This is a genomic window from Methylobacillus draconifructus, assembly GCF_045984355.1.
In the GTDB taxonomy this organism is placed as follows: domain Bacteria; phylum Pseudomonadota; class Gammaproteobacteria; order Burkholderiales; family Methylophilaceae; genus Methylobacillus; species Methylobacillus flagellatus_A.
In genome coordinates this window covers 687,261-744,931 of sequence record NZ_JBJQII010000001.1, presented here as the reverse complement: position 1 = coordinate 744,931, position 57,671 = coordinate 687,261, and the positions used below count along the sequence as shown (strand labels likewise).

At 57.3% G+C, this 57,671-nt stretch carries 47 protein-coding genes (2 of these 47 cut by a window edge); 41 read left to right on the top strand and 6 right to left on the bottom strand.

Annotation, left to right across the window (positions count from 1 at the left end; all coding sequences use genetic code 11):
- From ACJSDX_RS03410 to dnaA, 4 genes are all read right to left on the bottom strand, one after another.
- Window positions 1-154, bottom strand: partial view of a PAS domain S-box protein gene (locus ACJSDX_RS03410; protein ID WP_407993491.1) — the 5' portion only. The gene continues 2,615 nt to the left of window position 1, outside the view; only the first 154 of its 2,769 coding nucleotides appear in the window; it begins with the start codon at window positions 152-154; its stop codon lies beyond the left edge, outside the window.
- A 250-nt stretch (window positions 155-404) separates the two neighbouring features.
- Complete coding sequence (gene gyrB, locus ACJSDX_RS03405) at window positions 405-2,801, bottom strand: DNA topoisomerase (ATP-hydrolyzing) subunit B (RefSeq protein WP_407993490.1); 2,397 nt, start codon at window positions 2,799-2,801, stop codon at window positions 405-407.
- A 52-nt stretch (window positions 2,802-2,853) separates the two neighbouring features.
- The gene (dnaN, locus tag ACJSDX_RS03400) at window positions 2,854-3,957 is read right to left on the bottom strand and encodes a DNA polymerase III subunit beta (RefSeq protein ID WP_407993489.1); all 1,104 of its coding nucleotides are present in this window, start codon (window positions 3,955-3,957) and stop codon (window positions 2,854-2,856) included.
- Between the two features lie 239 nt (window positions 3,958-4,196).
- Window positions 4,197-5,618, bottom strand: coding sequence for a chromosomal replication initiator protein DnaA (gene dnaA, locus ACJSDX_RS03395; protein WP_407993488.1), 1,422 nt, complete (start codon window positions 5,616-5,618; stop codon window positions 4,197-4,199).
- A gap of 274 nt (window positions 5,619-5,892) precedes the next feature.
- Between dnaA and rpmH the strand changes: the two genes are divergently transcribed.
- The 5 genes from rpmH to mnmE are packed head-to-tail and all read left to right on the top strand — an operon-like array spanning window position 5,893 to window position 9,669.
- The gene (gene rpmH, locus ACJSDX_RS03390) at window positions 5,893-6,027 is read left to right on the top strand and encodes a 50S ribosomal protein L34 (RefSeq protein ID WP_230348357.1); all 135 of its coding nucleotides are present in this window, start codon (window positions 5,893-5,895) and stop codon (window positions 6,025-6,027) included.
- 36 nt (window positions 6,028-6,063) lie between these two features.
- Window positions 6,064-6,441, top strand: coding sequence for a ribonuclease P protein component (rnpA, locus tag ACJSDX_RS03385; RefSeq protein ID WP_407993487.1), 378 nt, complete (start codon window positions 6,064-6,066; stop codon window positions 6,439-6,441).
- Window positions 6,442-6,654: a membrane protein insertion efficiency factor YidD gene (gene yidD, locus ACJSDX_RS03380; RefSeq protein WP_407993486.1), complete on the top strand. Its 213-nt coding sequence runs from the start codon at window positions 6,442-6,444 to the stop codon at window positions 6,652-6,654.
- A 32-nt stretch (window positions 6,655-6,686) separates the two neighbouring features.
- Window positions 6,687-8,342: a membrane protein insertase YidC gene (yidC, locus tag ACJSDX_RS03375; RefSeq protein ID WP_407993485.1), complete on the top strand. Its 1,656-nt coding sequence runs from the start codon at window positions 6,687-6,689 to the stop codon at window positions 8,340-8,342.
- Window positions 8,329-9,669, top strand: a complete 1,341-nt coding sequence (gene mnmE, locus ACJSDX_RS03370; protein ID WP_407993484.1) for a tRNA uridine-5-carboxymethylaminomethyl(34) synthesis GTPase MnmE — start codon at window positions 8,329-8,331, stop codon at window positions 9,667-9,669. The genes yidC and mnmE overlap by 14 nt, the downstream gene beginning before the upstream one ends.
- Before the next feature lie 56 nt (window positions 9,670-9,725).
- Here mnmE and ACJSDX_RS03365 read toward each other — a convergent pair whose 3' ends face one another.
- Entirely contained in the window at window positions 9,726-10,742 is a 1,017-nt protein-coding gene (locus ACJSDX_RS03365; RefSeq protein ID WP_407993483.1) for a choice-of-anchor A family protein, read from the bottom strand.
- Window positions 10,743-11,060: 318 nt separating this feature from the next.
- Here ACJSDX_RS03365 and mnmG point away from each other — a divergent pair, with 318 nt between their 5' ends.
- From mnmG to ACJSDX_RS03285, 16 genes are all read left to right on the top strand, one after another.
- Window positions 11,061-12,965 (top strand): tRNA uridine-5-carboxymethylaminomethyl(34) synthesis enzyme MnmG, encoded by a 1,905-nt coding sequence (mnmG, locus tag ACJSDX_RS03360; protein ID WP_407993482.1) that lies wholly within the window; start codon window positions 11,061-11,063, stop codon window positions 12,963-12,965.
- Window positions 12,962-13,585, top strand: coding sequence for a 16S rRNA (guanine(527)-N(7))-methyltransferase RsmG (gene rsmG, locus ACJSDX_RS03355; protein ID WP_309565980.1), 624 nt, complete (start codon window positions 12,962-12,964; stop codon window positions 13,583-13,585). The genes mnmG and rsmG overlap by 4 nt, the downstream gene beginning before the upstream one ends.
- Before the next feature lie 31 nt (window positions 13,586-13,616).
- Window positions 13,617-14,405 (top strand): ParA family protein, encoded by a 789-nt coding sequence (locus ACJSDX_RS03350; protein WP_309565979.1) that lies wholly within the window; start codon window positions 13,617-13,619, stop codon window positions 14,403-14,405.
- Window positions 14,406-14,413: 8 nt separating this feature from the next.
- The gene (locus tag ACJSDX_RS03345) at window positions 14,414-15,274 is read left to right on the top strand and encodes a ParB/RepB/Spo0J family partition protein (RefSeq protein ID WP_407993481.1); all 861 of its coding nucleotides are present in this window, start codon (window positions 14,414-14,416) and stop codon (window positions 15,272-15,274) included.
- A 109-nt stretch (window positions 15,275-15,383) separates the two neighbouring features.
- The gene (locus tag ACJSDX_RS03340; protein WP_407993480.1) at window positions 15,384-15,770 is read left to right on the top strand and encodes an ATP synthase subunit I; all 387 of its coding nucleotides are present in this window, start codon (window positions 15,384-15,386) and stop codon (window positions 15,768-15,770) included.
- A gap of 11 nt (window positions 15,771-15,781) precedes the next feature.
- The gene (gene atpB / locus ACJSDX_RS03335; RefSeq protein ID WP_309565976.1) at window positions 15,782-16,585 is read left to right on the top strand and encodes a F0F1 ATP synthase subunit A; all 804 of its coding nucleotides are present in this window, start codon (window positions 15,782-15,784) and stop codon (window positions 16,583-16,585) included.
- A gap of 60 nt (window positions 16,586-16,645) precedes the next feature.
- Complete coding sequence (gene atpE, locus ACJSDX_RS03330; protein WP_011480965.1) at window positions 16,646-16,918, top strand: F0F1 ATP synthase subunit C; 273 nt, start codon at window positions 16,646-16,648, stop codon at window positions 16,916-16,918.
- A 72-nt stretch (window positions 16,919-16,990) separates the two neighbouring features.
- Window positions 16,991-17,461 carry a F0F1 ATP synthase subunit B gene (locus ACJSDX_RS03325; RefSeq protein WP_407993479.1) on the top strand — a complete coding sequence of 157 codons (471 nt, stop codon included), beginning with the start codon at window positions 16,991-16,993 and terminating at the stop codon, window positions 17,459-17,461.
- 20 nt (window positions 17,462-17,481) lie between these two features.
- Window positions 17,482-18,018 carry a F0F1 ATP synthase subunit delta gene (locus tag ACJSDX_RS03320; RefSeq protein WP_407993478.1) on the top strand — a complete coding sequence of 179 codons (537 nt, stop codon included), beginning with the start codon at window positions 17,482-17,484 and terminating at the stop codon, window positions 18,016-18,018.
- A gap of 9 nt (window positions 18,019-18,027) precedes the next feature.
- A complete protein-coding gene (gene atpA, locus ACJSDX_RS03315) occupies window positions 18,028-19,569 on the top strand; it encodes a F0F1 ATP synthase subunit alpha (RefSeq protein ID WP_309565973.1) in 1,542 nt (513 codons plus the stop codon).
- Between the two features lie 28 nt (window positions 19,570-19,597).
- Window positions 19,598-20,473 (top strand): F0F1 ATP synthase subunit gamma, encoded by an 876-nt coding sequence (gene atpG, locus ACJSDX_RS03310; protein ID WP_309565972.1) that lies wholly within the window; start codon window positions 19,598-19,600, stop codon window positions 20,471-20,473.
- Window positions 20,474-20,535: 62 nt separating this feature from the next.
- Window positions 20,536-21,933 (top strand): F0F1 ATP synthase subunit beta, encoded by a 1,398-nt coding sequence (gene atpD / locus ACJSDX_RS03305; protein ID WP_309565971.1) that lies wholly within the window; start codon window positions 20,536-20,538, stop codon window positions 21,931-21,933.
- Between the two features lie 42 nt (window positions 21,934-21,975).
- Window positions 21,976-22,401 carry a F0F1 ATP synthase subunit epsilon gene (locus tag ACJSDX_RS03300; protein WP_309565970.1) on the top strand — a complete coding sequence of 142 codons (426 nt, stop codon included), beginning with the start codon at window positions 21,976-21,978 and terminating at the stop codon, window positions 22,399-22,401.
- Window positions 22,402-22,559: 158 nt separating this feature from the next.
- Complete coding sequence (gene glmU / locus ACJSDX_RS03295; RefSeq protein ID WP_407993558.1) at window positions 22,560-23,873, top strand: bifunctional UDP-N-acetylglucosamine diphosphorylase/glucosamine-1-phosphate N-acetyltransferase GlmU; 1,314 nt, start codon at window positions 22,560-22,562, stop codon at window positions 23,871-23,873.
- 1 nt (window position 23,874) lies between these two features.
- Complete coding sequence (gene glmS, locus ACJSDX_RS03290) at window positions 23,875-25,707, top strand: glutamine--fructose-6-phosphate transaminase (isomerizing) (RefSeq protein ID WP_407993477.1); 1,833 nt, start codon at window positions 23,875-23,877, stop codon at window positions 25,705-25,707.
- A 37-nt stretch (window positions 25,708-25,744) separates the two neighbouring features.
- The gene (locus tag ACJSDX_RS03285; RefSeq protein WP_407993476.1) at window positions 25,745-26,404 is read left to right on the top strand and encodes a DUF2490 domain-containing protein; all 660 of its coding nucleotides are present in this window, start codon (window positions 25,745-25,747) and stop codon (window positions 26,402-26,404) included.
- Window positions 26,405-26,538: 134 nt separating this feature from the next.
- Here ACJSDX_RS03285 and ACJSDX_RS03280 read toward each other — a convergent pair whose 3' ends face one another.
- Complete coding sequence (locus ACJSDX_RS03280) at window positions 26,539-26,784, bottom strand: hypothetical protein (protein WP_407993475.1); 246 nt, start codon at window positions 26,782-26,784, stop codon at window positions 26,539-26,541.
- 306 nt (window positions 26,785-27,090) lie between these two features.
- Between ACJSDX_RS03280 and ACJSDX_RS03275 the strand changes: the two genes are divergently transcribed.
- The 20 genes from ACJSDX_RS03275 to ACJSDX_RS03180 form a co-directional block, all read left to right on the top strand.
- On the top strand, window positions 27,091-27,813 hold the full coding sequence (locus ACJSDX_RS03275) for a response regulator (RefSeq protein ID WP_407993474.1): 723 nt from the start codon (window positions 27,091-27,093) through the stop codon (window positions 27,811-27,813).
- Window positions 27,810-29,219 (top strand): ATP-binding protein, encoded by a 1,410-nt coding sequence (locus tag ACJSDX_RS03270; protein WP_309565963.1) that lies wholly within the window; start codon window positions 27,810-27,812, stop codon window positions 29,217-29,219. The genes ACJSDX_RS03275 and ACJSDX_RS03270 overlap by 4 nt, the downstream gene beginning before the upstream one ends.
- 141 nt (window positions 29,220-29,360) lie before the next feature.
- Entirely contained in the window at window positions 29,361-32,162 is a 2,802-nt protein-coding gene (locus ACJSDX_RS03265; protein WP_407993473.1) for a bifunctional diguanylate cyclase/phosphodiesterase, read from the top strand.
- A gap of 110 nt (window positions 32,163-32,272) precedes the next feature.
- Window positions 32,273-32,755 (top strand): sigma-70 family RNA polymerase sigma factor, encoded by a 483-nt coding sequence (locus tag ACJSDX_RS03260; RefSeq protein WP_407993472.1) that lies wholly within the window; start codon window positions 32,273-32,275, stop codon window positions 32,753-32,755.
- Window positions 32,756-32,758: 3 nt separating this feature from the next.
- Window positions 32,759-33,739 (top strand): FecR domain-containing protein, encoded by a 981-nt coding sequence (locus ACJSDX_RS03255; protein WP_407993471.1) that lies wholly within the window; start codon window positions 32,759-32,761, stop codon window positions 33,737-33,739.
- Between the two features lie 87 nt (window positions 33,740-33,826).
- Entirely contained in the window at window positions 33,827-36,235 is a 2,409-nt protein-coding gene (locus ACJSDX_RS03250; RefSeq protein WP_407993470.1) for a TonB-dependent siderophore receptor, read from the top strand.
- A gap of 586 nt (window positions 36,236-36,821) precedes the next feature.
- Complete coding sequence (locus ACJSDX_RS03245) at window positions 36,822-42,332, top strand: glutamate synthase-related protein (RefSeq protein WP_407993469.1); 5,511 nt, start codon at window positions 36,822-36,824, stop codon at window positions 42,330-42,332.
- Window positions 42,333-42,468: 136 nt separating this feature from the next.
- The gene (locus ACJSDX_RS03240; RefSeq protein ID WP_407993468.1) at window positions 42,469-44,148 is read left to right on the top strand and encodes a sulfite reductase subunit alpha; all 1,680 of its coding nucleotides are present in this window, start codon (window positions 42,469-42,471) and stop codon (window positions 44,146-44,148) included.
- A 347-nt stretch (window positions 44,149-44,495) separates the two neighbouring features.
- Window positions 44,496-45,122 carry a hypothetical protein gene (locus tag ACJSDX_RS03235; protein WP_407993467.1) on the top strand — a complete coding sequence of 209 codons (627 nt, stop codon included), beginning with the start codon at window positions 44,496-44,498 and terminating at the stop codon, window positions 45,120-45,122.
- A complete protein-coding gene (locus ACJSDX_RS03230) occupies window positions 45,123-46,280 on the top strand; it encodes an efflux RND transporter periplasmic adaptor subunit (protein WP_407993466.1) in 1,158 nt (385 codons plus the stop codon). It begins immediately after the preceding gene.
- Window positions 46,277-48,223, top strand: coding sequence for a MacB family efflux pump subunit (locus ACJSDX_RS03225; protein ID WP_407993465.1), 1,947 nt, complete (start codon window positions 46,277-46,279; stop codon window positions 48,221-48,223). The genes ACJSDX_RS03230 and ACJSDX_RS03225 overlap by 4 nt, the downstream gene beginning before the upstream one ends.
- Window position 48,224: 1 nt before the next feature.
- Window positions 48,225-49,613 (top strand): efflux transporter outer membrane subunit, encoded by a 1,389-nt coding sequence (locus tag ACJSDX_RS03220; protein WP_407993464.1) that lies wholly within the window; start codon window positions 48,225-48,227, stop codon window positions 49,611-49,613.
- Between the two features lie 164 nt (window positions 49,614-49,777).
- Window positions 49,778-50,695, top strand: coding sequence for a tetratricopeptide repeat protein (locus ACJSDX_RS03215; protein ID WP_407993463.1), 918 nt, complete (start codon window positions 49,778-49,780; stop codon window positions 50,693-50,695).
- A gap of 97 nt (window positions 50,696-50,792) precedes the next feature.
- The gene (locus tag ACJSDX_RS03210; protein WP_407993462.1) at window positions 50,793-51,293 is read left to right on the top strand and encodes a sigma-70 family RNA polymerase sigma factor; all 501 of its coding nucleotides are present in this window, start codon (window positions 50,793-50,795) and stop codon (window positions 51,291-51,293) included.
- 11 nt (window positions 51,294-51,304) lie between these two features.
- Window positions 51,305-52,261: a FecR domain-containing protein gene (locus tag ACJSDX_RS03205; protein WP_407993461.1), complete on the top strand. Its 957-nt coding sequence runs from the start codon at window positions 51,305-51,307 to the stop codon at window positions 52,259-52,261.
- Between the two features lie 165 nt (window positions 52,262-52,426).
- Window positions 52,427-54,829, top strand: a complete 2,403-nt coding sequence (locus tag ACJSDX_RS03200; RefSeq protein WP_407993460.1) for a TonB-dependent siderophore receptor — start codon at window positions 52,427-52,429, stop codon at window positions 54,827-54,829.
- 27 nt (window positions 54,830-54,856) lie between these two features.
- A complete protein-coding gene (locus tag ACJSDX_RS03195; protein ID WP_407993459.1) occupies window positions 54,857-55,990 on the top strand; it encodes a PepSY-associated TM helix domain-containing protein in 1,134 nt (377 codons plus the stop codon).
- Window positions 55,991-56,019: 29 nt separating this feature from the next.
- Entirely contained in the window at window positions 56,020-56,193 is a 174-nt protein-coding gene (locus tag ACJSDX_RS03190; RefSeq protein ID WP_309565946.1) for a hypothetical protein, read from the top strand.
- 367 nt (window positions 56,194-56,560) lie between these two features.
- A complete protein-coding gene (locus ACJSDX_RS03185; protein WP_407993458.1) occupies window positions 56,561-57,211 on the top strand; it encodes an FxDxF family PEP-CTERM protein in 651 nt (216 codons plus the stop codon).
- 383 nt (window positions 57,212-57,594) lie between these two features.
- Window positions 57,595-57,671, top strand: partial view of a sigma-70 family RNA polymerase sigma factor gene (locus ACJSDX_RS03180; protein ID WP_407993457.1) — the 5' end (the start) only. It continues 442 nt past the right edge of the window; 77 of the gene's 519 nt are visible here — the first part of the coding sequence; it begins with the start codon at window positions 57,595-57,597; its stop codon lies beyond the right edge, outside the window.

Here is a 57,671-nt window from a genome sequence, read left to right as displayed (position 1 = left end):
TGGCCTGCCAGGCCATCGCCCCAAGCAAGACCAGGCCGAGGACAATCACCAGCCCGGCGACATTGGAAATGAGGGAATAGGTAAATGAGGGTGCCGGCTGATCCTGGACGTTCCGCGCGCGAAACACATCCTGGATGTTCCGGCCGTATGCCATCTCAGCTGATCCAGTTCAGCTCGCGAAGCTTGGGCCAAAAAATTGCTATCCGACCAGCCCCGGCAAACCGGTGAATCACAATTGGCGCTACCGGTTTCCGGCAAGCAACGCCAATTGCCACATACCATGCCGGCACTATGCTGATCATGCTGCATCCTCCCCAGGATAGTAGAAAACACTACCTCGGCAATAGTATTCCAAGATGCAGCCTTTGGGTAGGTTCTCGGGAATACCGAAAACCTACAGCGCACTAGACGTCCAAATTGCTGACGCCCAATGCATTTCCTTCGATAAAGGCCCTTCTCGGTTCCACTTGGTCGCCCATCAAGGTAGTGAAGATTTCATCCGCGGCAATCGCGTCGTCGATCTGCACCTTGAGCAGGCGGCGCACGGTGGGATCCATGGTGGTTTCCCACAGCTGTTCCGGGTTCATCTCGCCCAGGCCTTTATAGCGCTGGATGTTGAGGCCGTGCTTGGCTTCTCCCATGAGCCAGTCGAGGGCCGCCTTGAAGCTGCTGACCGGTTGTTGTTTCTCGCCGCGCTTGATGACGGCGCCCTCGCCCACCAACCCTTGCAAGGTCAAGGAGGTCGAGAGGATTTGCTGGTAGTCGCCGCTGCTGATGAAATCGCTGTCGATTACGCTGGCTTGCAGGTTGCCGTGGACGTACTTGTTGATTTCGAGGCGGTAGTCGCCGCTTTCCTGGTTTTGTGCGACCAGCACTTCGCTGCCGGTATGGCCCAGTAACGGGCGGAGTTTGGCGGCAGTGGCCTCAGCTTGGGCTTCGCTGTCCAGTTCCAGCTTGCCCAGGTCAAGCAGCGCACGCAAAATGCTCTCGTCATAGAGCGGACTCAGGCGGCGGATAATGGCTTCGGTCAGCACCATCTGCTTGGCAATGGCTGCCAGCGCTTCGCCGCTGATGGTTTCACCGTCAGTCTGCTTGAGCAGTTCCGCTCCCTTGAGCGCGGATTGCAGCAAGTACTGGTCCATTTCCTGTTCGTCCTTGAGGTAGCGCTCGTCGCGGCCTTGCTTGACCTTGTACAAAGGCGGCTGGGCGATATAGACGTGGCCGCGCTCGACCAGTTCGCCCATCTGGCGGTAGAAGAAGGTCAGCAGCAAGGTACGGATGTGGGCGCCGTCAACATCCGCATCGGTCATGATGATGATGCGGTGATAGCGCAGCTTTTCCGCGTTGAAATCGGTCTTGCCGATGCCGGTGCCCAGCGCTGTGATCAGGGTGGCGATTTCCTGCGAGGACAAGAGCTTGTCGAAACGGGCTTTTTCCACGTTCAGGATCTTGCCCTTCAATGGCAGGATGGCCTGGAATTTGCGGTCGCGGCCTTGTTTGGCGGAACCGCCCGCGGAATCGCCCTCGACGAGGTAGAGTTCGCTCAGGGCCGGGTCTTTTTCCTGGCAGTCCGCGAGCTTGCCGGGCAATCCCATGGTATCCATGGCGCCTTTGCGGCGTGTCATTTCACGCGCCTTGCGGGCTGCATCGCGTGCGCGTGCAGCCTCGATGATTTTGTTGCAGATGATCTTGGCTTCGTTCGGGTTTTCCAGCAGGAATTCAGCCAGCTTGGCAGAGACCACTTCTTGCACGACAGGCTGCACTTCGCTGGAAACCAGCTTGTCCTTGGTCTGTGAAGAGAATTTCGGCTCGGGGACCTTGACGGAAAGCACGCAGGTCAGGCCTTCGCGCATGTCATCGCCGCTGGTGTCGATCTTGGCCTTTTTCGCCAGCTCGTTCTGCTCGATGTAGCTGTTGAGCGTACGGGTCATTGCCGTACGCAAACCAGTCAGGTGGGTACCGCCGTCGCGCTGCGGAATGTTATTGGTAAAGCACTGCACGCTCTCACTGTAGGAGTCATTCCATTGCATGGACACTTCCACGGTCATGCCGTCTTTTTCGCCCGAGGCGTAGAAAGGCTTGGGATGCAGCACAGTCTTGCTGCGGTTCATGTATTCGACGAAGCCTTTGACCCCGCCGGAATGGGCGAAATTCTCAGACTTTCCATTGCGCTGGTCGATCAGCTCGATCTTGACACCGTTATTAAGGAAGGAAAGTTCACGGATGCGTTTTGCAAGGATTTCGAAATGGAATTCCACATTGGTGAAAGTCTCGACTGACGCAAGGAAATGGACTTCCGTACCGCGCCGCTCGGTAGTGCCAGTGACAGCCAGCGGTGCCACGGCCACGCCGCGGCGGAATTCCATCTGGTGGACCTGACCGTTGCGGCAGATACGCAGCCGCAGCCAGTCTGAGAGCGCGTTTACAACAGAAACGCCCACTCCGTGCAATCCACCGGAAACCTTGTAGGAGTTCTGGTCGAACTTGCCGCCGGCATGCAGCTCGGTCATGACGATTTCTGCCGCGGAGCGCTTGGGATCGTGCTTGTCGTCCTCCTTGACGTCGGTAGGAATGCCGCGGCCATTATCGGAAATGCTGATGGAGTTGTCCGGATGAATAATGACCTTGATGTCATCACAGTGGCCCGCCAGGGCTTCGTCAATCGCGTTATCCAGCACCTCGAATACCATATGATGTAAGCCGCTGCCATCGGAAGTGTCTCCGATGTACATGCCGGGGCGTTTGCGAACTGCGTCTAGGCCTTCGAGGATTTTAATACTGTCGGAATTGTAATCAGTCATAGTCCTGTGGGTTTCACGTGAAACAATCGGTTATTATTGAATATTCAATCAGTTAAATACGCATTGGCATCACGACATACTTGTAGTTGCTGTCGTTTTCCACGGTAACCAAGCAGCTGCTGTTGGCATCTGCAAATGAGAAAGTCACGCTTTCGCTATCTGAATTGTTCAATACGTCAATCATGTAGGTGACATTGAAGCCGATATCAAGGCCGCTACCGCCATAACTGATTTCGAGCTCTTCTTCCGCTTCTTCCTGTTCGCTGTTGGTACTGATCAGCTTCAAGCTATTGGCCGAAAGCACCATACGGATGCCACGGTATTTTTCGTTGGACAGGATAGAGGCGCGTTGCATGGACAGCAGGATCATGGTGCGATCCACGGTGAAACTGTTCTGGTGCCCTGTCGGGATCACGCGGGTGTAGTCAGGAAATTTTCCATCAATTACCTTTGAAATCAACCGGATATCGCCAAAAGCGAAATTAGCCTGTCCATTGGCAACCTCTATTGTGACTTCATCTTCGCTTTCGTCCAACAGTTTTATCAATTCAATGACGGTCTTGCGCGGCAGGATGATCTCCTGTTTTTCGTAGCTGTTGGCCAGCTCGGTGGAGGTAAAACTCAGCCTGTGGCCGTCCGTACCCACGACATTCAGGCGGTTGCCGTTGACTTCGAACAGCAAGCCGTTGAGGTAATAGCGAATGTCTTGTTGCGCCATGGCGAACTCGACCTGCTTGAACAGGCGTTTCAGCGATTTCTGCCCGATCTTGATCACGGTGTTGCCTGCGTCGGCGGTCTTGGTCATCACCGGATAGTCGTTGGCAGGCAATGTCTGCAGATTGAAGCGGCTCTTGCCGGTCTTTACCTGGATGCGGCTGTCCTGGGTGGCCATGGTGATCTCGGCGTTTTCAGGCAGCGAGCGGCAGATGTCGAGCAGCTTCTTGGCTGAGATAGTAGTCGAGAGCTCCCCTCCTACGGCAGTTTCCACGGAAAGCGAAATCTGCATCTCCAGATCCGTTGCGGTCAGAACGATCTTGTCTTGTTTGGCTTCCAACAGCAGGTTGGAAAGAATAGGCAAAGTATGACGTCTTTCAACAATACCGCTTACGGATGAAAGAGGTTTTAGCAGCGTATCGCGATTGATTTTAATGTTCATATCTTTAAAACCTAATATATAAAAAATAAATTGATAATAACAATAAAGCTAGTAACTTCTGTTGATAACTCTAATTTTCAATTTAAATTCAATTACCTGTTTGAAAATAAACTATCTTGAAACTTTTATAGACTGCTGTGGATAGAATGTTGGTCATTTTACTGTTTTCTTAAAAACGCGCTTAAACTGCATTTCTGCCCACAGCTTTTCCATAAGCGTACATTCATCCTTAAATCGCCTCAGTCCCGAATGACCTGGATCAATACCGAGATATCCCGGGCAAGGTTTTGGTCGTTCTGGCGCAATTGCTCGATTTCATCACAGGCATGCATGACCGTGGTGTGATGCCTGCCGCCGAAAGCTTCGCCGATTTCCGGAAAGCTGTGGTTGGTGAGCTCGCGCGCCAGCGTCATGGCGATCTGCCTCGGGCGCGCAAAGTTGCGCGAGCGTTTCTTGCTGTACATTTCGGCGACCTTGATCTTGTAATAGTCCGCGACGGTTTTCTGGATGTTCTCGATGGTGATCTGTCGGCCGCGCACGGCGATCAGGTCCTTCAAAGCTTCCTTAGCCAGGTTGACATCGATGGCATGTCCGGTGAAGTTGGCCATGGCAATGATGCGGTTCAACGCGCCTTCCAGTTCGCGTACGCTGGAGCGCACCTGCTTGGCGATAAAGAACGCGACGTCTTCATCCAGCGTGACGCGGGCGGCTTCCGCTTTCTTGAGCAGGATCGCGACGCGCATTTCCAGCTCGGGCGGCTCCACTGCCACGGTCAGGCCCCAGCTGAAGCGTGTACGCAGGCGTTCATCGACGTCGGCGATTTCCTTGGGATAGGTATCGCAGGTGATGATGATTTGCTTCTTGGCCTCGATCAGCGAATTGAAGGCGTAGAAAAACTCTTCCTGGGTACGGCTTTTCTTGGCGAAGAATTGGATGTCGTCGATCAGCAATAGGTCCAGGGAATGGTATTGGCGCTTGAACTCGTCAAAAGCCTTGTGCTCGTAGGCTTTCACGACGTCAGACACATAGCGTTCGGCATGCAGATAGCGGATCTTGGCGTCGGGCCGCTGCGCCTTCAAGTGGTTGCCGATGGCTTGCAGCACATGGGTCTTGCCCAACCCTACCCCGCCGTAAATGAACAAGGGGTTGTAGGCCGTGCCCGGATTTTCCGCGACCTGGATGGCAGCGGCGCGCGCCAATTGGTTGGCCTTGCCCGTGACGAAATTGTCAAAGCGGAACGCCGGGTTGAGGCCGTTGCTCTCCGCCGCCGGCTTGGTTTTCTTGACCGCGGCAGAGGCGGATTTGGCAGGCGTGACCGTTTTCGTGACCTTGCTGATTTCAGCTTCGATTTTTTTTGCTGCCGGGGCGGGCTCTGCCGCCGGCTTGGGCTTGGCGATGGTTTTGCTTCCGGGCGCCTTGTCGCTGGCGTCGTAAAGGGCCAGTTCAATCTGCATGGGCGTAGGGAACGCTTCTTCGGCCAAGGCGGCGATCTTTTGCAGGAAGCGGTCCTTCACCCATTGCTGCACGAAACGGTTGGGCGCCAGCAGGCGCAATGCGCCTTCGTGCGCTTCAAAGCGCAGCGGCTTGATCCAGGTGTTGAATTGCTGCGTTGACAACTCTTCTTCAAAGCGGCCGAGACAAAGTGACCAAAAATTTTCCATCGATTGCCCGAAACTCCGCAGTGAAAATGAAATGATGAGGTAAGGACGGATGCCTGCCTGTTTGTTATTATCGAACAGATGCCGGTTTCAGCGGGTTTAACCCCATCGCCGGATAGGTGATTCTAGCCTGTTTGCCACAACTTATCCACAGGCAGCGCACAATCATTTTCACAATGGCTAGGTTTTCCCAAATAAACATTGACATAGGGCAGTGTTTTCAGGTTAAATTACGCGTTTTTGATTCGCAACATCTAGAAGTCAACCGGAGATTCCCATGAAACGCACTTACCAGCCTTCTAAAATCCGCCGTGCCCGTACGCACGGTTTTCTGGTGCGTATGAAGACCCGTGGCGGTCGCGCTGTTATCGCTGCGCGCCGTGCCAAGGGCCGTGCTCGCCTGGCTGTTTAATCGGCCATTCGCCGTCAAGGCGATCTCAAGCTATACATGGTTTTGCCAACTTATGCATTTAAGCGCCAGGCAAAATTGTTAAAAACGGATGAATTTTCATCCGTTTTTAATTTCCGCAAACGAGTTTCAGGCCGTTATCTTGTACTGCACTATCGCTATAACGAGATGACTTATGCAAGACTGGGAGTGGTGGTCGGCAAGAAAATTGCCCGCCGCGCCGTGGACCGCAATTACATCAAACGCGTCATGCGGGAACTGTTCAGGGTGAGCCAGCATCAATTACCAGGCCTGGATCTGGTCGCCAGGCCGCATGTGCTGTTTGGCAGACCGCAGTTTGCCGAAATCGAACAAGAGTTTGCCGAACTGGTCGCCAAGCTGCAGCGCAAGCTGGCAAGCCGGCAGGAAGCGGTCTGAATGCTTGCCAGGCTGATGGTGGGGGTGATCAGGCTATATCAATGGACCTTGAGTCCCTTGCTGGGCCAGCGGTGCCGCTTTTACCCGACCTGCTCGCAATATGCCGTCGAAGCCATACAAAAGCATGGCGCATGGCGCGGAGCCTTTTATACAATACGCCGTTTGTCCAAGTGTCACCCATGGCATGACGGCGGTCATGATCCTGTGCCATGAGGTTGTGGCCCATTAAATAGATTAAGAGATTTATGGATACCAAGCGCCTGATTCTGTTTGTTATTTTTTCATTTTCCATCCTCATGCTATGGGATTCGTGGCAGCGCGATCAAAAGCCTGCTACCGTGCCTGCGACGCAGACAGCCCAACATGCCGAAGATGGCAGCGTTCCCCAGGCCGCCAAATCCGCTACGCCAGCTGCAGGCCAGGCGAGCCTTCCTGTCGAAACCGGGTTCCGCCTGCAGTCCGCGGAGCGCATCAATGTAGAGACCGACCTCTACAAGGCCAGTATCGACACGATCGGGGGCGACCTGCGCCGCCTGCAATTGCGCGAGCACAAGGACGACGAGGACCTGACCAAGGACTTCGTGCTCATGGACGACCAGTCGGCCCCTATGCTCTATGTCGCGCAGACCGGCCTCATCGGCAACGACCTGCCTACCCACAAGGCGACATTCACGAGCGAATCTACAAGTTACCAACTTGCCGAGGGTGCCGATAAGCTGGATGTGCGCCTGTCCTGGAAAGGCGATAACGGGGTGGAAGTCGACAAGATCTATACCTTCCGCCGCGGCAGCTATGCGATTGAGGTCAGCTACGAAATCCGTAACAACGGCGAAGCTGCGATCGATCCTTCCGTGTACTACCAGATCGTGCACGACAACCAGTCGCACCAGGGTTCGTACATGATGCCGACCTTCACCGGCGGCGCCTATTACACCGAGGCCGACAAATACAAGAAGCTGAGCTTCTCCGACATGTCCAAGACCAACCTTTCCAAGAACGCGAGTGACGGCTGGGTAGGCTTGGTGCAGCATTATTTCGTCAGCGCCTGGATTCCCAAGGATGGCCTGGCGCGCGAGTTCTACTCCAAGAAGCTCTCGGATAACGTCTATTCGATCGGCAGCGTCAGCCACCTCGGGAACATCGAGCCCGGACAGTCCATGGAGTTGAAGTCGCGTTTGTATGCCGGCCCGCAGACGCAAAGCGAACTGAAGAGCGTCGCGCCAGGCCTGGAATACACGGTCGATTACGGCTGGCTCACCGTGATTGCCTCGCCGTTGTTCTGGATCCTGTCTTCGATCCAGAAGCTGGTGCATAACTGGGGCGTTGCGATCATCCTGCTGACCATCCTCATCAAGCTGGCTTTCTACCCTTTGTCGGCGGCTAGTTACCGCTCCATGGCCAATATGCGCGAACTGGCTCCTCGCTTGCAGCGCCTGAAGGAACAATACGGCGACGACAGGCAGAAACTGCACCAGGCCATGATGGAAATGTACAAGACTGAGAAGATCAACCCGATGGGCGGCTGCCTGCCCATCCTGGTGCAGATCCCGGTATTCATTGCGCTCTACTGGGTGTTGCTCGGCAGCGTGGAAATGCGCCATGCGCCGTTTATGCTGTGGATACAGGACTTGTCCGCGGTCGATCCCTACTACGTGCTGCCTATCCTCATGGGCGCCACCATGATCATCCAGACCAGGCTGAACCCCAAGCCTGCTGACCCGGTGCAAGCCAAGGTTATGACCATCATGCCTATCGTGTTCAGCGTGTTCTTCTTCTTCTTCCCCGCCGGCTTGGTGCTGTACTGGCTGGTCAACAACATCCTCTCCATTGCACAGCAATGGCAGATCAACCGCACCATCCACAATGCGGCGGTGAAAAAGAAGGGAAATGCGCGTCGTTGATACCATTGCCGCCATTGCCACTGCTCCCGGATCCGGGGGTATTGGCGTGGTGCGTATCTCCGGCCCTTCCAGCCAATCCATCGCCGAGGCGGTGCTAGGCCACTGCCCTGCCCCGCGCCATGCCGCGTACCTTGCCTTCCGTGATGAACACCATGCCCTGATCGACCAGGGCATTGCCATTTACTACCCCGGACCGCATTCCTACACCGGCGAGGATGTGCTCGAGTTGCAGGCGCATGGCGGCCCAGCCCTGATGCAGATATTGCTCAAGCGTTGCCTTGCACTGGGCGCGCGGCAGGCGGAGCCCGGGGAATTCACACGGCGCGCTTATTTGAATGACAAGCTGGACCTGGCCCAGGCCGAGGCCGTGGCCGACGTGATCAATGCCGCAACCGAGGCTGCGGCGCGCAGCGCCGTCAAATCCTTGTCCGGCGAGTTTTCCACCAGGATTCACGGCCTGCTGCAACAGTTGATCGATTTGCGGCTCTATGTCGAGGCGTGCCTGGATTTCCCCGAGGAAGACATCGATTTCATCAGCCAGGGACGCGTCGCTGAAAAACTGGCGAACGTGGCGGCAGGATTGGACACTGTGTTCCGCGAAGCCAAGCAAGGCAATTTATTGCGCGAGGGTTTGCAGGTCGTATTGGTCGGCCAGCCCAACGTCGGCAAATCCAGCCTGATGAACCAATTGGCGGGCGAAGAAGTGGCGATTGTGACCCCGATTGCTGGCACCACGCGCGACACGATTAAAAATTCCATACAAATCAATGGTATACCTTTGCATATCATTGATACTGCCGGTCTGCGCGAGACGACGGACGAAGTCGAACAACATGGCATCGCCCGAACATGGCGAGCTCTAGAAAGCGCCGGTGTTGCATTATTATTGATTGATGCAGCTCATGGTATTGGAAATGTGGAAAAATCGATCCTGGAGCGATTGCCGCAGTTTTTGCCCAAAATCTGGATTCACAACAAAATAGACCTCGAATCGACAACGCCAAAAATCGAATACAAGGATGGCGAATCCCATATTTATCTTTCCGCCAAGACCGGCGCTGGTGTGCAATTATTGCGCCAGCGCCTGCTGGAAATTGCAGGCTGGCAGCCCAGCGGCGAAGGGGTGTTCATGGCAAGAAGCCGGCACCTGTTGGCCTTGAATACGGTACATGACCATCTTGAAACTGCCTCGGGGCTGCTCATGCAGCCGGAATTGTTTGCAGAAGAGTTGCGGTTGGCGCAGGACGCATTGAATACCATTACCGGCGAATTTACCCCGGATGACCTGCTTGGGGAGATATTCAGCCGCTTCTGCATCGGCAAGTGATCAACCAATAAAAAAGCCCGGATGACCGGGCTTTTTTATTATTGAGACAATACTGCTTATGCGCGGCGGCGTGCGGCAAAACCCAGCAATCCCAGGCCCAGCAGGAACATGGCGTAGCTGGAAGGTTCCGGTACCGCAGTTACCGGAATGTCGCCAGTGAACGCATATTGATGGATCTGGCCGCGTTGGACCAGGTTGTTGACGTATACGTTGCCCTCGATATCCGCCCAGTTGGTCAGGGTGGCGTCAACAGCAAGGATGGAGCCACCGAACTGGCGTCCGAGGTCAACCGTCTCGGCATTGTAGAAATTCCAGATGACATTGCCGGCAATCTGTTGCGCTGAGCCGCCGAGGAAGTTGGCGGAAATATCGATGTCCTTCAAGCCGGAATTGATGACTACCGTGGTGGCGCCATTCAGGATGAAGTCGAATTCGCCCAGGCCGAAAATAGCCAATGCGTCTGCGTCGCTCAGGTTGAAAACCGCCAGGCCGGTGCTGTCCGCCGTGGCGGTGAAGGTGGCCTTCTGCGAAGTCCAGGCGACGCTGCTGTTGTCGTCCAATGACTTCAGGCTGTCAGAGGCGTTGCTGAGCACGCTGTAAAAGTCGGTGGAGCTTGCAGCAGCAATATTGGTATTCAGTTGCGAGTTGGGAGTCGCTAATTGGCCGCCATTGAAATTGATGTTGCTAGTAGTACCTGCAACATAGGCTGGGCCATTCAGGTGCCCATTAGCTGCATTGCCAAGAATGGCTGTACTGCCTCCATTCACATTAGTGTTCGCCGAATTGCCGTTAATCACGGCACCTTGTGCGAGTACTTTTGCATTGGCGATATTGCCCTGTACTGTGAGGCCTGCATAGTCAGAAGCAGGAAGTGGACGATGCACATATTCACCTCCCGTTACATTGCCGCCCACCCAGGCGCGGCCATGCAAATGGGAGGTGGAATCGATATTGCCAAGCACGACAGCATTGAATTGCTGGAAGGTTTGGTTGGCATCAAGCGCAGCATGGGCGCTGGCACTGAACAAAGCGGTTGCCGCGATTGCGGGCAACACAAAAGCACGAATTAACATAACAATCCCCGATAGTTTAATGAATGCTGCTATTTAAGTAATTGCGACGCCGGTAGCGCCTGCTTATCCTCTGATTGCATGGCAATACAGATTTGTATGGGCCGTAAAATATCACGCGGCGCCAAACAATTATATAGTCCGAGTGGGTAGAAAAGACTCACAAAAACTCAGCAATTGTCAATTGTTCCACGTGAAACATTCATCGCTGTTGGCGAAACGTCGTCATTAGACATGTTTCACGTGGAACAATGACTATTGTCACTGACAGAGCATGGCTTAATGCAGTATCATTCGAATAATTCTATATAAGTGCTTGTCATGCAATATCCCGAAAAATTTGATGTGATCGTTGTCGGCGGCGGCCATGCTGGAACGGAAGCGGCGCTAGCGAGTGCTCGCATGGGGCGAAAAACCCTGTTGCTGACGCATAATATCGAGACGCTTGGACAGATGTCCTGTAACCCGTCCATCGGCGGCATCGGCAAGGGTCACTTGGTCAAGGAAGTGGATGCGCTCGGGGGTGCCATGGCGGCGGCAACCGACGAGGGCGGCATCCAGTTCCGCATCTTGAATTCCAGTAAAGGGCCTGCTGTACGGGCAACGCGTGCGCAAGCCGACCGGGTGCTTTACAAGGCTGCCATCCGGCGTCGCTTGGAGAACCAGCCCAACCTGTGGCTGTTCCAGCAGGCGGTGGACGATATTATTCTCGAAGGCGAACGTGTCGCCGGCGTGGTGACGCAATTAGGCCTCAGGTTCGAGTCCAAGGCTGTCGTACTGACCGCAGGGACTTTCCTGGCAGGGTTGGTGCATGTCGGCTTGGCGAATTACCAGGCAGGACGGGCCGGCGACCCGCCCGCGGTGTCGCTCGCAGCGCGGTTGCGAGAGATCGGCCTGCCCGCCGGACGCCTCAAGACCGGCACGCCGCCGCGCATTGACGGCCGCACCATCGATTACAGCGTCATGGCCGAGCAGCCCGGGGATACCCCTGTGCCGGTATTTTCCTTCCTGGGAAGCGCCGAGCAGCATCCCGCCCAGCTGCCGTGCTGGATCACATTCACCAACGAAAAAACCCACGACATCATCCGCAGCGGCCTTGACCGCTCGCCTATGTATACCGGGGTGATTGAAGGCGTGGGACCGCGCTATTGTCCTTCAGTCGAAGACAAGATACACCGCTTTGCCGACAAGGATTCGCACCAGGTGTTCCTTGAGCCGGAAGGCTTGACCACCAATGAAATCTATCCCAACGGCATATCCACCAGCCTGCCGTTCGATATTCAGTACCAATTGGTGCGTTCGATCAAGGGGCTGGAGAACGCGCATATCCTGCGTCCGGGCTATGCGATCGAGTACGATTACTATGATCCGCGCGGGTTGAAAGCCTCGCTGGAAACCAAGGCGGTGCGAGGCTTGTTCTTTGCCGGCCAGATCAACGGCACCACTGGTTATGAGGAGGCCGCCGCGCAAGGCTTGCTGGCAGGCGCGAATGCGGCTCTGTACGCTCAGGATAAAGAAGCCTGGTGGCCCACGCGCGACCAGGCGTATCTCGGCGTATTGGTCGATGATTTGATTACGAGAGGCGTGAGCGAGCCCTATCGCATGTTTACCAGCCGGGCCGAATACCGTCTGATGCTGCGCGAGGACAATGCCGATATGCGGTTGACCGAGGCTGGCCGCAAACTCGGCTTGGTCGACGATGTGCGCTGGGAAGCCTTCCAGCGCAAGCAGGAGGCTATCGAGCGCGAGCAACAGCGCCTGCGCCGTACCTTCATCCATCCGCAGCATGTGCCGCAGGAGCAGTTGCAGCAGGTGTTCGGCAAGGTGCTGGAGCGCGAATACTCCATGTTCGAATTATTGCGCCGCCCGGAGGTGAGTTATGAAGCATTGCTCACCCTGCCCCAGGCCGGCGAAGGCGAGACGGACCCGCAGGTGCGTCAGCAACTGGAAATCGCAGCAAAGTATCAGGGCTACATAGACCGGCAGGCCGAGGAAATCGAGCGCCTCAAGGATAGTGAGCACTACAAGTTGCCGTTGGATATGGACTACAGCGAAGTGCACGGGCTCTCGATCGAGGTGCAGCAAAAGCTCAACAAGCAAAAACCGGAAACCATCGGCCAGGCCGGGCGTATTTCCGGCGTCACTCCGGCGGCGGTTTCATTGTTGTTGGTACACCTAAAGCGCAAGAGCCGCAAAACAAGCAATACCGCGGACCAGGTGGCATGAGTTTGCAGGAAAAGCTGGAAGCCGGCATCCGGCAGCTGGGGCTTGAGCTATCTGCAGAAGTGGTCGAAAAACTGCTTGCCTATCTTGCCTTGCTGGCGAAATGGAACAAGGTGCACAACCTGACGGCAGTGCGCGATCCGGAGGAAATGGTCACGCTGCATTTGCTGGATAGCCTATCGGTATTGCCGCATGTGCCGCCGGGGCGGTTGTTGGATGTGGGTAGCGGCGCCGGCCTGCCGGGGATTGTCCTGGCGATCTGCCGGCCGGATTTGCAGGTGACCACCATAGATGCGGTGCAAAAGAAGGCCAGCTTCATGCGCCAGGCCAAGGCGGAGCTGCAGATCGACAATCTGCAAGTGGTGGCTGGACGGGTCGAGCAGCTCAAGCCGGAAGCGCTTTTTGATACCGTAATCTCGAGGGCGTTTTCTGAGATCGCCTTGTTTGTCAAGCTGACGAAGCACTTGATTGCCGAAGATGGGCTATGGCTGGCGATGAAGGGACAGATGCCGCAGGAAGAGCTGGAGGCGGTTGCGCTCAAGCCCTCGAAGATAACGTCGTTGACGGTGCCAGGGCTGGATGCCCAGCGTCACCTGGTTTTCCTGCCGGTGCGGCAGCTTTGATGCATTCAATACTAGTGGGATGGCTTAAATCATGAGGATTCTGGCAATTACCAATCAAAAAGGCGGTGTGGGTAAGACCACGACATGCGTGAACCTGGCAGCCAGCCTGGCGGCGACCAAGCGCAAGGTGCTCGTGATCGACCTCGATCCACAGGGCAACGCCACCACGGGCTGCGGCATAGACAAATCCAAGATGCAGCACACCATCTACCATGTGCTGATCGGCGAAAAGAGCCTGCGCGATGTCATGCAGCGCTCGGAGCGCGGGCGCTTCGATGTGGTGCCGGCGAACCGCGAACTCGCAGGCGCCGAGGTGGAGCTGGTCAACGAGTTTGCGCGCGAGACGCGCCTCAAATCGGCATTGGCGGAACTGGGCGATGCATATGATTACGTGCTGATCGATTGCCCCCCTGCCCTCAACCTCACCACGGTCAACGCGTTGACCGCGGCTCATGCGGTCATGATTCCCATGCAGTGCGAATACTACGCGCTCGAAGGCCTGTCCGACCTGGTGAACACCATCAAGAAAGTGCGTGCGCACCTCAATCCGCATCTCGAGATCGAGGGCCTGTTGCGCACCTTGTTCGATAACCGCAACACACTGGCGCAGCAGGTTTCCAATGAATTGGCGCAACACTTCGGCGACAAGGTGTACCGCACGGTGATACCGCGCAACATCCGCCTGGCAGAAGCGCCCAGCTACGGCGTCCCGGTGTTGCTGCACGACAAGGCTTCCAAGGGTGCCAAGGCATATCTCGCGCTGGCGGGGGAGATTATCAACCGGCATATCGTCAGCAATAGGCAAGTTGCAGCAAATTAGGAGTCACAATGGTTAAGTTGAAGGGTTTGGGGCGCGGGCTGGATGCCCTGTTGGCGGGAGATGTGGAGACCGTATCGGCCAATGATACGCCCAATACCTTGCCGGTAAGCCAGTTGCAGCCGGGCAAATACCAGCCTCGCACCCATATGGACCAGGCATCGCTGGCCAGCCTGGCGGATTCCATCCGCGCGCAGGGCATCATGCAGCCCATCCTGGTGCGCAGGGTGGCGGACGATAAGTATGAAATCATTGCCGGCGAGCGCCGCTGGCGCGCATCCCAATTGGCGGGTTTGTCGGAAGTGCCGGTGCTGGTGCGCGAGATTCCGGACGAATCCGCCCTGGCAATGGCTTTGATCGAGAACATCCAGCGGGAAAACCTCAATCCGCTGGAAGAGGCGCAGGGCATCCAGCGCTTGATCAATGAGTTCGATATGACGCACCAGGCGGCGGCAGATGCGGTAGGACGTTCGCGCAGCGTGGTGACTAATCTGCTTAGATTGCAGAATTTGAATAAAAATGTGCAGGAAATGCTGATGCAAGGCCAGTTGGACATGGGGCATGCGCGCGCCCTGCTGTCGCTGCCGGAGGCCAAGCAGATCATGGCGGCCGAGCAGATCGCCCAAAAGCAGCTTTCTGTCAGGGAGGCAGAAAAGCTGGTCAAGCAATTGAGCGCCGAACCCCAACAAAAGGCGCCCAAGACGGTGGACCGGGATGTGCTGCGCCTGCAGGAAGACTTATCGGAATTGCTGGGCGCGACGGTCGAAATCCGGGCCGGAAGCAAGGGCAAGGGCGAGGTCAAGATCCATTACGGAAGTTTGGATCAACTGGATGCGCTGATTGAGAGATTTAAGGGTGGAAATAGCAATTAAGCTTGACTTAATGCTGATTTAACAACAAAATCTCGGGATTTTACGGGTAGGGCAAAAATGCTCGGCTTTTCTTTTGCCCGTCATTTGTGAAACAGGGAATTCTCAAGGCATGGATGAACTACTGGCAAGAATGATCAAAAGACAGGTCTTTGCCACGTTGGTAGTCGCGGTGCTTGCGTTTGTCTTCCTCAACAAGTTTGGTGTCGGCCTTCATGGCGCGTTTTCTGTGCTGGCGGGCGGTGGTTCGGCCATCTTGGGCGGCTTGGCCGCCAAAATGAAGCTGCAAAATAAGACAGCGGGGTTGGGCGCAGGTTCCGTACTGGTCAATATTTTGATCGCTGAGGCGATCAAGATCGCAGTGATCGCAATCACCCTGCTCTTGGTATTCAAGTTTTACGAAAAACTGGTTCCTATCGCGCTGATCGCAGGATTGGCGGCGGCGGCAATCATGTCTGGTGCAGCAATTTTTGCAATTAATGAGAAAAACAACGCTTAAGGTTTGAGGTTATGGCGACAGGTCAATTAACTCCTTCGGAATATATCGGGCACCACCTCTCTTTCAATACAAAGAGCGTCGGTGACGGCGGTTTTTGGGTATTGCACATGGATACCCTGGTCATGTCGATACTGCTCGGTGTTGTCGTGTTCGGCCTCCTCTGGTGGGTGGTGCGCGGCGCTACTTCCGGCGTGCCGACCAAGCGCCAGGCATTCGTCGAGTTGCTGATCGAGTTCATCGATAACCAAGTCAAGAGCATTTTCCATGGCGACCGCCATGCTTTCGTTGCACCATTGGCATTGACCGTATTCGTCTGGGTGCTGGTGATGAACGCGATGGACTTCCTGCCCATCGACATCATGGCGATTGTCTACGGCTGGCTGGGCCTGCATGAGTGGCGCAGCGTGCCGACTTCCGATATCAACGCGACTTTCGCATTGGCGCTGGCTGTCTGGCTGCTGATGATTTTCTTCAGCATCAAGGTTAAGGGCCTGGGCGGCTGGATCCACGAACTGTTCTGTTCGCCGTTCGGCAGCAACCCCCTGGTATGGCCTGCCAACTTCGCGTTCAACCTGATCGAATACATTTCCAAGCCTCTTTCCCATTCCCTGCGTCTGTTCGGCAATATGTACGCGGGCGAGATCATTTTCCTGCTGCTCGGTATGTGGGCGGCAACCGGCCTGGCTGGCACCTTCTTCGGTGCGTTGCTGGGCGCTGGCTGGGCGATCTTCCATATCCTGATCGTCTGCCTGCAGGCATTCATTTTCATGATGCTGACGGTTGTCTACATATCCATGGCGCATGAAAGCCACTAATTAGTTTGCTGTAGTTGATTTTTTATCGTTAACACTCTCTAAAAGCCGAAAGGAAATTAAATGGAGAATTTGCAATTGTTGGCCATGATTCAAGCTTACACCGGTGTTGGTATCGGTTTGATCATCGGTTTGGGCGCAGCTGGTGCCTGTATTGGTATCGGCATCATGTGTGCAAGCTTCCTGGATGGCGCTGCTCGTCAACCAGAACTGATCCCTGCCCTGCAAGGCAAGGTATTCCTGCTGCTGGGTCTGATCGATGCTTCCTTCATTATCGGTGTTGGTCTGGCCATGATGTTCGCCTTTGCAAACCCATTGCTGAGCGTAGTCGCTTAACTGAGCCAGTTCTGGATTAAGTGTAAGTAATTAAACTTAAATCTGACTGGATTTAACGGCTCGGGAGCAAATATGAATATCAACCTGACACTCATTGCGCAGGCTATCTCATTTGCCATTCTGATCTGGTTCACCACAAAGTTCGTGTGGCCATATCTCCTGAATGCAATCGAGACTCGCCAGAAAACCATTGCGGATGGTCTGGCTGCGGCTGAGCGCGGTAAGCAGGAGCTTGACGTGGCAACCCAGCGTTCCGCTGAAGTTGTCAACGATGCCAAGCAGAAAGCGACTTCCATCATTGCGCAGGCTGAAAAGCGTGCCAGCGAAATCGTGGAAGAAGCCAAGGCGAATGCCAAAGCAGAAGGCGATCGTATTATCGCCGGCGCCAAGGCCGAAATCGACCAGGAAGTGAATCGTGCCAAGGAAGGCCTGCGTCAGCAAGTATCTACGCTGGCAATTGCTGGTGCCGAGAAGATCCTGCGCAAGGAAATCGATGCCAAGGCGCATGCTGACCTGTTGACCAGCATCGCAAACGAGCTCTAAGGAAGGAATGGGAGCACGATATGGCTGAAGCGATCACCATTGCGAGACCTTATGCGGTAGCGGTTTACCGCCTGGCCAAGGAAAAGAATGCGTTGGCAGACTGGTCGCAAATGCTTGCTCTTGCCGCTGCAGTGGCGGCAGATGAGCAAATGCGGGCGTTTATTGACAACCCCAAGGTTGATGCGGCTGAGTTGGAGCGCGTATTCCTCTCCGTTACTGGAGACAAACTCAACGAGGCGGGCGTCAACCTGGTCAAGTTGTTGGTGGAATACGGTCGTTTATCCATCCTGCCGGAAATTGCCACAGCATTCGAAGACTTGAAGTCCCAGGAAGAAGGTGTGTTGGAGGCGGAGATTACCGCCGCAGCCCAGCCTAGCGATGCTGAGTTTTCAGCCATCGTGAAACGCCTGGAAACCAAGTTCGGCAAAAAGGTTGAAGCAAGCGTAAAAGTGGATCCGGCAATTATTGGCGGAATCAAAATTGTAGTCGGCGATACGGTCATTGACGCTTCAGTCCGTGGCCAATTGCAAGAGTTGGCCTACACGCTGAAAGGTTAGGAAAAAGTAATGCAATTATCTACGTCAGAAATCAGTGAACTGATTAAGAGCAGATTAGAGAATTTCTCCACCAGTGCTGAAGCGCGTACCCAAGGTACCGTGATTTCAGTGACTGATGGTATTGTCCGTATTCATGGCCTTTCCAACGTGATGGCCGGTGAAATGATCGAGTTCCCAGGCAACGTATATGGTCTGGCATTGAATCTGGAGCGTGACTCCGTAGGTGCCGTGATTCTGGGTGACTACGAAAACATCACCGAAGGTGACACCGTCAAGTGCACCGGCAAGATCCTGGAAGTGCCAGTTGGTCCTGAACTGGTTGGTCGCGTAGTGAATGCGCTGGGTCAGCCTATCGACGGCAAAGGCCCGATCAACGCCAAGCTGACAGACAAGATCGAAAAGGTCGCGCCAGGCGTGATTGCCCGTAAGTCTGTTTCGCAGCCAGTACAAACTGGTATCAAGGCGATTGACTCCATGGTGCCGGTTGGCCGTGGCCAGCGTGAGTTGATCATCGGCGACCGCCAGACCGGTAAGACTGCGGTTGCTGTTGATGCCATCATCAACCAGAAGGGTCAGAACATGACCTGTATCTACGTTGCGATCGGCCAGAAGGCTTCTACCATCGCCAACGTAGTACGCAAGCTGGAAGAGCATGGCGCGCTGGAGTACACCATCGTGGTGGCTGCTTCCGCTTCCGATCCTGCCGCCCTGCAATTCCTGGCGCCGTATGCCGGTTGTACCATGGGTGAGTATTTCCGTGATCGCGGCCAAGATGCACTGATCGTCTACGATGACTTGACCAAGCAAGCTTGGGCATATCGTCAAATCTCCCTGCTGCTGCGTCGTCCACCAGGCCGCGAAGCTTATCCAGGCGACGTGTTCTACATCCACTCCCGCCTGCTTGAGCGTGCCGCTCGCGTGAGCGAAGAGTATGTCGAGAAGTTCACTAACGGTGAAGTGAAAGGCCAGACCGGTTCCCTGACCGCATTGCCTATCATCGAAACCGCTGCAGGCGACGTTTCCGCGTTCGTTCCGACCAACGTGATCTCGATTACCGACGGTCAGATCTTCCTGGAAACCGACCTGTTCAACTCCGGCATCCGTCCTGCGATCAACGCTGGTATCTCGGTATCGCGCGTAGGTGGTGCAGCGCAGACCAAGGTCATCAAGAAGCTGGGCGGCGGTATCCGTCTGGCACTGGCTCAGTATCGTGAACTGGCTGCGTTTGCGCAGTTTGCTTCCGACCTGGACGAAGTGACTCGTAAGCAGTTGGATCGTGGCCGTCTGGTCACTGAATTGATGAAGCAGGCGCAGTATCAGCCATTGTCTACTTCCGAAATGGCAGTGAGTTTGCTGGCAGCCAACAAGGGCTTCTTCGACGATGTGCCGGTTGCACGCGTATTGGCGTTTGAATCTGCCCTGCACTCCTTCCTCAAGTCCAAGTACAAGAACATCCTGGACAAGATCGACAGCACCAATGACCTTGGCGGTGACGACGAGAAGGCTCTGGAAGCAGCAATTCAAGACTTCAAAGCAACCAACGCTTACTAAGCTTAAGTACAGACAGGCAGACTAGACAATGGCTGGTAGCAAAGAGATACGTAGCAAGATCAAGAGCGTAGAAAATACGCGCAAGATCACCAAGGCGATGGAAATGGTGGCGGCGTCCAAGATGCGCAAGGCGCAAGAGCGCATGCGTATGGCCCGCCCCTATGCGGAAAAGATTCGTAATGTGACAGCCCACCTGTCGCAAGCCAATCCTGAATACAAGCACCCTTTTATCGTCAAGCGCGAGAAGGTGGCAAACGTCGGCTTGATCGTCGTGAGTTCGGACAAGGGCTTGTGCGGTGGCTTGAACACTAACGTTCTCCGCCTTTCGTTGAATCAGATGAGTGCATGGGAAAACGAAGGCAAGAAGATTGCCTTGAGTGCCATCGGCAATAAAGGTTTGACTTACTTGAACCGTGTTAATGCCGATGTGAGATCCCATGTCGTAGGTCTTGGCGATACGCCAAACCTGGAAAAGCTGATTGGCAGCATCAAGGTGATGTTGGATGCTTATATTGCCGGTGAGATTGATCAACTGTATATCTCTTATACCCGCTTCATCAATACCATGAAGCAGGAGGCCGTCATTGAGCAGCTGCTACCGCTGTCTGATGACAAGCTGGATACCACCAACAAAACAGCAACAGGCCCTTGGGATTACATTTACGAACCCGATGCCAAGGTCGTTATCGATGAACTGATGACACGTTATATCGAGTCTATCGTTTATCACGCCGTTGCTGAAAACATGGCGTCTGAACAAAGTGCCCGTATGGTCGCGATGAAGGCTGCTTCGGACAATGCGAAGACCGTGATTGGCGAATTGAAGCTGGTGTACAACAAGGCACGCCAGGCTGCGATTACCAAGGAAATTTCAGAGATTGTCGGTGGCGCGGCGGCTGTCTAGTCGTGCTGAACTGTAGCTTAGCTAAAGCTCAAAGAATTTAAGTATAGATTGAGGATACCAAGATGAGTCAAGGTAAGGTTGTTCAATGTATTGGTGCCGTGGTTGACGTCGAGTTCCCACGCGATCAGATGCCCAAGGTATATGACGCATTGATCCTGGATGAAGAAACATCCACGGCAGAAGCAGGTTTGACACTGGAAGTGCAACAGCAACTGGGCGACGGCGTAGTTCGCGCAATTGCCATGGGTTCCAGTGATGGTCTTTCCCGCGGCATGAAGGTGAAGAACACTGGCAGCCAGATCCAGGTTCCAGTGGGTCATGGCACCCTGGGCCGTATCATGGACGTGCTGGGCCGCCCTATCGATGAGGCTGGTCCTATCGAAGCTGACGAAAAGCGCTCCATCCACCAAAAGGCACCCACTTTCGAAGAGCTTTCCCCTTCGGTTGACTTGCTGGAAACCGGCATCAAGGTGATCGACTTGGTCTGTCCTTTCGCCAAGGGCGGCAAGGTCGGCCTGTTCGGCGGCGCCGGTGTGGGCAAGACCGTGAACATGATGGAGCTCATCAACAACATCGCCAAGCAGCACAGCGGTTTGTCCGTGTTTGCCGGCGTGGGCGAGCGTACCCGTGAAGGTAACGACTTCTACCACGAAATGAAGGACTCCAACGTTCTCGACAAGGTGGGCATGGTATTCGGCCAGATGAACGAGCCGCCAGGCAACCGTCTGCGCGTAGCGCTGACCGGCCTGACCATGGCGGAGCGTTTCCGTGACGAAGGCCGTGACATTCTGTTCTTCGTCGACAACATCTACCGTTACACCCTGGCCGGTACCGAAGTGTCCGCGCTGCTGGGCCGTATGCCTTCCGCCGTGGGTTACCAGCCTACTCTGGCTGAAGAAATGGGCCGCCTGCAAGAGCGTATCACTTCCACCAAGGTGGGTTCGATCACTTCCATCCAGGCCGTTTACGTGCCTGCGGATGACTTGACCGACCCATCCCCAGCGACCACTTTCCTGCACTTGGATTCCACCGTCGTGCTGTCCCGTGACATCGCTGCCCTGGGTATCTACCCTGCGGTTGACCCCTTGGATTCCACATCGCGTCAGCTGGATCCACAAATCGTCGGTGAAGAGCACTACAGCGTGGCACGCTCCGTACAGTCCACATTGCAACGCTACAAGGAATTGCGTGACATCATCGCGATTCTGGGCATGGACGAACTGTCTCCAGAAGACAAGCTGGCCGTGGCCCGTGCGCGTAAGATCCAGCGCTTCCTGTCCCAGCCTTTCCACGTGGCCGAAGTATTTACCGGCGCGCCTGGCAAGTACGTGACACTGAAGGACACCATCAAGGGCTTCAAGGCGATCGTCGCTGGCGAATATGATCACCTGCCAGAACAGGCGTTCTACATGGTAGGCGCGATTGAAGAAGCGGTTGAGAAGGCTAAGACTCTTAACTAAGAGCTTCTCAACTCATTCCTGCAAAGCGAAGGATAGGACGATATGGCATCGACAATACACCTGGATGTGGTGAGTGCGGAAGAGTCCATTTTCTCGGGCGAGGCGGAGTTTGTCGCCGCACCTGCGAAAATGGGCGAGGTAGGTATTTATCCCAACCACGCACCCTTGATCACCACCATCAAGCCAGGCGTGCTACGCGTTAAGGTCGCCAATAGCGGTGAGGAACAGGCCATCTATATTTCCGGCGGTTTGCTGGAAGTGCAGCCCGGCGTGATCACCGTATTGGCAGATACCGCGATCCGTGGTCACGACCTGGATGAAGCCAAGGCGATTGAAGCCAAGCGTGTTGCCGAAGAAGCATTGAGAAACAATGCCTCTGGCGTGGACTATGCGCGTGCGCAAGCTGAGTTGTCAGAAGCGCTGGCCCAATTGCAGACAATTGAACAATTACGCAAGACGACGCACTAACCCTGCAAGTTTTGCTTGAGAAGGCAGCCATTTGGCTGCCTTTTTTCATTTATACTTTCAGTTAATTTTCAATGCTTGAACCGGACCAGAACTTGTCTCTTTCATCTCCCTCACCCAAGCTCAATATCGTGATTCTCGCAGCGGGCAAAGGCACCCGCATGCATTCTAGCAAGCCCAAGGTACTGCATGCGCTGGCTGGTAAACCCATCCTTCAGCACGTGCTGGATACCGCGCGCCAGCTCAAGCCCAGCAAGATCATCGTCATCTATGGCTTCGGCGGCGATACAGTGCCGCAGGCCTTGCCAGCCGATGACATTACCTGGGTGGAACAGGCCGAGCAATTGGGCACGGGGCATGCCATGCAGCAAGCCCTGCCCCACCTCGAGGCTGATGCGAGGACATTGATCTTGCTCGGAGACGTGCCGCTGCTGGAAGTGGCAAGTTGCGAAAAACTGCTCGCGGAGCAAGCCCCGTTGGCCTTGCTTACCGTCACCAAGCACAATCCTGCGGGCTATGGCCGCATCGTGCGCGAACAATCCTCGGTGAAGGCAATCGTCGAGCACAAGGATGCCTCGGAAGCGCAACGCGCGATCCAGGAGGTGAACACCGGCATCATGGCGGCGGAAAATGGCTGGCTGGCACAATGGCTCGCTGACCTGGACAACCGCAACGCCCAGCAGGAATACTACCTGACGGATATCGTGGCATTGGCAGTGGCAGACGGCCAAGCGGTTGCCGCGACGCAGAGCGATGACGAGTGGCAGGTCACAGGCATCAACTCGAAACAGGACCTCGCGACGCTGGAGCGCGTCTATCAACAGCGCTATGCGGCCAAGTTATTGGCGCAGGGCGTGACGCTGGCGGACCCTGCGCGCATTGACGTGCGCGGCACATTGACCGCCGGGCGCGACGTCGAGATAGATGTCGGCTGCGTGTTCGAGGGTGACGTGACCTTGGCTGACAACGTGCGGATCGGCCCTTATTGCGTGATCCGCAATGCCAGTATTGGAGCCGGCACCGTATTGGCCGCTTATACCCATATCGACGATGCCAGCCTGGCGGCCGGCTGCAAAATCGGGCCCTATGCGCGTTTGCGTCCGGGTACTGCCCTGGCCGACCATACGCACGTCGGCAACTTCGTCGAACTGAAGAACGCGCAGGTGGATACGGGCACCAAGATCAACCACCTGAGCTATGTCGGCGACGCCACGGTAGGCAAGGACGTGAATATCGGCGCAGGCACCATCACCTGCAACTACGATGGCGTGAACAAGTCGCGCACCGTGATCGAGGATAGGGCATTCATCGGTTCCGATACGCAATTGGTAGCGCCTGTGACTGTCAAGGCCGGTGCGACCATCGCGGCCGGATCGACGATCACGCAGGATGCACCGGCAGACACGCTGACCATGTCGCGTGTGCGCCAATTTACGATAGAAAACTGGAAACGCCCTGAGAAAGTGAAGAAATAAGATGTGTGGCATCGTAGGCGCAGTCGGTGCGCGTAATATTGTCCCGGTATTGATCGAGGGCCTCAGCCGCCTGGAATACCGCGGTTATGACTCAGCAGGGGTTGCCGTACTCAGCGAGGGTCATCTTCGTCGAGTACGTGCAGTGGGGCGCGTGGCGGAAATGCAGGGCAAGGCCCAGGCGGAAAACCTCACCGGGATGCTAGGCATCGGCCATACGCGCTGGGCCACCCATGGCGGCGTGACGGAGTCCAACGCGCACCCGCATATCTCGCGCGGGGAAATTGCCGTGGTGCATAACGGCATCATCGAGAACCATGACGAGCAGCGTCAGCGCCTGCAAGCGATGGGCTACGAATTCGAGTCGCAAACCGACACCGAGGTGATTGCGCACCTGATCCATCACTACCTTGCCCAGGATTTGGCATTGCTGGACGCGGTCAAGCATGCGGTCAAGCAGCTGACCGGCGCATTTGCGATCAGCGTGGTGTCCATCCACTACCCAGGCCAGATGATCTGCGCACGCCAGGGCTGTCCGTTGTTGATCGGCCTCGGGGAAGGCGAAAACTTCATTGCTTCCGACGTCTCTGCCGTGCTGTCCGTCACCCGCAACGTGATCTATCTCGAGGATGGCGATGTGGCGGATATCACCAAGGACAAGGTGATGATATTCGATGCCGCTGACCAGTTGGTGGAGCGTACCGTGCACCGCAGCGACCTCTCGCTGGCTTCGCTGGAGCTGGGCCCCTACTCCCACTTCATGCAGAAGGAAATCCACGAGCAGCCACGCGCATTGACCGACACGCTGGAAGCCATCATCGACGACAATGCGTTCAGCCCGGCCTTGTTCGGCGCAGAGGCGGAATCAGTCTTCAACGAGGTGGACAGCATCCTGATCCTGGCGGCAGGCACGAGTTATTACGCCGGCCTGACGGCCAGGTACTGGCTGGAGAGCATCGCGCAGCTGCCTACCTCGGTGGAAATTGCCAGCGAGTACCGTTACCGCAAATCCGTGCCCAACCCCAGGCAGTTGATCATCACCATCTCCCAGTCCGGCGAGACTCTGGACACCATGGAGGCGCTCAAGCATGCCAAGTCGCTGGGACAGCATTTGACGCTGGCGATCTGCAACGTGCAGGAAAGCGCCATTCCCCGGGCATCGCGCCTGGTCTTGTATACCCGCGCGGGCGCCGAGATCGGCGTGGCGTCGACCAAGGCGTTCACTACCCAACTGGTGGCCCTGTTCACGCTGGCCGCGACGTTCGCCAAGCAGCGCGGCTTGCTGAGCCAAGAACAGGAGCAGGCCTATATCGATGAGTTGCGCCACTTGCCCGGCAGCGTGCAGTATGCGCTCAACCTGGAGCCGCAAATCCGCGAGTGGGCCAAGGCGTTCAGCAACAAGTTCCACGCCCTGTTCCTCGGGCGCGGCATGCATTACCCGATCGCCCTCGAGGGCGCGCTCAAGCTCAAGGAGATTTCCTACATCCATGCCGAGGCCTATCCTGCCGGCGAACTCAAGCACGGCCCGCTGGCATTGGTGGACAAGAACATGCCCGTGGTGGTGATCGCCCCCAACGACGCCCTGCTGGAAAAGGTGAAATCCAACATGCAGGAGGTCAGTGCGCGCGGCGGTGAGTTGTTCGTTTTTGCCGATGCTGACAGCAATTTCACCGGCAGCGAAGGCGTGCACGTGATCCGCACCCCCAGGCACGTCGGCGTGCTGTCCCCCATCCTGCATACCATTCCCGTGCAGTTGCTGGCCTACCATGCCGCCCTGCTCAAAGGCACGGACGTGGACAAGCCGCGTAACCTGGCCAAGTCGGTGACGGTGGAGTAACCCCGGGATGAAGCCAACGAGGGGTGTATGCTGTTTTTTGGGTTTGATATTGATCGCGGGCGTCCAGGGCGTGCGTGCGGATACCAAGATTGACCACGGCTATTGGTTCAACCTGCATTTGCAGGGCCGCTTGCCCACAGAACATTTCTACTGGAGCATGGATAACAACCCGCGCTGGCGTGAAAGCGGGCACCACCTCGACCAGCTGTATTTGCGGCCGTCGGTGTTCTACATGGCGGACCCCAAAACCAGCGTCTGGCTGGGCCATGACACCATCGTCAGGCATCCGGACGGCAAACCGGCCTCCCATGAATATCGGCTCTGGGAGCAATTCCAATACCAGTTCGATCCGGTCGCGACAGTGACGCTGTCCAGCCGGTCCCGGTTGGAGCAACGCAGGCGCGAGGGCTACCATGAGACGGGACACCGGTTGCGGCAAATGCTCAAGGCGGTCACGCCATTATCGCTGCATCCCAAGCTATCGCTGGTTGTTTCCGACGAGCTGTTCATCAATATGAACAATACTGACTGGGGAGCCAGGCATGGGATCGACCAGAACCGGTTTTTCGTCGGGCTCAATTGGAAACTCAATTCGTCCTCGAGCATAGAAACGGGCTACCTGAACCAATTCACCAACGCTCTGGCAAACAATCGCGACAGCCATATATTGACCACCACGCTGGGGTTCAAATTCTAGTTCGGCGATATTGAGTTGGAACGAGGCAGACCCTTCGCCGCGGGAAAAGTATGCTTGGATAAAGCAGAAGCATTATCTATTTTATCGGACAAGCCTGTGAGTACACTATTTGAAATCGCTAAACATTGATCGTATCAATAAAACCGGTCAGTAGCATAAATCACTAGCAGGGCTAGAAAAACTAGAAGAACTGCGATGGCTAGTATCATTGCCAACTTTTTCATGAAGCCTGGTTTATCAAATACCACGCCTTCTGCTTCCTTCACCCTCCTCTCTTCATCAAAATGCCATTTAATAGCAAAATAGGCTCCAATACCCAATACAATAAGCTTAAAAGCTCCAGCAAAGTATGGAAAGGAGTTAGCCCAACTGCCGTTCATTATCTATCTCCATCAAATTCAATATCGATTTTGCGGCAGCATAATCAAAGGTTCATGTTTAGTGCGCACCCAAAGCCAAGCTTTCTAGCTGGCGCAAGTCTACTGCTCGCGCTAGCTGTCCACAACTCTCTTTGCAATACCTGTAGTTATGGCGGTTTGCTAAATTAGCAAAAGCACTGGCACATTTATGTCCAAAACTGAGTTACAACCAGTATGATATTTTAATACTCAGTTGTAGCTTGATTCAAACTTGGTAGTAGCAATTAGTATGAAACTTTATTCCTCTCCTACATGCAGAGACATAACATGAGTGATCAAAATCACATCCTGGTGGTGGATGACGACCACGAAATCCGTGAGCTTCTAACTGATTACCTGCGTGATGCAGGTTTTAAAGTATTTGAGGCAAGTAATGGTCGCGAAATGTGGCGGGTGGTGAACAAGGAGCCGGTCAACCTGATCGTGCTGGACTTGATGCTGCCGGAAGAGGATGGGTTGAGCCTGTGCCGGGAAGTGCGCGCGCAAGGCGATACGCCGATCATCATGTTGACGGCGAAAGGCACCTTGGTGGACCGCATCATCGGCCTGGAGGTCGGGGCCGACGATTATCTGCCCAAGCCGTTTGACCCGCGCGAGCTATTGGCGAGAATCAAGGTGATCTTGCGCAGGACCCGTACCGATACCGACAAGGCCGCCGCCGATGAGTTTGCCTATATCAGCTTCGAGGGCTGGCGTCTCGATACCCATGCCCGGCAGATGTTCTCGCCCGATGGCGTGATAGTGTCACTGGGCAGCTCGGATTACATGGTATTGCGCGCATTGCTCGAGCACCCCAACCGGCCCTTGAGCCGGGAGTTCCTGATCGAGCATGTCTATGGCAAGGATAGCCATGCGATGGACCGCTCGATCGACGTCTGTATCAGCCGCTTGCGGCACCATCTCGAACTGGACTCGCGCAACCCGAGTATTATTCGTACCGTGCGTAACGCGGGCTATATGCTGGCGAGCCAGGTCAAGCACGAAAAATGAAATGGAAATGGCTGTGGCCGGCTTCATTATTCGGCCGCCTGGTGATCGTGCTCGTAGCCGGCACCATGACGGCGCAAGTGCTGACCGGATTCATCTGGTACGACATGAACTACGGCAAGGCGCTGGAAATCCCCACGCGCGTGCTCGCAGCCAAGCTCTCTGACAGCATCAGCCTGATCGAAATCAGCAAGGTCGAGGATGAGCGCTTGCTGATCCACAAGCTGAGCAATTCCATGTACCGCTTGTCGCCCGTGGATGCTCCTCCGCGCCTCAAGACCCTGAACACGCGCGATCGCGCGGTGGAGCTCTTGTTCAAGCACGTGTTCGAACAGGAGTTCGGCCGCTTGTTGCCCATCCGCATGGTGGATATCGACCTGCATGACGATCATGGTAGGGAGGCAGGCTGGCTGGACCTGTTCGAGTCGCACTACCCTTCCGCACATTTCGTCCTCTACGTGCAGCTCGATAGCGGCCAATGGCTGCAGCTGGACGCCTACGAAGGCCAGGCGGGCATGAGCATGGCGCCGCTCATGGACTTGTTCGACTACCTGTTCCGGATTTACTTCATCCGCATCATCGTGATCGTCGGCATCGCGTTGTTCGCTGTGCGGCAGATCATGCAGCCGCTGAACCGCCTGGCCGCGGCGGCAGAACGCCTGGGACGCAATATCTACAGCGCACCCCTGGACGTGGACGGTCCTACCGAAGTGCGGCGTTCCGCCAAGGCGTTCAACCTGATGCAGCAGCGGCTGATCGATACGGTGACGGAAAAAACCCGCTTCCTGGCCGCGATCTCGCATGACCTGCGTTCCCCCATCACCCGCATGCGCTTGCGCACGGAGCAGATCGACAAGCCATTGCTGCGCGAAAAATTCCGCCGCGACCTGGAAGACATGGAAACCTTGATTTCTTCCACGGTGGACTTCATGCGCGGGGTGGAGGTACATGAAAACCGCCATCCCATCGATATCAACGCCATGTTGCAAAGCTTGCAGATAGACGCGCAGGAAACAGGGGCCGAAGTGTCGCTTGCCGGCGAGGCGGCTCCCATCGATGGCTATGCCGTCAGCTTGAAACGCTGCCTGCAGAATTTGCTGGAAAATGCGATCCGCTATGGCAAATCCGCGCACATTGAAGTCATGGATGCCCCGAACCGGTTGCGCATCGCCATACGCGACCGCGGCCCTGGCATCCCTGAAAACCTGCTCAAGCAGGTGTTTGAGCCGTTCTACCGGGTTGAAACTTCCCGCAATGCGGCGACAGGCGGCTCTGGCTTGGGTTTGAGCATTGCCAAAACTATTGTGGAAGCGCATGATGGACAAATCCATCTGCGTAACATGGCTTCAGGAGGTCTTGAAGTGCTGATTGACTTGCCAAGGCAGTTTTCCGAACCTGCCGCAGAATAAAAATTGCGAGTAATGGGAGACTGTTTCACGATTGCCATGATCGTCCGGCCCCATTGAGATCAAAATAAATAGATTGTGGTGAAAAGAATGAGCAGCACAAATATCTCTGATCGGGGCTTGAGCGTTGCAATGCAGCTTCATATGCTGAGTTTTGCAATCAATCGGATTCAAGAGATTGTTCTTGTCTGTGATGCTGATGCCAGGGTATGCCTGGCCAACCTGGCTGCCTGCGAAGTGCTGGGTTGCAGCGAGTCCGAGTTGCTGCAGATGTCCGCCACCGATATTTTCCCCCATCTTGATGTCGCACAATGGCAAAGGGATTGGCAATCCTTGCAGCAACAGCACGTCATCATCCGGGAAACCACGCTGCATGGCAAAACCGGCGCCTCGATTCCCGTAGAGCTCCAGGCCAATTACTTCGTGGATGCAGGCCAGCCGTATTGCATATTGCTGGGGCGCAACCTCACTGCCCATCTCGACATGCTGGAAAAGCTGCGGGAGCAGGAGCTGCAGTATCGCCAGCTGGTAAAGAACTCCCCGGATATCTTCATCCGTTACGACCAGGATTGCCGGCGTATTTTCCTCAGCGATGGCTATGAAGCGGTGTTCGGGGTGCCTGCGGCACAAGCCTTGGGAAGGCGGCCGACCGAAATCTGGGGCCGGCCCACGATGCGCCCGGAGGATTACGAGGCCCGGTTGCGTGAAGTCATGCAGTCAGGAAATACGCAGGAAATCGAGCTGGAATGGACGGAAGGTGACCACTACGTCTGCCAGTCCTTGCATGTCGTGCCCGAGCGCAACGTGAAGGGCGGGATTACCGGCGTTTTGACGATCACCCGCGATATTTCGCATATCCGCCGCGTGGAGCGGGAGCTGAGGAAACGGGAAAAATACCAGAGCGCGCTGATCGAGAATTTTCCCTTCGTCGTCTGGCTCAAGGACCTGAACAGCAAATTGCTGGCAGCCAACAGCGCCTATGCCAAGTTTGCCGGCGTGGTCTCCAAAGAGGAGTTGGAAGGGAAGACGGATTTCGACCTGTTCCCCCTGGAAGACGCCACCACCTATGTCGACGGGGATAAACGCGTGCTGCAAAGCGGCCAGCCTTACCTGGCGATAGTGCCGATCACCAAGGCTAACGGCGAGAAGGGCTGGATAGAGGCCTACAAGTCACCAATGGTAGTGGACGGCAAGCTGATGGGGACGGTAGGTTTTTTCCGCGACATTACCGATATCAAGCAGAACGAGGAGAAACTGCTGCAGCGCGAGCGCGAGTTGCAGTCGCTGATCGATAACACGCCAGACACCATCATCCGTTACGACCTCAACGCGCGCAGGCTGTATGCCAACACGCCCAAATTGAAGCGCATCGGCATCGAAACCGGCAAGCTGATCGGCACGACGCCATCCGAGTATCCCGGCGGCGAGGCCTATGTGAAGTATGAGGAAAAGATCAAGGGCGTCATCAGCAGCGCGACGCCGGATTTCCTCGAGCTGCACGGCAAGGCTGACAATGGCAGCACCTGGTTCATCCATGTGCGCATCGTGCCCGAGTTCGGCGAGCAGGGGCAGGTGATCGGGGTGCTGGCGGTGGAGCGCGACATTACCGAGCTGATGGAATACCGCGAGCGCATCCATTACCTGGCCTATTACGATGCATTGACCGGCTTGCCTAATCGCACCCTGTTTGCCGATCGCGTCAGCCAGGTGCTGGCGGATGCCAGCTGGCATGAACAGCGCTTTGGCCTGATGATGCTGGACCTGGACCGCTTCAAGGAGGTCAATGACACCCTCGGCCACCAGGCCGGCGACGACCTGCTGGTGGCGGTTGCCCAGCGGCTCAATGCCTCGGTGCGCAGCTACGACACCATTGCCCGCTTGAGCGGGGACGAGTTTGCGATCCTGCTGCCGGAACTGCGTAACCCGGATGACTTAGCCACGATCGCCAGGAAGATCAATGATGAAATCGCCAAGCCGTTCCTGATCCACAAGAAAGAGCTGTTCATCTCCACCAGCATCGGCATCGCGATCTACCCGAACGATGGCGATGACCGGGCGACATTGTTCAAGAGCGCCGATGTGGCGATGTACCATGCCAAGAGCTATGGCCGCAACAATTACCAGTTCTACTCCCGTGAGCTGGGCTCCAAGGCTTCGGAATACATCATGCTGGGCGCTTCCATCCGCCAGGCGCTCAAGAACGCCGAGTTCGAGCTGTTCTACCAACCCCAGGTCGACCTCATGAACGGAGCGATCGTCGGTGCCGAGGCATTACTGCGCTGGCGCAACCCGCAACTGGGCGTGGTGATGCCCGATCGCTTCGTCAAGGTGGCGGAAGAAAGCGGCCTGATCGTCGAGATCGGGGAGTGGGTGTTGCGCGAGGCCTGCAACGCCGTGGTTCGGCTGAACCGCTATCGCCCCGACGACGGCCCGCTCAGCATGGCAGTCAATCTTTCGTCCCGCCAGTTCCTCTATAACGACCTGCTCGCTTCGGTGCAGGAAATCCTGGCAGAAACAGGCTGCAAGCCCGAATGGCTGAAGCTGGAAATCACGGAAAGCCTGTTGCTGGAAGATAGCCAGGAAATCATCAACACGCTCAGCTTGTTCAAGGAAATGGGCATTACCATTTCCATCGACGATTTCTGCACCGGCTATTCCGCCATGAGCTACCTTGGGCAGTTCCCCATCAGCCAGGTCAAGATAGACCGTTCCTTCGTGCGCGATATTGCCGCCAAGCAGGACAAGCTGGAATTGATCACCGCCATTATCCGCATTGCGCATGCGTTGCGGCTTGAGCTCGTGGCCGAGGGGGTCGAGAGCAAGCAGCAAGCCAACCTGCTCAAGATCCAGGGCTGCACGATTGCGCAAGGATATTTCTTCGGCAAGCCGATGCGCTTGCGCCACCTGGAGTTGATCCTTGCCGACGGGCAAGACCTGATGCAATAAACTGCCCCATTCCTGGAGCAGAAAACGGCAGGGTTTGCAGGAATACAACACTGCTATATAATGAGATTTATTCTCATTTATTGCGATTTCGCAATACGGCTTGTCCTATCTTGAACGCTTTCAAGGCTCTATACGCGAACCACCATAGCTGGCTCAACCATTGGTTGCGCAAGAAAATGGGCAACCATTCCGATGCGGCCGACCTGGCGCAGGATACCTTCCTGCGCGTCTTGCTGAGCGGGGATGCCGACAAGCTGCACGAACCCCGCGCTTTCCTTACCACCGTGGCCTCCGGCCTGGTTTCCAATTTCTACCGCCGCAAGAAGCTGGAGCAGGCCTATCTCGACGCGCTTCTGCATTTGCCTGAAGCGGAGGCGCCCTCCCCCGAGGCAAAAGCCATCATGCTGGAAACCTTGGTCGAAATTGATGGTCTTCTTGATGGTTTGCCATACAAGGTGCGCAAGGCGTTTCTGCTATCCCAGCTGGACGGGATGAGCCAGGCGGATATTGCCGGGGAGCTGGGCGTGTCGATATCGACAGTCAAGCGCTACATTGTCCAGGCGATAGAGCAATGTTGTTTCGGAGGAGCGTAGTCAATGGGGGCCAATTCAGAAAAAGCGATTTCCCCGAAAGTGAGCCGTGCTGCGGCAGAATGGCTGGTGGAACTGCAATCGGGCCAGGTAAGCACGGAGGTGCGTGAGCGGTGGCAAGCCTGGCGCGCAGCGCATCCGGACCATGAACGCGCATGGCAGCATATCGAAATGCTGGGGGAGCGGCTGGGCGGCCTGTCGTCGTCGGTTGCCCATGCCACGCTGGCGCCTCGCGGATCGCTCAAGCGCAGGCGCGCCATCAAGACGCTTGCCATGCTGCTGTTTGCAGGCGGCAGCGCCTGGGTGGTACAGGAAAAACTGCCATGGTGGCAGCTCAGCGCCGACTACAGCACCGGCGTTGGCGAACAGCGGCGCGTAGTGCTGGAAGACGGCACGGCGGTCGAGCTCAATTCGTCCAGCGCCATCAACGTGGCTTATACGCAGCAGCAGCGTATCGTCATGCTGCTGCGCGGCGAAATTCATGTAGCGACCGCGCACGAGCCTGCACAAACGCGCCCGTTCCTGGTCGCGAGCGATCAAGGCAGCATGCGCGCCTTGGGCACCCGCTTCGTCGTGCGCCAATTGACCAATGAGAAGGATAGCCCTATCAAGATCGGGGTGCTGGAAGGCGCGGTCGAGGTCGCCCCGAGCGAGATGCAGGCAAGGGTGAGGTTGCAGGCCGGTGAGCAACTGTCGTTCACGCGGCACATGGTGGCGCCGGTCGAGCCCGTGATCCCGCATGATACGGCATGGCTCCAGCGCATGCTGGTGGCGGACGATATGCCGCTGGGCGAATTCCTGGCCGAGCTCAGCCGCTACCGCAAAGGCAGCCTGGGTTGCGACGACAGCATCAAGCACATGAAAGTGAGCGGCACGTATCCGCTGGATGATACCGACAAGGTGATTGATATGCTGCAGCAGAGCCTTAATTTGCAAGTCCGCATGCTCACCCGCTACTGGGTGCGCCTGATGCCTTCGGCAGCATAAATTTCGCCATAGATTGAGCTGTTTTTGATTCTTGCGTGGCATGAGAAATATGGGACCTATTTCAACCGCTACACTAAGGGAAAATCAATGCAGCACAAGCACGACATACCACGGTTAAGGCTGGGACACTTGATCCTAACCCAGGCACTTTCCACACTATTAGTTTTCACCACGCCCATGTTCGCCGGTTCCGCCATGGCAGAACCGGCAGCCAGGCAGTACCAGATTCCTCCCGGGTCGCTCAAGGATGCGTTGGCCCAGTTCGGCCGGGAAGCCCAAGTCATGTTGTCTTACAACAGCGAACTGGTATCCGGCTTGTATAGCAACGGCTTGAACAAGACGGCTTCCGTGCGTGACGGTCTGGAACAGTTATTGACGGGCACCGGCCTGGAAGCTGTCTCGCAGGAAAATGGCGGATATCTGCTGCGCAAGGCCAACAAGCCGGCAACAGGAAGTTCGGAAAGCACCTTGGATGAAGTGCGGGTCAGCGCCAGCAAGGATCCGACAACGGAAAACACGGGTTCCTATACCACCAGCTCCACAGGCGCTTCCGCCAAATTGCCATTGTCGCTCCGCCATACGCCGCAATCCGTCAGCGTGATCACCCGCCAGCGCATGGACGACCAGAACCTGACCCAATTGCAGGAAGTGCTGGAGCAGACGGTGGGCATCAGCGTCGTGCAGAGTGGTTATGTCGGCGCCAACTGGAATGAATTCCAGTCGCGGGGATTTACGATCAACAATTACCTGGTCGATGGCCTGCCGCTGGGAAGCGGTTTCCAGCAAATGACGAACGATATGGCCTTCTACGACAGGGTGGAGGTGTTGCGCGGCTCATCGGGATTGATGGTCGGTATCGGTGCGCCGGGCGGCAGCATCAATTACGTCCGTAAGAAACCGACGAGGGAATTCCAGGCTTCCGTTACCGGACAGTTTGGCTCGTGGGACAATTACCGGGGCATGGTCGATATCTCCACGCCGTTCAATGCGGACGGCGGCGTGCGCGGCCGCATAGTGGCCGTTAAGCAGGATAGCGGCTCGCACCTGGACCGCTACGGCCTTGAGCGCGACATGCTTTACGGCATTCTCGAAGCAGACCTGACGCCTTCGACCCTGTTTACTGCCGGTCTGGAATACCAGAATCATGAAACCCATGATTCTCCCGAGGCTGGTTTGCCGTTGTTCTATAGCGATGGCAGCCATACCGACTGGAAGCGCTCCAAGAACCCGGGCGCAAGCTGGGCTTCCAGCGAGAATGAAAAGCTCGCTTTCTTTACTTCGCTGGAACATGCCTTCGACAACGACTGGCGCGCCAAGGTGCAGTTCAACCATATACGCCACAGTTACGACAGCATCATCGGCTCTGGCGGTTCAGGCAGCCTGGACAAGGCTACCGGCAGCGGCGTGTCATTGTGGGGCGGCCGCTGGAAGGCTGATCCAATCAAACAGAATGCGCTGGACGTTTACGCCACCGGACCATTTAGCCTGGGCGGTCGTCAGCACGAATTGGTTTTTGGCCTGAACTATTCCCATATCGAGCAGGACAATGATCCGTCGTACACTCTCTGGCATTTCATTTCAGTGGCCGATTACCGCAATTGGAATGGTAATGTGGCGCAGCCTGACATGTCGCCGATCGGGCGCTACTCTGACCGCTCACGTCAGTTTGGCGGTTATTTGACTGCGCGTTTCCGGCCGACAGATGAATGGTCCATCCTGGCGGGAACCAGAGTCATCCATTGGCACCATGCGACCGAGGACCGCTCTGAAACCGGGGTACTCACACCTTACGTTGCGACAACGTATGACCTGACTGATACGGCTTCGCTGTATGCGAGTTATACCAGGATTTTCAATCCGCAAAGCTACCGTGATCGCAATGGCAGCTATCTCGATCCAGAAGAAGGCAACAGCTATGAGGTGGGCGTGAAGCATGCTTTTTATGGTGGCCGCCTCAATACCAGCCTCGCCTTGTTTAGGGTCGAGCAGGATAATCTCGCAGTGCAGGATGGTGCTTTCCTGGCACCGAACGGGAATGTAGCCTACCGTGCCGAGCAAGGCACCGTCAGCAAGGGCTTCGAGGCTGAGGCCAATGGCGAGTTGGCACCAGGCTGGCAGTTGAGCGGAGGCTACACCTTCCGCATCTCCCAGAATGTGGATGGCGACAAAGTGCAGACAGTAGTGCCGCAAAACTTGTTCAAGCTATTCACTACCTATACCCTGCCTGGCGCATGGAACAAACTCACTGTCGGCGGCGGGGCAAACTGGCAGAGCCGTATCTACACCAACGATACCGGCCCCAATAATGAGCGCTTCACTCAGGGAAGCTATGCCGTGGTCAACCTCATGGCGCGCTATCAGTTCGACGAGCGTTTCTCGGCGGCGGTGAACGTGAACAACTTGTTCGACAAGGTGTATTACACCAATACGGCATCGGGCATGGGCTTTTATGGCGTGCCGCGCAATGCCATGCTGACCTTGAAATACCAGTTCTAGATAGCGAATGAATTGCAGTAGCGGCAATATAATGCCGCTCCTGCGAAGCTTGATGCACATTATTGGTGCTGAATCTTCTGCAGCCGGATATCGCTGCTTGTCGGAAATTTCTCTTCGTTTTTCCTCTGAAATCGGGAATTCGCCCAGCTCATCAGTGTAATACGGTCTTTGGTCCGGTGTTCCGGCCAAGTGAGCTGCGGTTTACCGCTGCCACCCTTCAATCTCGCAGATTTGCCATATTTGACTTGGCTTCTTGCCTTTTCGTCATCCATACGCACGAAAAATGTGCTTCAAATGTGCATGTGCACATTTTTGGTGCTTTTGATAATGTTATCAACAACGCCCCGGAGTGCGCAGGCCATGATCTGCATAATGTAATCCCTTGTTTTTAAAGTGGATGCATCGGGGCGGGAAAACCGGGATTTGATAGGGAGGCGCCAGCTCATTTTGGTATGGTAATTGCTTATAAATAAGCCCGGCGAAAGTTGGGGTGTGTGGAATAACACACGAGCAGGACAATATACCATGCCGTGGTGCAGGTATGACAAAGCCGCATCAGATATTAATGAATTTGCTGGAGAGGTACATGAGCGCACTCAATGGTCCGCAGAGCGAGAATACTTTTGGCTTGTATGACAGTTCCCTGGAAAAGGATAACTGTGGCGTTGGCTTTATCACCCGCAAGGACGGGGTGCAAACGCATGACGTACTGGTCAAGGGGCATGAGGCTTTGTGTACGATCCCCCATCGCGGCGGCATGTCTGCCGAGGGCGTGGGCGATGGCGCTGGCGTTTCCATCGACCTCTCGCTGCCGTTTTTCCGCAGGCTGACCGGCCAGGCGCTTGAGGCCGGCCGCTTCGGCGTCGGCAATTTCTTCCTGCCAAGCGACGAAGGTGCGTATTCCCGTGCCGACGACATCATCCGTACTGCCTTGTCCGGGAAGGGTTTCGATATCTTGCTGGTGCGGGATGTGCCGGTGGACAATGAGGCCATCCGCCCTGCCGCCATCCGCTACCAGCTGCCCATCCAGCAATGGGTGTTTGCGGCCCCTGCCGATATCGACGCGCAGGAGTTCGATCGCCGCATCTACCAGGCATTGCTTGTGATCGAGGAGCAGGCTTATACGGATGCCGCCTTGAGCGGGCTCTATCCGTTATCGATGTCCGCCCATACCCAGGTGCTCAAAGGCCGGCTGAATTCCAATGAAGTGATTCCTTACTTCCATGATCTCATGGAAGAGGATCACGCCGTGCATACCATGTATTTCCACACGCGGTTCTCCACCAATACCGATCCGCACCCCAGCATGGCGCAACCGTTCCGCATGATGGCGCACAACGGCGAATTGAACACCGACCGTAAGAACCGCATTGCCGAAGCCGCATTGGCGCGGGCGCGCAATGGCAGAATTTTCCGCCCCAAGGGCCAGTCCGACAGTTCGCGCCTTGACCAGACATTGAACAGCCGCTTGATGGACGACGGCCTCGACCTGGTGACGGCTGTGGTCTCCATGATGCCTCCGGCCTGGGAAAACGATCCTACCTTGCCTGAGAGCATCAAGGCGATGTTGGAGTATTTCTCCCTCTACGAAGAGAAGAACGACGGCCCTGCCGCCTTGATTTTCGGCAACGGCAGCGTGGTCGGCGCGCGCCTGGACCGTCTGGGCTTGCGCCCGTTGCGCAGTGTCGAGACCGAGGAATATCTTTGCGTCATGTCCGAAGCCGGCCAGATCAACTTCCCGCCGGAAAGCGTATTGCGCCGCGGCCGCATCGAGGCTGGCGGCATGCTGTATTACGACCACAACGAGAAGCGTTCCCGCGGCACGCTGGAAACCCTGGAAATGCTCGCTGCCAAGCGCGATTATCCTGCCCTGCTCGAGCAGGCGCGTGCGACGCTGAAGCAGCTTCCCGCAGTGCCTGCCGAGGTGGCGGGCTCCCCGCAGCGATACCATGGCGACTTGGCGCTGTACCAGCGTTTCGTTTCCTATTACTACAACCAGGAAAGCTTCAAGTTCATGATGGACCCGATGCTGGCAACCGGGGCGGAAAAGATCTCCGCCATGGGTTACGGCAACGCCATCAATGCGCTGACCGACCATGAAGGCGGCGTGGCGCACTACTTCTCGCAACGTTTTGCGCAGGTGACCAATCCCCCGCTGGATTCCATCCGCGAAGCCGATGGGATGACCTTGCGCGTCGCGCTGGGCGCCAAGCCCAATATGAACAAAGGCAAAGGCAGGCAGATCGTGATCGACTCGCCTATCCTCAGCCACCTCGACATGCTCAAGCTGCGCGAGCAGGCGGAAACGCCGTACCGCTGCTTCGAATCGCTGTATGCGCCTGTCACCGGCGATGCGGCTGCCAATGAAAAGGCGCTGGAACAAGGCATCGATGCGCTGGCGGATGCCGTGGTGGCATTTGCGCGTGAAGAAGGCGGCATTGCCGTCATTTCAGACCGCCACGTGTCGTCCACCCAGGCCGCCATGCCGTTGCTGCTGGTGGTATCCGCCATCAACCAGCGCCTGATCGACGAAGGCTTGCGCCTGGACGTGTCTATCGTGGCTGAAAGCGGCCAGGTCGTGTCATCCCACCACGTGGCTGCCGCCTTGGGCTTTGGCGCTTCTGCCGTGTATCCGCTGGGCGTGCAGCTGCGTGCCGAGGAAAAATACGGCGCAGATGCCGACAAGGCGTTCAAGAAATACGCCAAGGCGGCGGAAAAGGCGCTCATGAAGACCATGGGCAAGGTCGGCCTGTGTACCGTCGAGAGCTACATCGGCGGCGAATTCTTCGAGCCCAATTTCCTCAATACCAATGACCCGGTATTGCGCAAATACTTCCCCAACCTGAAGACGCCGGTTGGCGGCGCCGATTTTGCCGCGATCGCGAAAATGGTCGTCGACTGGCACCAGGAAGCGCAAACGGTCACCGATGAAAACAGCGTGCCGTTGCTGGGCCTGTTCAAGGAGCGCTCCGAGGGCGCCGGCCATTCTTTCGGCACCATTGCCGTACGCGGTTTCGTCGAGATGACGGAAGAAAAGATCCACTTCGACAAGCAAGAAAAGCGTGCGGAAGACGAATTCCTGCGTCTGATGACCTTGTCCAAGCTCGAGGATGCGTTCTCCTTCAAGAAGGGCGAGGCGTTCAGCGGCAGCTTCGACCGCCTGAGCGCCGACGAGATCGACAACTTCGGCGTGACCCAAAGCTATCGCAGCTTCTCGCACATGATGGCGGAAGAGCGCGCCAAGCGACCGTCCGCCCTGCGCGACGTGCTGGAGTTCCCGGCGGACCTGAGCGGCCTGAAGACCTCGGACGAGTTCCGCGCGGTATTGGCCCGCTACGCCATCGTGGGCAACAACAGCATTGCCGTACGCGGCCTCGAAGCGCAGGAATTGGGCAATGACCGCTTCAGCCTGCAGTTGACCGGCCCGCTGGCCGGGGATATCTCGCGCTTGTCCACCCTGGGCCAAGCCCTGGTGGCGCATTTCGGCAAGGCCATCAGCGGACACTGGCTGGAAAGCGGCGTGCTGACCGTCGAGGCGACCGGCAAGGCCGCGGACTACTTCAGGCTGCTGCGTGTCGCGCCTGCCAGCGTGCCGCTGGCCGAGGTGCAGCCCGCCAGTGAAATCACCCGCAGCTTCGCCTCCGGCGCAATGAGCCACGGCGCGTTGGTGGCGCCCGCGCATGAGGCGGTAGCGCACGGCACCAACATGGTGGGCGGCATGTCCAATTCCGGCGAAGGCGGCGAACATATTTCCCGCTACGGGACTATCCGTGCTTCGCGCATCAAACAGCTCGCGTCCGGCCGTTTCGGCGTCTGGGCGGGCTATCTCGCCGACCCGATGCTGGAAGAACTGGAAATCAAGATTGGCCAGGGCGCGAAGCCGGGCGAAGGCGGCCAGTTGCCCGCGCCCAAGGTGACGGTGGAAATCGCGGCCGCGCGAGGCGGCACGCCGGGCGTGGAGCTGGTTTCTCCTCCTCCGCACCACGATACCTATTCGATCGAAGATCTGGCGCAGCTGATCCATGACTGCAAGGCGGCGCGCGTGCGCGTGATCGTCAAGCTGGTGTCCTCCGAGGGCATCGGCACGATCGCCGTGGGCGTGGCCAAGGCAGGCGCCGACGTCATCAATGTCGCCGGCAATACCGGCGGCACCGGCGCGGCGGCCGTGACCAGTCTGAAATATACCGGCCGCGCTGCCGAAATCGGCATTGCCGAGGTGCACCAGGCGTTGTGCGCCAACGGCTTGCGCGAAAAGGTGATCCTGCGTTGCTCCGGCGCGCACCAGACCGCGAGCGACGTGGTGAAGTCCGCCATGCTGGGCGGCGACAGCTTCGAGTTCGGCACCACTGCCCTCATGATGCTGAAGTGCGTGATGGCGAAGAACTGCAACGTCAAGTGCCCTGCCGGCCTCACTACCAATGCCGAAGTGTTCGACGGCGATCCGCGCGCATTGGCGCAATACCTGATCAACGTGGCGCATGAAACCCGCGAGATTCTTGCCGCGATCGGCCTGCGCTCGTTGCGCGAGGCGCGTGGTCGCAGCGACCTGCTGCAACTGCTGGATCATCCTGCCAGCGTCGGCCAGCTCGACCTGCGTGCGATGCTGACCGTGGTGCCTGAAGTCAAGATCGAAAACCCTGTCTATATGGAGAAGGATTTCGCCCTCGACGACGCCTTCATCGACGTGCTGCGCCAGGCGCTCGTCGCTGACAAGCAGCTCGAAGTCCAGCTTGGAGAAGGCCGCAGGCTGAACAATTGCAACAAGACCGTGGGCGGACAGCTTGCGATCGATATCGAGCGCTTGCTCAACCATGAGCTGACGGCGGAAGAAGCGTTGCGCCTGCCAGCCGTGATTGCCGACAAGCGCGGCCGCCGCTTCCTCAAGCCGGAGACCGTCAAGATCACTACCAGCGGTTCCGCTGGCCAGTCCTATGGCGCTTTCTGCAACGACGGCATGGTGCTGCGTCATAGCGGCACCTGCAACGACGGCGTAGGCAAGGGCCAAGCTGGCGGCGTTATCATCGTGACTTCCCCGGGCGGCGGCTCCGAGCAGGCCGGCGGCAACGTGCTGGTGGGCAACTTCGCGCTGTTCGGCGCAACCGGTGGCCGCCTGTTTGTCGAAGGCCAGGCCGGCGACCGTTTTGCCGTACGTAACTCCGGCACGACTGCCGTGGTGGAAGGCGTGGGCGACTTTGCCTGCGAATACATGACCAACGGCGCAGTGCTCAACCTTGGCGCGTTCGGCAAGGGCTTCGGCAACGGCATGAGCGGCGGCTTCGCCTACCAGTACGATCCCTACGGCGAGCTGTCGGGCAAGGTGGCTGCGGATTCCGTATTGCTGGGCAATATCACCGACGATACCGAGATGGCGCGCGTGCACAGCCAGGCCATCCGGCAATTGCTGCAATGGCATCTTGAAGCCACCGGCTCCAAGCGCGCCGCATGGCTGCTGGAAAACTGGGAAGCCGAGCGCCAGAACTTCGTGTTCGTGATGCCGCGCGCGCTGTTGCTCTACCAGGATAGCGACGAAATCCTCAAGGCGAAGCCGCGCAAGGAGCTGCTCGAAGAGCTGTCTTCCGCGCTGGCAGCGTTCCAGGTGCGCAAGTTCAAGCTGGCTTACCGTGACGGCAAGCCGGTGGTAGGCGGCAAGGTGCCGGGCCACGGCGAGGCGGACAGCGAGGAAATGTTCGAACTGCTGAACAACTACACCGTGCTCAACATGGCGCAGCAAGTGGCCATGGCCAAGGTGCCCAATGCGCAGTCGGTGGCCGACCCCGCCGTGCAAAAGGCGGTGCGCAACCTGTTGCTGACCGAGGACTTCCTCCTGATGCAGAAACTGCAGCGCTACGCGCGCGAGGCGATTGACGGATATAGCGACCAGGAGCTTGCCGTGCTGATCGCGGACAAGCGCCTGCGGGATTACAAGTCCGCCTTGAGCCTGCGCAACATCTTCTCCATGGATAGTCCGGGCACTTACGGCTGGATCATCCACCAGAGCTTGAAGAACAGCACCCAGCTTGGCGCACTGCCCAGCTTGGAAGCCTTGTTTGCCAAGGCTTCCATGCAAGAGCTCGTGGCTACGCTTAAATCCAATTAAGACTATACTAATAGTTTGACCCCATGCCGTGCCTGGTGCACGGCATGCATTTGTTGACGACCAGATAATGAAGATTCCTTACATTCCTGAAGATTCACCATTCAATCAAGACCAGAAGGCTTGGCTTGCAGGCTTCATGGCAGGCCTGCAGACCAGGCTGCTCAATACCGATAGCGGCAGCGGGCGCGGCAAGCCGCCGATTTATATTCTCTACGGGTCGCAAACCGGCAATGCGGAAGGCCTGGCCGCCACAGCTGCCAGTGCGGCCAAGCAGCACGGCCTGGAGCCTGTCGTGAAGGCGCTGGACGAAGTCGAGCTGGAAGAGCTCGGCGCCATGCGCCGGGTATTGATCGTCACCTCCACCTACGGCGAAGGCGAAATGCCCGACAACGCCCAGTTGTTCTGGGAAGCGTTGTCATCCGAACATGCCGAGCGGCTTGAGGAGATGAGCTTCGGCGTGCTGGCGATTGGCGATACCGGTTACGACGGTTTCTGCGAGGCCGGCAAGAACCTGGACACCCGCCTGGAGCAGCTGGGCGCCAAGCGCCTGCTGGCGCGAGTGGACTGCGACGTGGATTATGAAGAGCCGGCGAATGCCTGGATCGAGGCCGCCCTGCCCTTGTTCGCGGAAGTGGAAGGCGGCCCGGACGAAGCCGCTGCAGCCCCTGCCGCTGCCGACACTCCCGCTCCCGCGGCATCCGCCTATAACCGCAAGAATCCATATGCCTCCACATTGGCAGTGAACCGCCGCCTCTCGGGCCAGGGTTCAGGCAAGGAAATCCGCCATTACGAATTCGACCTCGGCGACAGCGGCATTCATTACGAGGCTGGCGATGCGCTCAACGTGGTGCCGGAAAACAATCCCGAGCTCGTGAGCCTGATCCTGGAACGCCTGAACGCCAAGGCGGATGCCGCGGTCGCCAAGCACGACCAGCCGCTGGCCGAATTGCTCACGCGCGGCTTCGAGATATCCACGCCGTCGCGCGAACTGATCGCGGCGGTCGAGCAGCGCGCCGGCAACGCAGACTTGAGCCGTCTCGTGCAAAGCGGCGACAAGGCGGCGCTGGAAAACTGGCTCTGGGGCAAGGATATCCTCGACCTGCTGCAGCTTAACCCGTCGTTGAGCCTGAGCGTGGACGAATTCGTCAGCCTGCTCAAACCGTTGCAGCATCGCGCCTACTCGATTTCTTCCAGCTCGCTGGCGAACCCCGAGCGCATCCACCTCACCGTCGCGAGCGTGCGGTATGTTTCCGGGGGCAGGCCTCGTGGCGGCGTATGCTCCACCTATTTGGCTGATCGCGTGCCGGAAGGCGGCCAGGCCGGCATCTTCCTCACCACCAACAAGTCCTTCCGTGTGCCGGCAGACAAGAATGCCCCCGTGATCATGGTGGGCCCGGGCACCGGCATCGCGCCTTTCCGTGCTTTCCTGCAAGAGCGCCGTGCGTCTGAAGCACCAGGCAAGAACTGGCTGTTCTTTGGCGACCAGACCCGCGCCAGCGACTTCATCTATGAAGACGAGCTCACCGCCATGATGAAGGACGGCGTGCTCAACCGCCTCGACCTTGCCTTCTCGCGCGACCAAGCCGAGAAGATATACGTGCAGACCCGCATGAGGGAAAACGGCAAGGAGCTGTATGCCTGGCTGCAGGACGGCGGTCATTTCTATGTCTGCGGCGATGCCAGCCGCATGGCCAAGGATGTGGATCAGGCATTGCACGACGTGGTCGCCGAGCATGGCGGCCTGGATGCAGAAGGGGCGACGGCCTATGTCAACCAGCTCAAGCGCGAGAAGCGTTACTTGCGAGACGTCTACTAAAACATTGGACTACACATAACTACAGGATATTGTTATGAAGTTTCAATGCATTGAATTCTCGTGGCGTGCAGCGTTCATTGGGTTTTACATGACCCCAGAGCATGATAAGGCCTGGGTGACTGTGTTGCCGTTTTTTCCGCTCTATTTCAAGCGTATGCCGGCTTGAATATATATCGCTATTGTATTTAATACGGGGCCTTGGTGCCCCGTTTTTTATGGCTTCTCAATATGCGACGCCTGCCTATTTTATGAAATTTTCTGTGCAGGGGTGTCCTTTTTTCATTCTCGCGTGTCATTACTAGTGAGAGCGCAATTTTTACTTACGCTATAACGAGAATGGAAAACACATGAGAACACGACAATCCTTGGCTGCCCGCTGGGCCATTGCCGCAATGGCATTGCTTGCGAGCTTCAGCGCCGCTGCAAACTACCTCTGGCTGGAACCGGATGAAGGCGGCGCGAAAGCCTACCTGGGGCTTTACGAGTCCGCGCGGCTCGATCCTGCCGGCTTAAGCGCAGTTCGGGGGCTGCTGGCCGATGGCAAGGAGCTGGCAACCAAGGTCGAGGCCGACCATGTGCAGGTGACGGCACCGGCCGGCGGCGATATCCGGCTGACAGCGCAAGCGGTGGGCCAGGACAAGGTGCTGCATTTCTACCAGGCAAAGTTCGGGCGCGGTGAAACCAAGGCCGTGAACGACCTCGAACTGGTGCCGACCGAGGCCGGCGGCAATACCTTCAAACTGGTATGGAAGGGAAACGCGGTCGCGGCCTCGCAGGTCAACGTGAGCACCAGCGAGGGCTGGATTCGCACCTTGAAGCCGTCGGAAGACGGCACCGTGACGCTCACCACCCCGTTTTCTGGCATCTATATCCTCGAAGTCACCGCGCGCGTCAACGGCAGCATGACCTACCAGGGTACCAAGTACGACGATGTACGGCATACTGCGACATTGAGTTTCGAGGTCAAGCGCTAGATGAGGCGGGGGAAGATTGCACTGCTGGCCACCGTGCTGGCAGTGGTTGGCGCAGCTTGGCTTGCACGCGGCCAGGACCCGGCTGACGCTTTCGAGATCGAGCTGGTCAAGCGCGGGGATATCGAGCACAACGTCACCGCCATCGGCACTTTGCAGCCGCTCAGCTATGTCGATGTCGGCGCACAGGTTTCCGGCCAGATACTGGCCTTGCATGTGGAGCCTGGCGATACGGTCCAGAAAGGCCAGTTGCTGGCCGAGATCGACCCGCGGGTGCCCCAGGCGACCGTCGATGCCGGTCGCGCCGCATTGGCGGGTTTGCAGGCCCAGTTGCAGGAGCAGGAGGCGCAATACGTGCTGGCCAGCCAGCAGCATGAGCGCCAGCAGCAGATGCAGGCGGACGGCTCGACACGTACCGAGGAGGTGCAGCAGGCGCAAGCCGCCCTGAAAACCGCGGCGGCGAGGATCAACAACCTCAAGGCGCAGATAGACCAGACCCAATCGACCCTGCAGGGGAATGAAGCCCTGCTCGGCTTCACCAAGATTTATGCGCCCATGTCCGGCACGGTGGTCTCGATCGAGGCCAAGACCGGGCAGACCCTGAATGCCACCTACCAGACCCCCACCTTGCTGCGGATCGCCGACCTCTCCACCATGACCGTATGGACGGACGTTTCCGAGGCCGACGTGCGGCATGTGAAACCCGGCATGCAGGTCTATTTCAAGACCTTGGGCGGGGACGAGCGCCGCTGGAGCAGCACGGTGCGCCAGGTGCTGCCGGCGCCGCCCAAACCCGAAGGCGCGAGCGCTACCGCCACGCAAACGCCGAGCAGCAACAAAGTCGTGCTCTATACCGTGCTGTTCGATGTCGACAACAGCGATGGCGAGCTGATGCCGCAGATGACCGCGCAAACCTCCTTCGTCGTGGCAGCGGCCAACCGGATACTCACCGTGCCGATCATGGCGCTCACTGAAGTCGATGCCAAAGCGGGCAAGTACAAGGTGCGCGTATTGCAGGATGGCAAGGTGGTATGGCATGAAGTGACGACAGGCGTGCGCACGCGCTTGCGCGCCGAAGTGTTGTCCGGCCTTTCGGAAGACGAGCGGTTGATCACGGCGGACAAGACGCCCAAGCCCAGCCCCTGGAGATTCCAGTTTTGAGTGACCGCCAGCCCCTGATCTCGCTGGTGGATATCCGCAAGCACTATGGCGGCGGGGACAAGCCCCGGGTGGATATCCTGCACGGCATTTCACTGGATATCCATGCCGGCGAATTCGTGGCGATCGTCGGCGCTTCCGGCTCGGGCAAGTCCACCCTCATGAATATCCTGGGCTGCCTGGATAAGCCGAGCTCGGGCCAGTATCGTTTTTCCGGGCGCAATGTGGCGGAGATGGACGTCGACGAGCTGGCGTGGCTGCGCCGCGAAGCGTTTGGCTTCGTCTTCCAGGGCTATCACCTGATCGCGACCGAGACCGCGCAGGAAAACGTGGAAATCCCGGCGCTCTACGCCGGCATGCCCGAGCACGAACGTGCGGCGCGTGCCCGGGCATTGCTAGATAGGCTCGGGCTGGCCGAGCGGCTGCACTATCGTCCCAAGCAATTATCGGGCGGCCAGCAGCAGCGCGTGTCGATCGCGCGCGCGCTCATGAACGGCGGCCGCATCATCCTGGCCGATGAGCCGACCGGCGCGCTCGATTCGCGCAGCGGCGAGGAAGTCATGCGCCTGCTCAACGAGCTGGCCGATGCGGGCCATACCATCATCCTCATTACCCATGACCGCGACGTGGCGGCCAATGCGCGGCGCGTGATCGAAATCCGCGACGGCCATGTCATCAGCGATACCGGCTCCGTGCAACGCGTTGCCGGCGATGCGGCGCCTGAGTTCACGCTGGAAGCCGATGCGGGACAGGTGCAGTGGCGCGGCGATTTCCTTGAGGCATGCCGGGCGGCCTGGCGCGTCATGTGGGTCAACCGCTTCCGCACTGCGCTGACCCTGCTCGGCATCATCATCGGCGTGGCCTCGGTGATCGTGATGATGGCGGTGGGCATGGGCACCAAGGAGCGCGTGCTGGCGGAGTTGGGCGCCTTCGGCACCAATCATATCTACGTCAATCCCAAACGTGAAAGTTCGCGCGTGCCGGGCCGCGGCATCAGTGCGGGCGACCTGGAGGCCATCGGGGAGCTGCCGCATATCACTTATGTGCTGCCCAACCTCTCCGGCAGCAAGGTCGTGCGCTACGGCAACGAGGATGTGCAGACCCGCATCAAGGGCTCGGGCGCGGCCATGTCGCGCATGTTGAACTGGCCGGTGGTCAATGGTTCTTTCTTCACTGAAGAGGATGACCAGCGCATGGCGACGGTGGCCGTCATCGGCCCGCGCCTGGCGCAGAACCTGATGCCGGACGTGGAAAACCCGGTGGGCGAAACCATCCTGATCGGCAACGTGCCGTTCCAGGTGATCGGGGTGCTGGTTTCAAAAGGCGCCGTGACGGGCGACCAGAGCGATGACGACCTGGTGGTCATCCCTTATTCCACTGCCAGCACGCGGGTGTTCGGTGAGCGCGATCCCTCCTATGTTACGCTGGAAGTCGGTGACATGAGACAAGTGGATGCTGCGGCAAAAGCCGTCGATGAAGTCCTGTTTTCGCGTCACAGGGTTCGGGATTATGGCCTGGAGAATGCGGCGGCCTGGATTGCGGCCCAGGCCAAGACCCAGGACAGCATGAGTATGATGTTGGCCCTGATTGCCATTGTTTCGCTAGGCGTTGGCGGCATAGGCGTGATGAACGTCATGCTGATGACGGTGCGGGAGCGCACGCGCGAGATCGGCATCCGCATGGCGACCGGCGCGCGCCAGCGCGACATCCTGCAGCAATTCCTCACCGAGGCGGTGCTGGTCACCACGGTCGGCGGGGTGACCGGCGTGGTATCCGGCCTGGCGATAGGCGTCGTGCTGGTGTTCTGGGGCATGCCCGTGATCTTTTCCCTGAGCGCCATCATCGGCGCTTTCTTCTGTTCCGTGATTACCGGATTGGTCTTTGGTTTCATGCCTGCGCGCCAGGCCGCCAAGCTTGACCCGGTGGTCGCCCTTGCCAGTGAGTGACATGAAAGTCCTGCGTTTATTCCTGCTGTTGCTATTGCCTGCCTGCACCAACGTCAAACCGCCGCAATTGCAGGCCGAGGACGGCCTGCGCAACCTGCCTTCGCAGTGGCGCAATAGCGCGCCCGCTACTGCACTTGAAGCGGCCCAAGCGCGGGATGGCGATTGGTGGCAGTCATTCGGCAGCAGTGCGCTGGCGGGCATGGTGCAGCAGGCGCAACTGGACAGCTACGATATTGCCGCTGCCATTGCGCGTGTCGAGCAGGCACAGCACCTAGCCGTGGTTGCTGGGGCACCCCTGCTGCCGGAAGTTTCCGCCGCCGGCAATATCGGCCGCCAGCAGCGGCTGGGAGGAAGCAGCGATGCCAACCGCCTGAGCACCTATTCCGCAGGTTTGCTCGCGAGTTATGAAATCGATTTCTGGGGCAAGAACCGCGCCGCCTACCAGGGAGCGTTGAGCAATCTCCGCGCTACCGAGTTCGATCGCGACAGCATGCGGGTGACTCTGGGCGCCAATGTCGCCATGACCTGGGTGGAGGCAGTCGGCCTGGCCGAAAGAGTCGGCATAGCCAGGAGCAACCTGGAGAACGCCGAGCGTGTATTGGCCCTGGTCGAGTCGCGCTACCGCGCCGGGGCCGCTACCGCGATCGAGCAGGCCCAGCAGCAGGGTCTGGTGGCAAGCCAGCGCCGCACCGTGGCCTTGCTGCGGCAACAGCAAGGCAATGCTGAAGCCGCCCTGGCAACACTGGCCTCAAGGCCGGTGGGAGAGTTGCAGCTCATGGAGAACAGCGTGCGCCAATTGCAGCTGCCGATAGCCGATTCGGGCGTGCCTTCTGAATTGCTTGTCCGTCGGCCGGACATTGCCTTGGCCGAGGCCAGGCTGCTTGCCGCCGATGCCGATATCCAGGTGGCGCGGGCTGCCATGTTGCCCAGCATCAGCTTGACAGGCGGGTTTTCCAGCAATAGTGAGCACTTGCGCGACTTCTTCGATGCGCCTTTATACAACTTGGCAGCCGGGTTGAAGGCGCCAATCTTCAACGCCGGCCGCCTTGCTGCGCAACGCGACTATGCGATCGCGCGCCGCAAGGAACTATTGGCGAATTACCGCCAAGCCATCATTGCCGCATTGGGCGATGTCGAGGCGGCGCTCAACCGGATTGACGGGCTGGAGCAGCAAGCCATTGCGCAAACCCTGGCGCTGGAGAATGCCGAACGCGCTTTTGCCCTGGCCCAGTCGCGCTACCAGGCGGGCGCGGAAACCATGCTGACCATGCTCGATACGCAACGCACCCTGTTCACGGCACAGGATCTGGACCTGCAGTTGCGTCAGCAACGACTGCAAGCAGCTGTCGATCTTTATCGCGCCTTGGGCGGGGGCTGGCAACGCCCCTAGCAAGCAGAGGGCGTGCGTTTTGCAGCCATATCCTCGGGCTTGTCCCGTCAGTATGCTCGCCGCGGTTCAAATCCTCGCCGTGTCTAATTGACCGCATTGGATAGAATAAATGGGCAGGATTTGGTGTATAGTCACCTCCTGATTAATTCCTGTTCTCACTCAGCATGTCTGCCAGCAGTGCCCAATCCATTACCCCTGAATACCTCAACAATATCAGTGCGGAAGAACTGAAACGCCGTCTCGCAAGCGATCCGCGCGAGGCCGTGCAATGGATACGCGCGCTGGCTGAACAAGGGGAGCCAGAGGCGCAGGCGCTGCTCGGGCAGGCTTATCTTGACGGGCATGGCATGGAGCCAGATCCCAGGCAGGCGAGGATCTGGTTCCGCAAGGCGGCGGAAGCGGGCCACCTGCTCGGGATGAACATGCTCGGACGCGCCTACGACCAAGGCTGGGGCGGCCCGGTGGATCATGCCTGCGCGGCATACTGGTTCCGCATGTCGGCCAACCAGGGGCTGGATTGGGGCATGTACAACTATGCCAACCTGTTGCTGCATGGCTTGGGCGTGGAGAAAAATGAGCAGCAGGCATTCGACTGGTATCACAAGGCCGCCGAATTAGGGCACGCCAAGTCGCTGGGCGTGGTCGGCAGGTTCTTCGAGGAGGGCTGGCTGGGAGAGCAGGACCAGGAAAAAGCCTTCGACTATTACCGCCGTTCTGCCGAGGCAGGGGATTTCCGCGGGCAATACAACTATGCCCTGATGTTGTCGGAGCGTGGCCAAGCGGAGGGCGCGCGCCATTGGATGCGCGAAGCGCTGGTCAATGCGCACCTGGCATTTTCCCGCACCATGGCGGCCAACTTGCTCAAGCACCCTCACCCGGCTTTACGCCAAGTGGGCATTGAAGCCCTGCACAAATGCGCGCAGCAGGGCGACGGGCATGATGCTTATGCCTACGCCAGGTTCCTGTTGGGCCAGGGGGATACCGCCAGCCTCTCCGTGGGTCGCTGGTGGCTGCGCTGCGCGGCACGCCGGGGCCATGTGCAGGCGCAAGGGGAAGCTTCCCTTCACATCAGCCTGAGCTGAACATCCTGGCTGGCATTGATTGCCATCTCCCCATAATTAGCTAATAATAAGAATGATTTTTCTTTAATTCCGGCCGGTGTCCAGCCACCGCGTTACTGTGTCCGCTAAGAATCCCATCATCTCCAACCTAGTGCATCAGCTTTATAGCAGCCATCATGGCTGGCTTTATGCCTGGCTGCGCAAGAAGCTGGGTTGCCAGCATATTGCGGCCGATCTGGCACACGACACTTTTGTCCGCCTGATGGTGGCCGGCAAGGCTCCTTTGCCAGAGCAGTCGCGCGCCTATCTCACCCAGATCGCCAAGGGCTTGGTGGTTGATCTCTACCGCCGCCGTCGCCTGGAGCTGGCTTATCAGGAATGGCTGCTGCAATTGCCGTTGGTGGACGCCCCCTCGCCGGAAGACCAGGCGATTGTCCTGCAGAGCCTAATCCAGCTGGACCAAGTGCTGGATCAATTGCCGCGCAAGGTTCGCCAAGCGTTCCTGCTGTCGCGTTTTGACGGCTTCACCTATAGCGAAATTGCCGTCCAGCTCGGGGTGTCGGTTGCAGCGGTGCGCAAGTATATGCTCAAGGCCGCGCAAGCCTGCATGGGGTTGTGATGGAGCACGGGATGGCCGCTAAGCCAATGCCTGAACATGAAGCGCGGCTGCGACAACAAGCGCTGGAATGGCAGGTGGCCTTATGGTCAGGGGAAGTGACAGCCGAGCAGCGGTCCGATTTCGACAAGTGGCTGGCGGCCAGCGACTCGCATCGGCAAGCATGGAGCGAAATAGCGGCCATAGAGCGAAAACTGCAATTGATCCCCGCCCAGGCAGCTGAGTTGCTGAAAGACAAACCCGATGCGGAGAAGCGCCGCCGGTTACTGCAGCTGCTGGGCCTGGCGGCGACAGGCGGTACGGTGCCCATCGTGCGTAACAGCGATGCGTGGCAGGCCTGGGTTGCAGACCATCACACGCACACTGGAGAGCAGCAGCAGCTTGCCCTTTCGGATGGCAGCCAGTTGTTCCTTAATACCTCGACGGCGGTCGATATCGAATTCAATTCCCGCGAACGGCGGCTGGTACTGCACCATGGCGAGATGTACGTCAGGACTGCGGCAGACGCCGAGCAGCCTGTGCGCCCTTTCCTGATACAAACTCGCCATGGCGTTGCCCAGGCGCTTGGCACCAAGTTCAATGTGCGCCTGAAGCAGGAAGAAACACGGGTTTCGGTACACGAAGGCACGGTGCAAATCCAGCCGCGTCTAGGGGCTGGCCATAGGCTGGAGCACGGTTTCCAGGCTGGATTTTCCGCCCACGGGTTCACAGCAGCCACGCCCAATGGCAATGAGCTTGCCTGGCTAGAGGGCAAGCTGGTGGCGGAACGTATGCGGCTAGGGGACTTCCTGGACGAGTTGGGCCGTTATCGCCAAGGCATGATCCATTACGATGCCAAGGCGGCCGAGATGGTGGTTTCCGGTGTATTTCCCTTGCCTGATACAGACAGGATACTGGAATCGCTATTGCAGGCATTGCCTTTGCGCGTCAGTTATTTCTCGCGGTATTGGGTGTCGGTACATGGCTTGTGATTGGCAGGGATTCGAACTAGGGTAAAAAAATCTGAGGCAAGCGTAGCACTTTTATTTTTTCGTCCGGGATAGCAGTGAACACTTCTATTTCTGAACGAAGGAATTATCAATATGCTGAAGCACGCCAATCCATCGGACCGGTTACAAGTCGCTGATGTTTTTCGCATGAGCAGGCTTGCCGGCCTGTTGTTGCTCTCCGGCTTGGCCAGTATGGTATTGATGCCGGTCGCCCACGCCGAAACTGCACAAGCGGGCCATGTCGCCAGGTCATTCGATATCCCCGCAGGGCCCTTGGACCAGGTGCTCAATGCCTATGCCAGGGAAACCGGGATATTGCTGGTGATCGACGGCAAGCTGACTGAGGGCAAGCAAAGCCGTGGCCTGAGCGGCGCATACGATTTGCGGCAAGGCCTGGATACGATTCTGACCGGCAGCGGGCTACAGGCGGTGGTGCAGGATAATGGCAGCTACAAGCTGCAGAAGGCGCTGCAAGCTACCCGGGCAGCAGGTGATGCAACGGCGACATTGCCCGAGGTCGCCGTATCGGCCAGCGCCGAGAAAACAGGAGATTTGAGCCAGGAGTATCCCGGCCTTCAGGTGGCGCGCGGTGGACGTGCGGGCTTGCTGGGGCAACGCGACTTCATGGATCTGCCTTTCAACGCAACCAACTATACGTCGGATGTGATTGCAAACCAGCAGGCGCGCAGCATCGGCGACCTTCTGCAGAACGACCCGTCGGTAAGGCAGGCCAGTGCACGCACCAACCTGAATGAGGATTTCTCCATTCGAGGCTTTACCGTCTCCAGTCAGGATATTGCCTTCAACGGCATGTATGGATTGATGCCTTTCTATCGTGTGCCGGTGGAAATGGCGGAACGCGTCGAGGTGCTGAAAGGCCCTAGCGCCCTGCTCAACGGCATGCCGCCGAGCGGTAACGTGGGCGGCAGCATCAATGTAGTGCCCAAACGCGCTGCCGACCAGCCCCTCACGAGGTTCACCGCGAGCTATATGTCGGATTCCGTGTACGGCGGCCATGCCGACCTCGGACGCCGTTTCGGCGAGAACAACGAGTTCGGCGTCCGCCTCAATGGCGCGTATCGCAAGGGCGACATGCGCATAGACCGCCAGGATGTTGAAGAGACTGTAGGCAGTTTGGCGCTGGATTACCGTGGCGAACGGTTGCGTTTGTCTGCTGATGTCATGTACCAGCAGGAGAATCTGGGCGTAGTAGTCAGGCAATTCATGGTGGGAACCAGCCTGACCAAGATGCCAAGTGCGCCTGATAACAAGCTGAATTATCCCGGTTATGGATATTCCAAGATGAAGGACAGCACCGTGGTATTGCGCAGCGAGTACGACATCAATGACCAAGCCACCGTGTATGCGGGGTTTGGTTATCGCAAGAGCCGCATGGACGCATTGGCAGGGAATCCCACGTTGGACAATGCGGATGGAACTTTCAGTTCTGCCCCTGCTTTACAACTCTATGATGTGAGTTCAAGGTCGGCAGAGATCGGGGGCAGGTTCGAGTTTTCGACGGGGCCTGTCAAGCACCAGATAAGCGCAGGCGTGACGCGCGTGACGCAAAATGCCGACATACATTTTGTCGGCGTGGGGCTATCGGAAACCAATAACATCTATTCCTCGGTGTATGGTAATACGCCGAGTACCAGCGGTTTCCGTGGCAAGACGCTGAAATATACCACCATGGAACTGACCAGCTATGCCCTGGCCGACACCTTGTCCTTCATGGACGGCCGTTTGCAATTGACTCTAGGTGCGCGGCACCAGAATGTGGAGCAGCAGAATTATGCGATAGGCACAGGCCAGAAATCCGGTGCCGGGTACGATAAAAATGCCGTGACACCCGTAGCCGGCATCGTGTTCAAGCCTGTGGACCATGTCGCCTTGTATGCCAACTACATTGAAGGCCTGAGCCAGGGGCAAGTGGCACAGCCGCCGGCAAGCAATGCCGGGCAGATGTTTTCCCCTTACAAAACCAAGCAGAAGGAAGCTGGTGTGAAGGTGGATTGGGGCAGGATTGCCACTACGCTCAGCCTGTTTGAGATTGAGCGCCCCAGTGCGATCACCACCGGCAACGTATATCGCGTGAGCGGTGAACAGCGTAACCGGGGCATCGAACTCAATGTTTTTGGCGAAGTTGCTTCCGGCGTGCGGCTGTTGGGCGGCGGTGCCTATAGCCAAGGCAAGCTGGTCAAGACGGAAGGTGATGCGTTCAATGGCAATATCGCGATCGGGGTGCCGGACTGGCAGGTCAGCCTGGGCAGCGAGTGGGATCCCGCATTCGCCCAGGGGCTGACATTGACGGCCAGGGTCATCCATACCAGCAAGCAGTACGTGAACGAGGCGAATACTTTATCGATCCCCAGCGCGACCCGTTTCGATATCGGTGCGCGATACCAAGCTGTCCTCAACGATACGCCGGTGACGTTGCGGGCGAATATCGAGAACCTGTTCGACCGGGATTTCTGGAACACCTCCAACGAGGGTTACATTTACCTTGGCACGCCTCGCACTGTGCTATTGTCTGCTACCGTCGATTTCTAGCAGGATAATCTGGGCAAAAGGAACAGGATGAGCATCAGAAAGTGGTATCTCGTACATAAATGGACCAGCCTGGTATGCACGGCATTTTTGCTGATGCTGTGCATTACCGGGCTGCCATTGATATTCCATGAGGAGATCGAGCACTTTTCCGGCGTGGTGGAGGCTCCGCCCATGCCTGAGGATACGCCCTATGCCAGCCTGGACAAGGTGGCGGAGGCTGCGCACAAGCAGCGCCCGGGCGACGTCATCCGCTTCATGTTCTGGGAGCAGGATGAGCATCCGCATGTGACATTGGTCTCGATGGCGGAATCCATGGATGCGCCGCCCGATGCCGGCAAGATCGTATTGATCGACAGCCGTACCGCCAAGATATTGGACGAGCCGCCGCCCGACCGTGGGTTCATGTATGTGATGTTCAAGCTGCACGTCGACATGTTCGCCGGCCTGCCCGGCATGCTGTTCCTCGGGTTCATGGGGCTGTTGTTCGCGGTGGCGATCGTTTCCGGCATCGTCTTGTACCACCCTTTCATGCGGCGGCTGGATTTCGGCACCATCAGGCGCGAAAAGCAGGCGCGCCTCAAATGGCTGGACATCCACAACCTGCTGGGCGTTGCCACGCTGGTTTGGGCGTTGGTGGTCGGGTTGACCGGCACCATCAATACCTTGAGCCAGATCGTGATTTTTATCTGGCAAAGTGACCAGATGGCGGAAATGACTGCACCGTACAAGGATTTGCCGGTGCCCACAACATTCGGCTCCTTGCAGGCGTCGATCGATACCGCCAAACAGGCGATTCCCGACATGCACGTGAGTTTTGTCGCCTTTCCGGGCAGCATGTTTTCCAGCCGACACCATTACACCGTGTTCATGAAGGGCAATACGCCTGTGACCTCGCGCCTGCTCAAGCCGGCGCTGGTGGATGCCCAGACCACCGAATTGACGGATGCACGCGAGATGCCCTGGTACGTGAAAACGTTGCTGCTGTCCCAGCCATTGCACTTCGGGGACTATGGCGGCTTGCCATTGAAAGTGATCTGGGCCCTGCTGGACCTGGTCACCATCGTGGTGCTCGGCAGCGGCCTCTATCTCTGGTTCAAGCGCCGCAAGCAGACGGAAAAGCGCCTGACGGAGCTGGAGCAGCACCATGCGGCCCGGGCCTAAATCATGACCGGCTTTGGGGAAACCAGGATATGAACAAGCGTTTTACCGATATATGGGGCTGGCCGATCCTGCTGGCGGTCCTCACGACGTTAGGCCTGCTGTCGGCCTTGCTGGGCGTCGGCATCTGGCATTGGCTGGCCTGGGCCAGCCTGGCGGTGCCGATTATCGTGATCTGGCATTATTGGCTACGGCCGAAGCGATGAGCTGCATATTAAGTTAAACGCCGCTTGTGCGAATGGGCAGTAAGGGCATAAAGGGAGAATCGTTTTATTAACAAAGCTCCGCGCTAATGATGATCAGCGCTTGCAGGCTGATCATAATCCACGTCATGATTCTTTATGGCGTGCCACAAAGTGTCATGCTGACCGTGCGCGGCAATCCATCGAGTCCTGCAAAATCTTCTACCCTCTGGTGCGATAAGTTTGCCATCGGGTGGAAGATATTTGGTTATATTGATTTTTGGCGTAAGCTTTAATTGACATAAACAAATGAGAAGACTTATCATTATTGTTCCTAATTAACTCACGGCAGTTACGCTCATAGTCGCTGCCACACTAAGGGGAATTCAATATGATCAAGTATCTAGTAGGTTCAGCAGCACTGGCAGTGACCATGATGGCCTCTGTCGCACAGGCGAACGACACAGCAGCGCCGTTTGTCGATGTTGCGGATTCTGCCGAGTTCAATGGCTGGAACCAGTTGTACCGTCCATTGACCGTGGATGATATCGTGGCTGGCTACAGCGCCAATGTCGCGGGTTCTGGCGATGCCGTCTTCACACGTATCGCAGGCACTGCATATCCTGCAGGTGGCGGTTTGTACGAGTACGCAGGTGCTTTCTCCACCTTCACCCTGACAGATTTCACGGTGGCAGACAGCCTGACTTCGATCGTGTTCCAAAGCCATAGCGCAGCTGGCGGCACCGGCAAGGGCCTGTATGACGTTTCCCTGAGCTACACCATTGACGGCGTCGATTACCTGGCTGCCTTGGTCGATAACAATGCTCAAGCAGATGCTTACAAGTATTTCTCCTGGGATCTGAGCAGCGTGACCGGCATTGATGCCATCAAGGTGACATTCTCCACAGAGGCGCATGCCAACTCCTTCGCATTCCAGCTCGACCAAGTGGTAGCGGCAGTTCCAGAGCCTTCCGAATATGCTCTGTTGCTGGCTGGCCTGGCTTTCGTAGGCTTTGCCGCACGTCGCAAGCAGCAAGCCTAAGCCAAAAGCTGAGGCCTGAAGTAAAAACGGCAACCTCTCGAGGTTGCCGTTTTTTTGCCTGCCTTTAAGATAAAAGCCCTGACAAGTCAGGGCGGTAGCCAGGGATAATCGCAATCTTCGGGGGGAATGGATGATATGACCAAGCTACGCGACCTATCCTAGCCTGCTTATATGATGGTTAAGTGGTACCTGCATGACGGTTTGATGACAGATGGCTATAATCCGCTAAACCCCTATTGCAAATGTTGTTGACAATGATTTTCATTTAAACCATGATAGGCATCATACATTCTTGGCACTCTAACTTTCTCCGCCAAAAATGTACTCTCACAAGGCTAGCAGTTCCTGCTGGCCTTCTTTTTATGATACTGGGTCGGCAGGTTATGGCTAACAATTCAGCATCTCGGCACCACTTGTTAGCCGAATGGTATCGCAATCACCATGGCTGGCTGGTCGGTTG

Coding starts and splice junctions, on each gene's coding strand:
- atpG (WP_309565972.1), top strand. CDS start 19,598: ATGGCTGGTAGCAAAGAGATACGTAGCAAGATCAAGAGCGTAGAAAAT.
- yidC (WP_407993485.1), top strand. CDS start 6,687: ATGGATACCAAGCGCCTGATTCTGTTTGTTATTTTTTCATTTTCCATC.
- ACJSDX_RS03280 (WP_407993475.1), bottom strand. CDS start 26,784: ATGAACGGCAGTTGGGCTAACTCCTTTCCATACTTTGCTGGAGCTTTT.
- gyrB (WP_407993490.1), bottom strand. CDS start 2,801: ATGACTGATTACAATTCCGACAGTATTAAAATCCTCGAAGGCCTAGAC.
- ACJSDX_RS03220 (WP_407993464.1), top strand. CDS start 48,225: ATGAAAGTCCTGCGTTTATTCCTGCTGTTGCTATTGCCTGCCTGCACC.
- ACJSDX_RS03365 (WP_407993483.1), bottom strand. CDS start 10,742: ATGTTAATTCGTGCTTTTGTGTTGCCCGCAATCGCGGCAACCGCTTTG.
- ACJSDX_RS03340 (WP_407993480.1), top strand. CDS start 15,384: ATGGATGAACTACTGGCAAGAATGATCAAAAGACAGGTCTTTGCCACG.
- atpB (WP_309565976.1), top strand. CDS start 15,782: ATGGCGACAGGTCAATTAACTCCTTCGGAATATATCGGGCACCACCTC.
- rsmG (WP_309565980.1), top strand. CDS start 12,962: ATGAGTTTGCAGGAAAAGCTGGAAGCCGGCATCCGGCAGCTGGGGCTT.
- mnmG (WP_407993482.1), top strand. CDS start 11,061: ATGCAATATCCCGAAAAATTTGATGTGATCGTTGTCGGCGGCGGCCAT.
- ACJSDX_RS03250 (WP_407993470.1), top strand. CDS start 33,827: ATGCAGCACAAGCACGACATACCACGGTTAAGGCTGGGACACTTGATC.
- mnmE (WP_407993484.1), top strand. CDS start 8,329: ATGCGCGTCGTTGATACCATTGCCGCCATTGCCACTGCTCCCGGATCC.
- ACJSDX_RS03245 (WP_407993469.1), top strand. CDS start 36,822: ATGAGCGCACTCAATGGTCCGCAGAGCGAGAATACTTTTGGCTTGTAT.
- rpmH (WP_230348357.1), top strand. CDS start 5,893: ATGAAACGCACTTACCAGCCTTCTAAAATCCGCCGTGCCCGTACGCAC.
- glmU (WP_407993558.1), top strand. CDS start 22,560: ATGCATTCTAGCAAGCCCAAGGTACTGCATGCGCTGGCTGGTAAACCC.
- ACJSDX_RS03275 (WP_407993474.1), top strand. CDS start 27,091: ATGAGTGATCAAAATCACATCCTGGTGGTGGATGACGACCACGAAATC.
- ACJSDX_RS03185 (WP_407993458.1), top strand. CDS start 56,561: ATGATCAAGTATCTAGTAGGTTCAGCAGCACTGGCAGTGACCATGATG.
- ACJSDX_RS03205 (WP_407993461.1), top strand. CDS start 51,305: ATGGCCGCTAAGCCAATGCCTGAACATGAAGCGCGGCTGCGACAACAA.
- ACJSDX_RS03200 (WP_407993460.1), top strand. CDS start 52,427: ATGAGCAGGCTTGCCGGCCTGTTGTTGCTCTCCGGCTTGGCCAGTATG.
- ACJSDX_RS03230 (WP_407993466.1), top strand. CDS start 45,123: ATGAGGCGGGGGAAGATTGCACTGCTGGCCACCGTGCTGGCAGTGGTT.
- ACJSDX_RS03235 (WP_407993467.1), top strand. CDS start 44,496: ATGAGAACACGACAATCCTTGGCTGCCCGCTGGGCCATTGCCGCAATG.
- rnpA (WP_407993487.1), top strand. CDS start 6,064: ATGGTTTTGCCAACTTATGCATTTAAGCGCCAGGCAAAATTGTTAAAA.
- yidD (WP_407993486.1), top strand. CDS start 6,442: ATGCTTGCCAGGCTGATGGTGGGGGTGATCAGGCTATATCAATGGACC.
- dnaN (WP_407993489.1), bottom strand. CDS start 3,957: ATGAACATTAAAATCAATCGCGATACGCTGCTAAAACCTCTTTCATCC.
- ACJSDX_RS03215 (WP_407993463.1), top strand. CDS start 49,778: ATGTCTGCCAGCAGTGCCCAATCCATTACCCCTGAATACCTCAACAAT.
- atpD (WP_309565971.1), top strand. CDS start 20,536: ATGAGTCAAGGTAAGGTTGTTCAATGTATTGGTGCCGTGGTTGACGTC.
- ACJSDX_RS03240 (WP_407993468.1), top strand. CDS start 42,469: ATGGCAGGCCTGCAGACCAGGCTGCTCAATACCGATAGCGGCAGCGGG.
- ACJSDX_RS03265 (WP_407993473.1), top strand. CDS start 29,361: ATGCTGAGTTTTGCAATCAATCGGATTCAAGAGATTGTTCTTGTCTGT.
- ACJSDX_RS03325 (WP_407993479.1), top strand. CDS start 16,991: ATGAATATCAACCTGACACTCATTGCGCAGGCTATCTCATTTGCCATT.
- ACJSDX_RS03270 (WP_309565963.1), top strand. CDS start 27,810: ATGAAATGGAAATGGCTGTGGCCGGCTTCATTATTCGGCCGCCTGGTG.
- glmS (WP_407993477.1), top strand. CDS start 23,875: ATGTGTGGCATCGTAGGCGCAGTCGGTGCGCGTAATATTGTCCCGGTA.
- ACJSDX_RS03255 (WP_407993471.1), top strand. CDS start 32,759: ATGGGGGCCAATTCAGAAAAAGCGATTTCCCCGAAAGTGAGCCGTGCT.
- ACJSDX_RS03345 (WP_407993481.1), top strand. CDS start 14,414: ATGGTTAAGTTGAAGGGTTTGGGGCGCGGGCTGGATGCCCTGTTGGCG.
- ACJSDX_RS03320 (WP_407993478.1), top strand. CDS start 17,482: ATGGCTGAAGCGATCACCATTGCGAGACCTTATGCGGTAGCGGTTTAC.
- atpA (WP_309565973.1), top strand. CDS start 18,028: ATGCAATTATCTACGTCAGAAATCAGTGAACTGATTAAGAGCAGATTA.
- ACJSDX_RS03190 (WP_309565946.1), top strand. CDS start 56,020: ATGAACAAGCGTTTTACCGATATATGGGGCTGGCCGATCCTGCTGGCG.
- ACJSDX_RS03350 (WP_309565979.1), top strand. CDS start 13,617: ATGAGGATTCTGGCAATTACCAATCAAAAAGGCGGTGTGGGTAAGACC.
- dnaA (WP_407993488.1), bottom strand. CDS start 5,618: ATGGAAAATTTTTGGTCACTTTGTCTCGGCCGCTTTGAAGAAGAGTTG.
- ACJSDX_RS03195 (WP_407993459.1), top strand. CDS start 54,857: ATGAGCATCAGAAAGTGGTATCTCGTACATAAATGGACCAGCCTGGTA.
- ACJSDX_RS03300 (WP_309565970.1), top strand. CDS start 21,976: ATGGCATCGACAATACACCTGGATGTGGTGAGTGCGGAAGAGTCCATT.
- atpE (WP_011480965.1), top strand. CDS start 16,646: ATGGAGAATTTGCAATTGTTGGCCATGATTCAAGCTTACACCGGTGTT.